The organism is Geomicrobium halophilum (assembly GCF_014207655.1).
In the GTDB taxonomy this organism is placed as follows: Bacteria; Bacillota; Bacilli; order Bacillales; family Marinococcaceae; genus Geomicrobium; species Geomicrobium halophilum.
Genome location: NZ_JACHHJ010000003.1, coordinates 115,344 through 173,014, shown reverse-complemented (window position 1 = coordinate 173,014; position 57,671 = coordinate 115,344). Strand labels below are relative to the sequence as shown.

Genomic DNA, 57,671 nt, shown 5'->3' with positions numbered 1-57,671 from the left:
GGTTATTCACATATTCTTGGGCCGGATTTATCAAATAAAATGTTTGAGCACGCGCGCAAGTTTGGTGCTGAGTATGCATATGGAGATATTAAGGAAATTGAAGATGGAATTGAGTACAAAACGGTACATGCCGGTAATAAAACCTACAAAACACGGTCTGTAATCGTCGCTACAGGTGCTGAGTATAAGCAGCTCGGGATTCCTGGTGAAAAAGAACTCGGCGGACGCGGCGTATCCTATTGCGCGGTCTGTGACGGAGCGTTTTTCCGTGATAAAGAAATCATTGTCGTTGGAGGCGGTGACTCCGCAGTAGAGGAAGCGGTTTATTTGACACGGTTTGCCAAAAAAGTTACCGTTGTCCATCGCCGAGACGAATTACGTGCTCAAAAAATTCTTCAGCAACGTGCATTTGTCAATGATCAAATTGAATTCAAATGGGATCACGTTGTGAAGGAAATTCATGATACAGATGGAAAAGTAAGCAGTGTGACCCTCGTGAATGTAAACACCGGAGAAGAATATGATTTCACTACCGAAGGAGTTTTCATTTATATTGGCCTTCTTCCTTTAAATAGTGCCGTTAAAGATTTAGGGATTACAAATGAGGAAGGTTACATTGAGACAAATGAAGAAATGGAAACGAATCGTGTAGGGATCTTTGCTGCCGGAGACATTCGGGAAAAGACGTTACGGCAAATTGTGACCGCAACCGGGGACGGTAGTTTAGCTGCCCAAAATGCCCAGTCCTATGTTGAGGAGTTGGGTAATAAAGTAGAGGCGTAGGATGGTGCGACTATAGACGGGGGTCGAACATTAATGAAGGGACAAAACGTTATGCGTTTTTAAAGCCTTTGTAACCACAGTGCAATAATTACACGTTATGATGAATGTAAGTTTAATTGACCCCCCTTTTATATAATTTTTGGTATCGCAAGGTGTTTAACCTTGCGTCTTTTTTTGTTAAATATGAAAGCGGTATCATTAAGTGGCTGATTTTGATATTTGTGGCCGTGCCGCTTTCAAGTTATAATAAAGGGAGGTGATAAACATGCAGCGTGTGGCCAATTGCGTGTTAACATATAATGAGCGGGTTTTATTGCTACAAAAACCGAGCAGAAATTGGATGGTTGCACCGGGAGGCAAGATGGAGCACGGTGAAACTCCGCTTGCTACGGTGAGAAGAGAATTTAAAGAAGAAACGGGTGTACAAATTATCACCCCGGAATTGAAGGCGGTTTCCACGGTGGTCATTCAGGAAGAAGGTCAAACGACCTCAGAGTGGATGCTGTTTTCATTTTTTGCGGAGAACTATAAAGGTAACGTATGGGAACGTTCGCCGGAAGGGATTTTACATTGGAAGAACCAAGAAGATGTATTTTCCCAACCGATGGCGCCGGGAGATCATGATCTATTCCAACACCTTTTAAAAAATGAAGGGATGTTGTTTAGTACATTTTATTATACACCTGATTTCCAGTTGCTGGATTTGAAGCACGAAACGGTGTAAAAGGGGTGCTGGTGTGAAAGACGATATCCAAATCGTTGTGATTACGGGGATGTCTGGAGCAGGAAAGACGGTAACGGTCCAAAGTCTTGAAGATCTTGGCTATTTCTGTATAGATAATTTGCCGCCAGCATTAATTCCGAAATTATTAGACCTCGTAGAAGGTGGAACGATGAATCGCGTTGCGCTCGTCATGGATTTACGTGGCCGGGAGTTCTTTGAGCAAGTATTTTCGGCTGTCAGCATGCTTGGGGATAAGCCGAATTTGCATACGCACATTCTATTTCTTGATGCCGATAACGAAAAGCTTGTGCAACGTTTTAAAGAAACGAGACGCTCCCATCCGTTAGCACCGGAGGGGGCATTATTGGATGGAATTAAGAAGGAGCGGAAAATTTTAGATGAGATTAAGGGCAGAGCCCGTTATCACATTGATACAACAGAACTGAGGCCTTTGGAATTACGGGCGGAAATTAATCGGCTGTTTACAGCCCCTGAGGAAATGACTTTTAGTGTTCATTTTATGTCTTTTGGGTTTAAGCACGGTGTACCCATTGATGCTGATCTCGTTTTTGACGTCCGATTTTTACCGAATCCACACTACATTGAACGGATGCGTCCATTAACCGGCATGGATCCGGATGTGGCTGAGTATGTGATGAAATGGGACGATACCAAAGAGTTTCTCACGAAGCTTGAGGATTTGCTCACCTTTATGTTGCCACTCTATAAACAAGAGGGAAAAAGCCAGGTGATTATTGCCCTTGGCTGTACAGGTGGAAAACATCGTTCGGTCACATTAGTTGAACATCTTGCGAATGTATATGGCAGTGATTATCAAGTGAATACGAGTCATCGCGAACAGAAAAATAGGGAGAGAGAGATCTAGTGGCTAACATGCAAAAAATAGTTGTTATTGGTGGGGGGACAGGACTATCGGTTTTATTACGGGGCCTGAAAACGTACCCAGTTGATATTTCGGCAATTGTAACAGTCGCAGATGATGGAGGGAGCTCCGGGTGGTTACGGAAAGAACTAAACGTACCGCCGCCCGGTGACGTACGTAATGTGCTTGTCTCCCTTGCCGAAGTTGAACCTTTGATTGAACGGTTATTTCAGCATCGGTTTGAAAATGGGGAGGGGCTTTCCGGTCATTCCCTAGGGAATCTGCTTATAGCAGGTATGACATCGATCACAGGGGATTTTGCCCGGGGTATTAGTGAATTAAGCGCGGTTCTTAATGTACGTGGAAATGTCTTACCTGCATCAAATGATAGTATCGAACTGGTCGCAAAGATGAATGACGGCAGTGTCGTACACGGGGAATCAAATATTCCGAAGGCGCGCAAACAAGTGAAAAAAATGTTCATTGAACCGACTCATCCGAAAGCCCTGCCTGCGAGTATCCAGGCGATCCGACAAGCAGATAAAATCATTATGGGGCCGGGAAGTCTATATACAAGTGTTTTGCCGAATTTATTGGTGCCTGACATTGCTAAAGAGATTTGCAAGGCGGAAGCAGAAAGGATATATATCTGTAATGTGATGACCCAAAGCGGGGAAACAGACGATTTTAAGGCTTCTGACCATATTAAAGCTCTGCATGACCATATAGGAGAAACAATGATTGACCGTATTTTTGTGAATGATACTGAGATTCCGGCGGATTTGATTGAACGTTATGCGGAGGAGAATGCATCTCCAGTGGTTTGTGATTATGCTTCATTGCAAGCGCTTGGTCTGCATGTGATATCAGATGATTTTATCCGCGTCGACGGGCCTTTACTCCGTCATGATGCTGATAAAATCTCAGCGATGATTCTTGAAGGCTAGTGCCTAGAGAAAATACGGGATAATGAATAAAAGGTGGTGAGCAATGAATGTCTTCCTTTGCAGCGATGACGAAAAAAGAGCTTACACAAGTAAACGCTGATCATTGTTGTGTAGAAGCAGAATTGGCAGCGCTCATTCGGATGAACGGCTCCCTATCCATCACGGATAAACGTATGGCCCTGGACATTACGACCGAGAATGCAGCGATCGCTAGAAGGATCTATACTCTTCTTAAACAGTGCTATGAAGACATGAAAGCTGAACTTGTTGTTCGTAAAAAAATGCGCTTAAAAAAAAATAATGTATATATTGTTCGGTTGTATGAGCGTGTAGAGGAGATCTTGGCCGATTTAAAAATTATGGATAAGGGATATACGTTTACACGAGCCATATCAGAGAATATCATCGCCAATAATTGCTGCAAAAGAGCTTATTTGCGCGGCGCGTTCCTCGCCGGCGGTTCCATTAACCACCCTGATACATCATCCTATCACTTAGAGATTTATTCTCCCTATGAAGAGCATAACCGATCCTTACAAGAGCTTATGGCAAGGTTTGAACTGGAAGCGCGCGTGCTAGAAAGAAAGAATGGATTTATCGTTTATATTAAGGAAAGCGAGAAAATTACAGAGTTCCTTAATATTATCGGTGCCCATCAAGCGCTTTTGTACTTTGAAGATGTTCGTATTATGAAGGATATGCGTAACTCTGTAAATCGCTTGGTGAACTGTGAGACCGCCAACTTAAATAAGACAGTGGGGGCAGCTTTGCGTCAAGTAGAAAATATAGAGCTTGTTGATTCAGAAGTCGGTTTGGAGCAACTGCCGGCAAAAGTCCGTGAAATTGCGGAACTACGTGTTAAACACCAAGATGTGACGTTAAAGGAACTTGGAGAGATGGTGGAGAGCGGGAAAGTGAGTAAATCGGGTGTTAATCACCGACTGCGTAAAATCGATGTGCTGGCTGAACAAATCCGTAACAATCAACCGTTAAAATTGCCACAAGGCTAGGGTGATAATTGTAGAAAGGGAGATTTGTAATGATTGAACGTGAAGTTAAAGTTAATCTGAAAACTGGCTTGCAGGCACGCCCGGCCGCTTTGTTCGTACAGGAAGCGAATCGTTATCAAGCGGATATTACAGTGGCAAAAAAGGGGCAAAAGGAAGCGAATGCTAAAAGCATCATGGGTGTTATGAGTCTTGCGATACGCACTGGTGATGTCCTTAACTTGTCTGCAGAGGGCGGGGACAAAGAAGAAGCAATGGAAGCGTTAGTGAATTATGTTAGCCAGGAATAGAAAAACCACGCTAGGAATGCGTGGTTTTTTCATTACTTAGTGCTTGTTGTGTCAAAGATGCTGTCGATGAGGCCGTAATCTTTCGCTTCTTCAGCGGTCATGAAGTTATCACGATCCGTATCACGTTGAATGACTTCAAGTGGTTGACCAGTACGATCGGCAAAAATTTGATTCAATCGTTCACGCATTTCGATGATGCGGCGTGCATGAATTTCGATATCAGAGGCTTGGCCTTGAGTGCCGCCCAATGGTTGGTGAATCATAATCTCGCTGTTTGGCAGAGCAAAACGCTGACCCATTTCACCGGCATTAAGAAGGAATGCGCCCATTGAGGCAGCCATACCAATGCAAATCGTTGATACTTTTGGTGTGATATATTGCATTGTATCGTAAATCGCCATGCCTGCTGAAATAGAGCCGCCGGGACTGTTAATATAAAGCGAAATGTCTTTATCCGGATCTTCGGCTTGAAGGAACAGCATTTGTGCAACGATTGAATTCGCTACATTGTCATCGATGCCTGAGCCAAGCATAATAATGCGGTCTTTGAGTAGACGTGAATAAATGTCATACGCCCGTTCTCCGCGGTTCGTTTGTTCAATAACTGTAGGTATTAGATTCATAAGTCTAATCCTCCTTCTTTAATCTCGTTTTGCGATTGTAATGCAAACTCATGCCAATAACAAGCATGTTGGTAACTAATTAACATCATACCCTATTGGTCAATAAAGGTCAAATATATTGCATGATTACACACTACTTATATTTACCGTTTTCGCCGTACTTCAAACCGTCATCTTCTTCTGGATTTTATTAGAATAATACGATATAATCAAAAATAAATCACGAAACGATTATTGCTTGGTCAACGACGTTTGGCGCAAACCGTATATGAATGAAAAGGCGGAGAGTTTCAGCCGGTTTACGGAAAAGCTTGATTGCCTCCTGCTGACCGTAGAATGTAACGTTGAGGGAATCGTTTGTTTTTGTTCCTTTAGGGGCATCAATGAGTGATTTCGGGAGTATTTATAAATAAAAAGAAAGCGCTTACAAATTGGGGGGTCGGTTATGAATCTTGAGATGGGATTGTTGCAGCAACAAACGATGAGGCTGGCCATGACGCAACAATTGCGTCAAGCCATATCCCTGTTACAGTACTCAACGCTGGAATTGTCTGAGTATATAGATGAGCAGGCGTTAGAAAATCCATTACTTGAAGTTAGTCATTCCAATGATGAAAACATGACTCCGGATCATCCTGTATTGTGGCAAGATCGGCAGGAAAGCAGCGGAGAAGTAGGAAAAGAACCGTACCTTGATCATCTAGGTGATCATGAGAAAAGTTTAACCGATCATTTAATGGCTCAAGTTCGGCTGCTAAAGAAAGACGAGGACACAAAGGAACAATTGGAATACCTTATCAATCATTTAGATCCTCATGGGTATCTGCTTTTAAGTGAAGAAGATGCGATCACTGAACTTGATATCGACCCGGAGCATTACCATAGTTTATGTAGCTTTTTGCAACATTTAGATCCAGTTGGTGTAGGTGCCCGAAACCTTTCAGAATTCCTGCTTATTCAACTGTATAATCTACCTGAAGAACACCCACTCACCGAGACGATCGTTTTTAACTATCTGCAGCCATTTGCAGAGAAGAAATGGAAATGGTTGAGCGAAGAATTACAAGTCACGCTGTCGGAAATTCAAAGTGTCCATGACTTTATTCAAACGTTGAACCCGCGGCCGGCTCAAGGGTTTGGTGAAGAACACCCAGAATATGTTAAACCTGACGTTTACGTGGAGAAACAGGATGGAAAATGGACGGTACTGCTTAATGATGATTCACTTCCACGCATACGTCTCAATCGCCAATACCGCCACCTGCTTGAACAAAAGAGTGATAAAGAAGCATTTGATTACGCGCATTCGAAATACAAACAGCTCGTCTGGCTATTGAAAAGTATCGATCAACGGCAACAAACGATTCGCGCGGTTACTGAAGCGATTGTTGATTATCAACAAGACTTCTTGGAAACCGGTAAACTGCGCCCCATGACGCTGAAGCATATTGCCGAACTTGCAGAAGTTCACGAATCAACGGTTTCAAGAACAACGACACAAAAATATATCCAAACGCCTCGTGGTTGTTTCGAGTTAAAATCATTTTTTAGCAAAGGCCTTGTAAGTGATGACGGTGGAGAAACTTCGGCATCGGTCCTAAAGCAGTCCATTCGGTGCTGGGTAGAGGAGGAAGATAAACGAAAGCCGCTTTCCGATCAAAAAATGGCTGACCGTTTTAAGCTCGAAGGTGGTGTGATTGTCTCACGGCGTGCCATCGCCAAATACCGTGATGAACTCAATATCCCTGCTTCATCAAAACGAAAACGCTTTGCCTAAGACACTGCCCAAAATCCGGTGTGATGACAAACCATCACATCGGATTTTTTAATCAACCCATATATAAACCGTTCATTTAGTGCTGCGGCTAAGTAATGACGATATCCCTGAATTTTTAGGACAACCTGAGAACTTGCTCAGTCAGCTCCGTTGTGTATGAACACATGGACATTAGGTTAAGCTACCTCTGCGCAATATGTATTGCATAAGTAGACTACATTCGCTATAATGAATATATCAACAACTGGGAACGAAAATGTCATAGCGGGACTTTTTCGTTCCCGAAAAAGAAGTGATTCCTTCCATGCTGGATTTCATTGAATTGCAAAAAAAGTTGCTCCCAGACATTCTGGAGCACTTAAACCGTCGTTATGATATTTTGCAATTCATTCGGTTAAGCGCACCGGTAGGAAGACGTGCGCTTGCTGCTGATTTGCAAATTTCAGAACGTGTTCTTCGAAAAGAAGTCGAGCTTTTTAAGGACCAAAACCTTTTAAAAGTAGAATCCGGTGGTATGGTGCTCACAAGCGAAGGGTTGATACTTCTTGATCAACTAGAGCCGATGATCCAAAGCATTTCTGGCCGCTCACAGCTTGAGAAAGATTTGGAAGATGCACTAGGTGTTTCGAAAGTCATTGTGACAACAGGCGATAGTGATGTGAAGAACTGGGTAAAAAAAGAGATGAGCCGGGCCTGTGTGCGCGAAATGATCCAAACGCTAGCCCCCGGGGATGTTGTAGCAGTTGCCGGTGGGACGACACTTGCTACATTAGCCTCTTCGGTTTATCCGGATCCTGCCCTCCGTGAGATTACCTTTGTTCCTGCCCGTGGAGGCCTGGGTGAAAATGTAGATTTACAGTCGAATACAATTAGTGCTGAGTTAGCAAGAAGTGCAAATGCTCAGTACCGGCTTTTACATGTACCAGACCAGTTGAGTGACCTAGCGTATGATTCTCTTATTCACGAACCTGGCATTAAGGAATTGTTAAACCTGATCCGCTCACCGCGAATGGTCATTCATAGCGTCGGTGATGCACAAACAATGGCAATCAGGCGAAGCTCGGATCCGCATAAACTTCAGCTTCTAAAAGATCGAGAAGCGATAGCAGAAGCTTTTGGGTATTATTTCGACAACCAAGGAAATGTTGTTCATAAAGAAAAAACGATCGGGCTGCAGCTTGATGATTTAGGTAGTGAACAAACCGTAGTGACCATAGCCGGCGGCGTTTCCAAGGCGGAAGCCATTGTTGCGTATATGACGTACAAACCAAGTGGTTTGCTAATTACAGATGAAGGAGCAGCAAAAGCTGTAATGACACTTTTACATTAATAAGAGGAGGAATTTGGGAATGGCAACAAAAGTAGGCATTAATGGATTTGGGAGAATTGGTCGGTTAGTTTTTCGTGCCGCAATGTTAAATGATGAAGTTGAAGTGGTTGCAATTAATGATCTTACAGATGCAGATATGCTCGCCCACTTGCTTAAATACGATACCGTTCATGGAGCGTTTCCAGAAGAAGTAAAAGTAGATGGCGATGACCTCATTATTGGGGATAAAAAAATCAATGTCAGTTCTGAAAAAGATCCGGCAAGTATTAAGTGGGACAAACACGGCGTAGAAGTCGTCGTTGATGCAACTGGACGCTTTACACAACGTGATGATGCAGCGAAGCACCTTGAGGGCGGCGCAAAAAGAGTTGTGATCTCTGCACCAGGTAAAGAAGTGGATCAGACATTCGTTATCGGGGTAAATGAGGAAGAGTATTCTCCTGATCAACACTATGTCGTTTCGAACGCTTCCTGTACGACAAACTGTTTAGCGCCACTTGCGAAAGCATTAAATGATGAGTTCGGGATTCGCCGCGGTTTGATGAACACGGTGCATTCTTATACGAATGATCAGCAGATTCTAGATTTGCCGCATAAAGACTATCGCCGTGCGCGTGCCGCAGCTGAGAACATTATTCCAACTTCAACAGGAGCAGCAAAAGCGGTTGCGCTTGTCCTTCCTGAACTTGAAGGGAAATTAAACGGCGGCGCCATGCGTGTACCAACGCCGAACGTCTCCCTTGTTGACTTTGTCGTTGAACTGGAAAAGGATGTTACAGCTGATGAAGTGAATGCAGCTATGAAGAAGCTATCTGAAACCAGCATGAAAGGTGTCCTTGGCTATAGTGAAGAACCACTCGTTTCCAGTGATTATAGCGGAAACAACGTGTCTTCAACGGTTGATGCCCTTTCAACATTAACCATGGAAGGAAACATGGTTAAAATGATCGCTTGGTATGATAATGAATTCGGATATTCCAGCCGCGTCGTTGATTTAGTCGCACATATGGCACGTAAAGGGTTATAATAAAAGACGATGTGAAAAGGGGGGAGAGGACGTTGACGTTTGGCTCCCCTTTTTTCGTATAAAATACATAGTTTGGAATAGGAGGGTGATCGGGTGTGAAGAAAAAGACGATTCATGACCTCGAGTTAAACGGAAAGTCGGTTTTTTGTAGAGTTGATTTCAACGTTCCTTTGCAAGACGGAAAGGTAGCCGACGACACGAGAATTCGTGCCGCTTTGCCTACGATTCAGTACTTACAAGAGCAAGGGGCAAAAGTCATTCTCGCGAGTCATTTGGGCCGGCCTAAGGGAGAAGTCGTCGATGAACTTCGCCTGGATCCGGTCGCCAAGCGACTGGAAGATTTCCTTGAGAAAAAGGTCTATAAAGTTGACGAAGTCGTCGGGTCGTCTGTTAAACAAACGTTTGATCAATTATCCTCTGGCGACATTCTCTTATTGGAAAATGTACGCTTTGAAGCCGGTGAGGAGAAAAATGATCCGGAGCTTGCGAAAGAAATGGCCGCCCTCGTTGATGTTTATGTCAACGATGCGTTTGGTGCTGCCCATCGTGCCCATGCCTCTACCGAAGGTATTACCCATCACTTGCCATCGGCTGCAGGTCTATTGCTTGAAAAAGAGCTCGATGTGTTAGGGTCAGCATTATCTGAACCGAAGCGCCCGTTCACGGCCATTATTGGCGGAGCGAAAGTGAAGGATAAAATCGATGTCATTGACCACCTTCTTGATAAAGTGGATACCCTTTTGCTCGGCGGCGGTTTAGCTTATACATTTGTAAAAGCGCAGGGCTATGAAATCGGTCAATCACTCCTTGAAGAAGATAAAATCGATTTGGCACAGCAATTCATGGAAAAAGCGGAACGCAATCAAGTGCAGCTCCTGCTTCCAGTGGATGTGAAAGTTGCTGATGATTTTAGCGAAGATGCCTCAACACGCATTGTGAACATTGCAGATATTCCATCCGATTGGGAAGCTCTCGACATTGGAGCGAAAACGCTTGAAGCATTTTCTGAGGTTATCCAATCATCTGAACTCGTCATCTGGAACGGACCGATGGGTGTATTCGAAATGGACGCGTTTGCAGAAGGAACCAAGGGTGTAGCAAAGGCACTTGCGAATGCAAAAGCGTATACGATTATCGGTGGTGGCGATTCAGCAGCTGCCGTAGAGAAATTTCAACTTGCTGATCAAATGAGTCATATTTCCACAGGTGGCGGCGCATCATTAGAATTTATGGAGGGAAAAGAACTTCCAGGCGTCGTTGCTATTGATGAACAAACGTAATAAAGAGAGGTGGATGTAACATGCGTACTCCATTTATTGCAGGGAATTGGAAAATGAATCTAGACGATAATGAAGCTTTGGCATTTGTAGATGCTGTTAAAGACCGCATACCTTCACAGGATGAGATCGAAAGTGCTCTTTGTGCCCAGTCCGTTTCCTTGAAAGGAATGGCAGAAAAAGCTTCAGGTACGGATCTAATCATCGGGGCTCAAGATGTGCACGAAGAACAGAGCGGAGCTTTTACAGGTGAGGTCAGTGCGCCCGCCTTAACATCAGCGGGTATTGAGCTAGTGATCATCGGGCATTCCGAACGTCGGGAAATGTTTAATGACACAGATGAAAGGGTGAATCGCAAACTTCATGCTGCGTTGAATCATGGTTTAACACCCATTGTTTGTGTCGGAGAAAAATTGGAGGAACGTGAAGCGGGACAAGCGGAACAAGTCGTACGTACACAAATAGAAAAAGCATTGAAAGACGTTCCCGGTCCTAAGGTTGAAGGCATTGTGATTGCCTATGAGCCGGTTTGGGCGATCGGGACAGGTAAATCTTCAAATCCGCAGGATGCAGGTGAAATGTGCAAGACGATTCGTACGCACATTCGTGAATTACAGGGAGAGTCTGCAGCCGAAGCTGTCCGTATTCAATACGGTGGTAGTGTTAAGCCAGAGAACATTGCTGATTACTTGGCGGAAGAGGATATTGATGGGGCCCTTGTTGGTGGTGCCAGCACGAAGGTTGAGTCTTATCTCGCTTTATTGGAGGCATCTTCCCGATGAGAAAGCAGTCGCCGCACGCACTGATTATTCTCGATGGTTTTGCCCTTCGAGACGATGATCATGGAAACGCTGTTGCCCAAGCCCATACGCCTAATTTTGATCGTTTATGGGAGAACTATCCACATGCGACACTTTCCACTTCAGGCGAAAGTGTCGGGTTGCCAAGCGGTCAAATGGGCAATTCGGAAGTCGGCCATATGAACATCGGGGCTGGACGCATCGTTTACCAGAACTTGTCACTCATTAATAAAGGTATTCAAGCTGGCACTTTTTTTGAAAATGAAGCTTTTCTCCGTGCACTTCAGCATGTCAAAAATCATGATAGTGCCCTTCACCTTTATGGATTATTATCAGATGGGGGCGTTCATAGCCATATTGATCATGTTATCGCTCTCCTGCAACTAGCGAACCAAGAAGGGATCACGAATGTGTATGTGCACGCTTTTCTTGATGGAAGGGATGTAGGACAGCAAAGCGCTAAGGCATATATCGAACAGCTACAAGCCGAAATGAAAAAAATCGGAACGGGGCAACTCGCAAGCATCCATGGGCGTTATTATGCTATGGATCGTGACCAGCGTTGGGAACGTATCCAAAAATCATACAATGTGCTCGTGTACGGAAAAGGAAAAGAAGCCGTTGATCCGCTGGAAGCTGTAGATGACTCCTACGAGCAAGGGATCTATGATGAATTCGTCGAACCGACTGTCATGCAAAATCATGAAGGAGAACCCATTGGAACAATATTTGACCGCGACGCGATGATTAGTTTTAACTTTCGTCCAGACCGGGTTATCCAGCTTACGGAGGCTTTAGCAGCGGAAAGTTTCATTAGCTTTGAACGTGGAGACAAGCATCCCCAAACGCTTTATGATGTAACGATGACACACTACCATGATACGTTTACAGCTGATGTTGCATTTCCACCATTGCAATTGCCGAATACGCTAGGTGAAGTGATTTCTGAGGCTGGGTTAAAGCAATTACGGATCGCTGAAACAGAGAAGTACCCGCACGTTACTTTTTTCCTGAATGGCGGGCGTGATCAGGTTTTTGATGGTGAAGAGAGAATTTTGATTGATTCACCAAAGGTTGCCACTTATGACTTGCAACCGGAAATGAGTGCGGCAGAGGTTTCGAGCGCTCTGTTAAACACCATTAAGAATGACCAGCATGATGCCATTGTTCTTAATTTCGCCAATCCCGATATGGTAGGGCATTCTGGTAAGTTGGAGCCAACGATTGCCGCTGTTGAAGCCATCGATGAGAATCTCGGTCAGATTATAGAAGCGATTCACGATAAAGGCGGATCGGTCATCGTCACCGCCGATCATGGCAACGCTGATGAAGTGATTGATGCAAACGGAAATGCAATGACAACACATACGACCTACCCTGTTCCGGTCATTGTTACAAAATCAAAGGCTAAGCTTCGTAATGACGGAATTCTCGCCGATTTGGCACCTACACTTCTTTCATTGCTTGGTATCCAACAACCAGCAGATATGACAGGGCAAAATTTGATTAAAGGAGAAGATGAGTAATGACGATGATTGCTGATGTATTGGCACGTGAAGTACTTGACTCCCGAGGGAATCCAACGATTGAGGTCGAGGTCGTTACAGAAGAAGGTGTGCTTGGACGTTCACTCGTTCCAAGCGGCGCTTCCACCGGTGAACATGAAGCCGTTGAATTACGAGACGGCGGTGAGCGCCTGATGGGAAAGGGCGTTCTAAAAGCAGTGGAAAATGTGAATGGTGAAATCGCGTCACAACTTGTTGGCGTTGACGTCACCGACCAGCTCGGCATCGACCATCTTTTGATTGAGCTGGACGGCACACCGAACAAGGAACATCTCGGCGCAAATGCCATCCTTGGCGTATCGATGGCTTGTGCCTATGCGGCTGCTGAAGAATTAGGACTAGAGCTTTACGAGTACCTTGGCGGTTTTAATGCGAAGACATTGCCTGTGCCGATGATGAACATTTTAAACGGCGGTGAACATGCGGATAATAGTGTTGATTTGCAAGAATTTATGATTATGCCTGCAGGTGCTACAGACTTTCGGAGCGCTTTAATTATTGGAGCAGAAATTTTCCACACCTTGAAAAAAGTGCTCAAAGAAAAAGGCTACAATACAGCTGTGGGCGATGAAGGCGGCTTTGCACCGGATTTAAAATCGAATGAAGAAGCCCTTGCGACGATCATTGAAGCGATTGAAAGTGCAGGTTATAAGCCGGGAGAAGATGTCGTTCTTGCGATGGATGCAGCTGCATCTGAGATGTACGATGATGGGAAATATCATTTAAAAGGTGAAGGTGTCGTTAAAACGGCCGATGAAATGATTGAGTTTTATCAAACGCTTGCAGACAAGTACCCGATTGTTTCGATTGAAGATGGTTTAGATGAAAACGATTGGGAAGGATGGAAAAAATTAACTGATGCGATTGGCGATCGCGTTCAACTCGTTGGAGACGATTTATTCGTCACCAATACGGAAAAGCTCTCCAAAGGTATTGAACGCGGGATTGGCAATTCAATCTTGATTAAGGTGAACCAAATCGGTACCCTAACCGAAACCTTCGATGCGATTGAAATGGCGAAAAAAGCCGGTTATACAGCTGTTATCTCCCATCGTTCTGGTGAAACGGAAGATGCCACAATAGCTGACATTGCTGTTGCTATTAATGCCGGTCAAATCAAAACAGGTGCTCCTTCAAGAACAGATCGGGTAGCTAAGTACAATCAATTGCTCCGTATCCATGACCAGCTTGGCGGTCGAGCTGCTTACCCTGGAAACGAAACATTTTATAATCTCAAATAAGAGTGTAAGCTGACAATGGCGGAACTTGCCCAAGCCATTGTCAGTGATCGCTTGGTATGATAGTGTATAGATTAGCTAGTACGAACGTAAAAATGATAATGGGCAGGAGGTGCTGATGCCTTGGCTTCTACAAGTGTAACCATTCTTTTAATCCTAATTAGCGCTGCACTCATTACAGTAGTTCTGTTGCAGCCCGGTCGAAGTGCAGGTTTATCAGGATCCATTTCTGGTGGAGCGGAACAATTGATGGGAAAGCAGAAAGCGCGCGGCGTTGAAGCGTTCCTTGCGAAAACAACGGTCGTTCTAGCCGTCATGTTTTTTATCTGCACCATTTTATTGGCTTATATCTTACAGTAACTGCAACGGGGATCTACCCGTTGTTTTTTTAATGGTAAAAACGCTTGCTTTTGATCATGATATACATACCGGGTGTGTCGTGTTTAATGTGGCCTGATAATGGGAATTTACACATTGGCATGAGGGCCTTAAGTTTTTAAGAGGATACACTACAGTTTTAGTAAAGCATAGAAGGAGAGAGACTTGTTGAAAATCGTACCACCAAAACCATTTACATTTGAAGGGGATAACGGACGAGCAGTATTATTATTACATGGGTTTACAGGTTCATCGGCAGATGTCCGCATGCTCGGCCGTTTTTTACAACGAAATGGATATACTTCACATGCTCCGATGTATCCCGGACATGGCGTGCCGCCAGAACAATTATTAGAAACGGGGCCTGAGGATTGGTGGGCAGCTGTTAAGGAAGGGTACCACCATTTAGCGAACCAAGGATTTAACAAAATTGCAGTTTCCGGCCTTTCTCTCGGTGGTTTGTTCACATTAAAAATCGGTTATACTTTCGATGTAAATGGAATCGCACCGATGTGTGCGCCAACGTTATCAAATGAAAATGATATACATCTTTTTAATGGGCTTCTAGAATATGCAAAAAAGTACAAGGAATATGAGAAAAAGGATCATGAAACGATTGAAAAAGAAATGAAAGATTTTAAAGAACTTCCGATGACGACATTATCTTCTGTTCAAAGGTTAATCGGTGATGTCCGTGAACACTTAAGTGATATCGAAGTACCCATTGAAATTATTCAGGCCGGGGAAGATGACATGGTAAACACAGATAGCGCACATGTGATTTACGACGAGGTGTCTTCCTCGGACAAAGATCTGAAGTGGTATGATGATGCCCCTCATATCATTACTCTTTGGAAAGAGAAGCAGAAAGTACATGATGACATTCTAGCTTTTTTAGAACGGCTTGATTGGTCATAACAAAAATGAGAAGAGAAAGGAGCAACTCATGAAGGAAGAAAATATTGAATCGATCCTGACGTATATTCGTGAGGAAGCGAAAAAGCCGTTAAGTGTCCATGAATTACAAGATGCACTTGACATGCACTCGGCAGAAGATCAGAAGGCACTGATGAAAACATTGAATCACCTTGAAGAAGATGGCCGGCTCATTCGGACACGCAACAATCGTTATGGCAATCCAGAAAAAATGAATTTGATCAAGGGGACTGTCCAAGCCCATCGAAAGGGATTTGCATTTATTTTGCCAGAAGACTCAAATGAAGACGATGTTTATGTGGCTCCCGGTGACCTTGCTGGTGCCATGAACAGAGACACTGTATTCGTACGTATTCAATCCCGCTCAGGCGGAAATTCAGGAGATCGTGCTGAAGGAACGGTTATCCGGATCCTTGAACGCGGAACTACGCGAGTGGTAGGAACGTTCCTTGATTATGAGCGCTATGCATTTGTTACGCCGGATGACAAGCGCTTATATGATGATGTTTTTATTCCGAAAGGGCAGGAAAACGGAGCGGCTGAAGGACATAAGGTTGTTGTTGAGATCACCAAGTATCCTGAAGGGCGTTTAGGGGCAGAAGGAATCGTTGTTTCGATTCTTGGGCACAAAAATGATCCAGGAACCGATATTCTGTCTATTATTCATAAGCACGAATTACCAGGGGAATTTCCCGATGAGGTGCAGGAGCAGGCTGCGGAAACATCAGATGAGATCAGACAGGAGGAAATCGAACGCCGTCGTGATTTACGTGATGAGACGATTGTCACCATCGATGGGGCAGATGCCAAAGACCTTGATGATGCCGTTACGGTCAAGCGTCTGGACAATGGGAACTATCGTCTCGGTGTTCATATCGCTGATGTAAGTTACTACGTGGAGGAAGGGTCTTCCATTGATATTGAGGCAGCAGAGCGCGGAACGAGTACATATCTCGTTGACCGTGTAATTCCTATGATTCCACATCGGCTTTCGAACGGCATATGTTCATTGAATCCAAAAGTGGATCGGCTGACACTGTCCTGTGAAATGGAAGTTAGTCCAGAAGGAGATGTCGTCGATCATGAGATTTTTGAAAGTGTTATTCGTACAAATGCACGGATGACGTATACGGAAGTAAAAGAAATTCTCGAAGATCAAAATGAAGAAACACGGGAACGTTATCAATCCCTTGTCCCGCTTTTTGAAGATATGGAAGCACTCGCCGCCATTTTACGCAAGAAACGTTTTGATCGCGGAGCCATTGATTTTGATTTCAAGGAAGCTAAGGTCATTATGAATGAGGGCGGCCACCCTACTGATGTACGCATTATGGAACGTTCGGTTGCCGAACGCCTCATTGAAGAGTTTATGCTGGCGGCAAATGAAACGATCGCTGAACATTTTCATTGGATGAAGCTTCCGTTTATTTATCGTATTCACGAAAATCCGGATGAGGAAAAGCTACAAAGCTTTTTGGAGTTTATTACAAGCTTTGGGTACGTAGTGAAAGGCCGCGGTGAGGCTATTCACCCCGGTGCCCTTCAGGACATCCTCAAAGCGGTGGAAGGTGAAGGGGAAGAAACAGTGATTAGTACCGTGATGCTGCGCTCCATGCAACAGGCGAAATATGATCCGTCAAACGTAGGACACTTTGGACTCGCCGCTGATTTTTACACTCATTTTACTTCACCCATTCGCCGTTACCCTGACTTGATTGTTCACCGGTTGATTCGTAGCTACCTGGTGAATAATCAGACGGGCAAAGCGACGAGAGATCATTGGCAAGGACGGCTCCCCGATATTGCCAAACATTCATCGGAGATGGAGCGGCGTTCTGTGGATGCTGAACGCGACGTTGATGATTTGAAAAAAGCAGAGTTTATGAAAGATAAAATAGGCGAAGAATTTCCAGCCTTCATAAGTGGAGCTGCAAATTTTGGCTTGTTCATTCGGCTCGAGAATACCATTGAAGGTCTCGTCCATATCAGCCATTTAACCGATGATTACTACCATTATGACGAGCGCCAATATGCATTAATAGGGGAACGTACAGCGAATATGTTCCGTATTGGTGATCCCATCGATGTCCGTGTTCTCGATGTGAATATGGATGAACCAACGATTGATTTTGAAATCGTGGGAATGCCAGAACGCAAAAGGCAAAAACGATCAGATAAGCCAAAGGTTATTCAAGGTGAGCGGGGGCAGCCGCAAGATCACAAACGTCCGAAAAAGAATAAAGGTAAAAACGGAAGCAAAAAAGGAAAGAAAAAACAGAAGAAATAATCCTGGGAAGAGGGTTGCCCTATTGCTAGTTGGGCGGCCCTCTCTGCGCGTAGTCAGTCGTCTTCCGTTTAATGACACACTTTGTTCTCAATCTGCACAGAGACGTCACTGCGGTGAAACGACTGCAGGTGATGCAAGCTTACATCGAGGAGACTGACCTAGCGCAGAGCGTCTAAAATAAAAGGTCACCATCGGAAGTGGGCTCTTGTAGGTTTAATGAATGGCTTGACGATATGCGGATATAAATATTTTTACAATAGTGGTACATAAAGGTTTCATGGCACCACAAATATTAAAAAGGTCAATATGAGATGTCATGAAGGGGTATTTTACCAAATTATGAGAGCTGTTGATGTAGTGAGTGGCTGATTCAGCCATCGTGGACAAGCTCGGGAAGTCTAACCTAAGGCATTATGAGATCTTGCCTGAAGGAAATGCGGGGAATCGAAGATCCGTAGGCAAAAGGTCAGAACCTAATAATGCAAATCGCGTGAAGCACATGAGCGGCGGGATAGGGGTAGTCATGTCGTGTACCGTGCCAGAACTTTCTCAATATCGCTAATGCCGTGTCGAATCATCTAAGTCGTACGCTGAATACACGTGTTTCTGCGCCGAATCCTGTTTCGCCCGGTCTTTTCAATGGACGGGAAGAAATTTTGAAACATTGCACGAGTAACGGATTCATGCCGTTTACTCATGCAACGCCGTATGAAATTTAATGAAAAACTCGTTAGTGACCTCGATAGCCGAATTTTTACAATCGTTTGATGAAGACCATCGATTTTTAGAAACTACAAGAACAAATATGACCCCTATGGTTACCATAGGAGCCATGTTTACATTAAAGGGAGATATAATACGATTTATTGATTCTTTTTACGTGATTCAGCTTGTTGGTTTTGTTTTCTTACTTCCTGAGCATCTGTTTCACTTGCAAATTCTGGTTGTGGTTGCCCTTGTTGGGAAGCCTGATTTTGCTTTCTTACTTTTTGTGCGTTCGTTTTAGACGCGTTATTTTGTTGCTTAGCCATTATGATCACCTCCTTGTTTTACATTGCCCAGGAGGTGTTGCTGCTATACCAAAACATTCGTAAATCATTTTTGAAGCATGAAACGATAAATCAGCCACGAAGATGATAAAGAGGTCACCATTACAAGCTAGTTAATAAAATTAAATAATATCCAATGTTTTGCTAATTACTTGGAGATTCTACTCTTTTCACTTGTTTTTCTCTTTTATATGATAAAATGAGTTCATTAGAGAGGATGGATCGAAGTTGAGAAGGAAAAGGACACATGAGCATGGAATACGGTTTGGGAGGTATACATTGGGTCCTCGCAATGCGTTGACGGATGTGCCCGGGGTGAAGGTTGGGCATAAGACATTGAATTTTGATACTTCAGAAGGGGCAGTCGTTCGGACAGGCGTCACGGCGATATTGCCGCATGGTGGAAATCAGTTTCAGGAAAAGGTCTTAGGTGCCGCCCATATCATCAACGGATTTGGGAAAACCACAGGTGTTGTTCAGCTTCATGAGTTAGGTGTTATTGAAAGCCCGATTATGCTGACCAATACGTTTTCAGTACCTGCAGTGACCGAGGGCACACTCAGGCACTTGTTCTCGCAAAATGAAGATATCGGAACGGAAACGGGCACGGCTAATATTATTGTTGGGGAGTGTAATGATGGTTACCTCAATGATATTCGCGGGATGCACGTGCGGAGCACCGATGCGTTAGAGGCGATTCAAGCAGCTACGGAGGATGTGGAAGAAGGGAATGTCGGCGCTGGGACAGGGATGTCTTGCCTAGGTTTTAAAGGTGGAATTGGAATGAGCTCGCGTGTGGCCGGCGAGTATACAGTCGGGGTGTTAGTACTTAGCAACTTTGGGCAGAAAAGGGACTTAAGCTATCGAGGAAAACGTATATTTGAGGAGATGCTCTTTGAAGAGGATATGCCGGAAGGGTCAACGATGATGATTGTCGGTACGAACGCACCCATGAGTGAACGGCAATTGAAGCGAGTGGCGAAACGAACGACATTTGGTCTCGCCCGTACGGGTTCCAGTGCAGCGCATGGCAGTGGTGACATTGCAATTGCATTCTCAACATCGCACAGGATTCCCCATTATTCTGAGCAATCCTTGCAACGCTTTGATTTTATAAAAGAAGAATCCATTACGCAGTTGTTTGAAGCAACCGTTGAGTCAACAGAAGAAGCCATTTGGAATTCTTTGCTCGCGGCAACGGATATGAGCGGCCGACAAGGTCATGAACGCAAGGCGATCAACGTAAAAGATTTACATAATTTATAACGGAGGAGCAAATGATTAAAGGGCTAAATCATTTTTTGTTTTCGGTATCGGATTTAGACAAATCGATCGATTTTTATGAGAATGTTTTTGATGCCAAGCTGTTGATGAAGGGGAGAAGCACGGCCTATTTCGATTTGAATGGGATCTGGCTTGCACTTAATGTAGAAAAAGATATACCCCGAAACGAAATCCAGGAGTCCTATACTCATATCGCTTTTTCAATAGACGATAAAGACTTTGCTCAAGTGTATGAGAAGCTAGGGGAGTTGAATGTAAACATTCTTTCCGGACGTAAGAGAGATGAACGGGATAAAAAGTCGATTTATTTCACGGATCCCGATGGCCATAAATTTGAATTCCATACGGGCACATTGCAGGATCGATTGGATTATTATCAACAAGAAAAACAGCATATGGAGTTTTATGATTAATGGTTTTTATGCACATGTCTCAGTGGGGGTGTCTGGCTTTCTGACTGACTGGCAAATCATCAATCCCCCCCTTTACATATGTTTAGAAGCGTGCTATACTATATTGTCCAGTGGGAGATAAACCACTGCTTATCTGGGGACGATACGGATTCGACAGGGATAGATTGAGCTTATACTGCGAGCCGAGCTAGGCAGTCTCGAAAAAGGCCTACGCCAATAATAACTGGCAAAGCTAAAGAAACTTTCGCAGCACCAGCAGCTCCAGCTGCTGCGTAACTGACTGCGGATCCTTCCTTCCATCGCCCGTGTGGAAGTCTTGAAGGGTCTCACTCATAAGCGGGCTACGCTGACCGGCCGCCGTCTGAGGCCGGCAGAGGAGACTTAACAGACTAGCTGCATGGAAGCCTGTTGCCGGGCTGAAGTGACGGCGAATGATAATACGGTAACTACGCTCGTAGAGGTTTAAGTGGCAATATCTCTGGACGCGGGTTCAACTCCCGCCGTCTCCACCATACATAGGAGACAAAAAACACTCGTAACGATTTTTGTTGCGGGTGTTTTTATCGTGTGCCGGGCTGTGCACAATCTCTAGGGTTAGAGTCCTGATCGGTAAAGGACCTAAGCTGATAAGTGGCTCATTTGTTTATTAAATGATCTCTACATATTGGGAATTACCGGTGCCGGTGATATACAGCACACTTTTCAGGTGATACATGAGAAACCCGTTAACTGTTAGTTCCTCTTTAACTGTAATGATTTCTCCTTCATTGACCGTCGTATAGCGTGCGTCCCAATCCGGTTCGTCATAAACCCAAAGTGTATCCCCGATGACTCTAATCTATTGGGCACCAGGCGTTAGATCGGAATTTTGAGATTTACTATTTAAAAGTTCGAATGCTTCGTTATATCAATACATTGTCCCGTTTTATGCCAACACCGATGACCAATCCAAACGGAATCATTTATGGATGTTCACTTTAGACCAATCTATAAATATCGAAGTCGACGAGCCATTAGCAAGAGGTGATTTCATTCCATCACCAGATTCTCCCTTGCTTTTATATTTCAGAAAAGTTAAACTTCAAACCTCGAAAAAGTCGTCACGAAATAATAGCCACTTTCTCTAATAACCATAACGATGGACAAAATAATCATGGCTAACATCAATCATCGTGGCACACCACCGAGACCAAATATATCCTTTCCTCCTTTCTATGCAAGCGGCCCTTAATGGACATCAATCTTCAAAAAAGAAAATGGTCCATGAGGGTTTGTATCCTCATGGACGTTGCAAAGGTTAGTTATCGTTCTTTTTCGCTTCACCGGTTGCATCCTGGGCGTCCCCTTTAATCTTATCTTTTTTTCCCTCTGCTTGCTTGCCCTTATCATCCTTGAATTTGCCGAGTTGGTCTTTGACTTCCCCTTTAGCTTTATTGTAAGCACCACCTTTCACTCTCATTTCGTTATCCTCCTCTCCTTTTTTTGCTTAACTCACGGCATCTTGCGTTTTTCCTTTGGCTTTATCCTTTTTCCCTTCTGCTTGCATGGTTGAATCATTTTTGGCATTGCCGACTTGGTCTTTCACTTCGCCTTTTGCCTTATTCACGGCGGATTTCATTTTGTCACTCTTATGGTTACTCATTGGGATACTCCTTTCAGGTAATAATAATTATTCGGAGTCTACATGATTTCCGTCTTTGTTTTTCCCGCTGCGTTTCTCTTTTAGCCTTCGGATTAATGTCTTTTTTCGTATAGCTGAAGCAACAACGTGTCCACTATTCATAAAAATCAAGCTGCGTGTTTTGTGTCCTGCGGTCCCATCGACGAGCCTATTTTCATCCTGTTCTTTTCGCATAATCCGACGAACAGTCTCTGTGGCTGCTTCCTCAATGGTCAAGACACGATGAGCGATTACGATGTTCCCATGCCCAATTTTTAACGTTGTCATTTTTCAGCCTCTCTTGGTTTCATGGGGACATCGAGAGAAATTAAGGCTTGATAGAGATCAGGAAAACTTCGATGAGTGTCAAAAGGGGTCTTGCCATCATGGTTCACTTTCTGAGCTTTTTCAGGTCGGATACCGCTCATTATTGTATGCACACCGATATGCTCCAAGCCGAGCATCATTTTGAAAAGGTCATCCGTATTGAAGGAGGGGATGCTCGACAGCTCAATCACTAGATGGGCATAGGTCTCCTCCGAGCATTGCTGCAAAACGTCCTTGATGATCATTTCGTTTATATCCACTAGGAGTGGTAAAAGGCCGATATTATCCGTAACTTTCAAGATGGGGACCGTTCGGCGATTCGTTATTTGGCGCGATCCCATTATGCTTCCTCCTTTGTAGACGTTGATCGGTACGCTATAAGCTTTATGGTTAAAAAAGCTTCTGAATCATGTTCTTACGCCCAATCACCTCCCTTTATCAGTGGTCATGCGAATCCTCAACAGATAACGGTGAGATTACCCATAGAAACCAGCCACTTAATGATTCAATTGTATTGTTTCAAAATTTACGGGTAGTGAATTGCATTCCCTCCATTAACGATTGTCAAACAACAAATATATGTTAGATGATTGCTATAATAAAGGGATTTATATGTAATTTTGATAGATCAATGCCTATTGCATCTGCGGCTAACATTCGTTATGATGAAACTGTATCTATATCATTTGAATTGTATCAATTAGAGGTGATTTCGCTTGGTTAAGCTGGCTTATACACGTGTCGTATCGGAACATCAAAGTGCACAAGACCAGGTGCAGCAAATGGAAGCGATGGAGGTCGACGAGTTTTACCATGAACATGCCTCAGGGGTAAGTCAATCGTATCCTGAACGAGAGCAGTTACTACAAAATATTGAAGCTGGCGATGAACTCCATGTCACCGAATTACCCAAAATCATACGAAGCATTGAAGACTTACTTGATGTAATTCTTCATCTTCGAGAGAAAGACGCATTGTTATACTCATTGGAAGAATCATGGTTGGATTTCTCCGACCGCAATCCGTACAACGAGTATTTTCTAAGCATTGTTGAGAGGCTTCAGCAATTGTCCACCGATATTCGGCAGATGCGCCGACAAGAAGGGGTAGAAGCCGCTAAACATGAAGGTAAATATCAGGGACGGAAAAAAACGTATGATACCGATCATCCCGGAATGAATCATGCGATTGAGCTATACCGAGAAGGTCATCATACCGTTAAACAAATCTGTGAAATCACACAAATATCCAGATCCTCTTTGTATCGCGAATTGAAGCGAAGAGATTAAAGTCGACGAGCTTATCACAGAGCATAAAAAATAAAACAAAACCAACCATGGGAGAAAGGAGGGGTATTTCATGAGTGCGTATCAAAATATACTGCTCGGGGTTGATGTTTATGGTCCAGAGGTGAAGAAGCCTTTTCATCAAGCGTGCGCTTATGCGAGGGATAATGATGCTATCTTTCATATTGCGACGGTTTTGAATACCAAGGGCACGGGTACATTAAAGCGTATGGATCCAAAATTAAAAGAATTGAAACGTCAGGCCTATGAGACGCTTGAGACCTATCAGCAACAGGCTGAGGAAGCAGGCGTTTCCAACGTTAAGATGATCTTAGATACCGGTTCCCCCAAAGCGCGGATCACCCAGCACTTAGCCCCGGAATATGACATTGATCTGCTTGTTGTGGGGGCTACACAAGGCAATAAAGTGGAAAATCTCCTCTTGGGAAGCGTCGCCGAAGGGGTGGTCCGAGAGGCGAAATGTGACGTTTTGACGGTTCGGGAAAACCTCGGATAGAAACAATAATGAAAAGCTTTCAAAAAGTAACATTTGCAACGATACCTGAAAAGGAGATGTTTTCAGGATGAGCCATACTCCTACCACTATAGTTGTGGCTGTAGATGACCGGCCAGAAGGGAAGCTCGCTCGCCAAAAGGCGACCGATATGGTCGTCCAACAGAACGTTCAGCTTGTCTTGGTTCACGTGGTTAACCTCAATCTCTAATGCGCTTACATCTAAAAAATATAACAGAATATTCATTTTATTTTTTGTGCAGTGTTAGTGTAAGGTGAAAGGAAGGGTATCATCAAGCTTTGACGTTTCTCGTGCCGACCGCTCATGAGTGATTGTAAATATTGTATATCTAAATGAGAGGTGAAATAGGGTGACCAAGGTTACAAAAGAACCAGTCGACCACATTGCAGATCTTGCCAGTTTAAGATTCAGTGAACAGGAAAAAGAAACGTTAGCTGAACATATGGGAGATTTCCTTACATATGCGGAGCTTATCAATGAACTGAATATCGAAGATGTGGAACCGACGGTACACGTGATGAACGTACGTAATGTCTTGCGTGACGATGAGGTGCGCCCGTCAATGAAACGGGAAGATGTACTAAAAAATGCCCCGGCGTCAAAAGATGGGCAGTTAAAAATCCCGTCTGTCCTCGACCAGTAGCATGTTCCAGAAATTCTTTCCAAAATATGAAGTAGATGGTATTTATGGGCCGGAAACAGAAGGCGCTGTAACCACATTCCAAGAACACAATTCCATAACGGAACAAAGAAGCGCCCTTTGGATGGGTACGATTCTGATCTGAACATCCTGAAATAGACCTTTTCGGGGGGCTGTACAAAAATGCCCTGATCCGGAAATGGGGCGCCTGACGGAAAGTAGATGATCGGTTATTATGAGATATGATGATAACCGGTAGTACCCAGCTCTCATCAGCTCAAAATTCATCAACAGACGTCCCGTGCGTCCATTGCCATCCAAGAAAGGATGGATGTTGTTTGAATATGGGCGCAAGTTTCCTCCATCGTAAGGATGCTTATCCATTATTTTGAGGGTCCGTATGATCCCCATGCTCCCGTTGATCACGATCACGATTTTCGATCGTTTCTTCCTGCGCTTTGGTACTAGCTTCTTCGCTAGGCGTAGAAGAGCCCTCCCCTTCGGATGAATCTTTGCTTTGGGCATGACTATATGTTTCTTTCATCTTGCTCACTTCCTCTTGAACCTTTTGTTTAAGGAAATCCGAACGTTCACCATGCCAAACTAAATCAAAAACGGCTCGCCCGTTGGTCGGCTGCCCATCTGGCAAATACACAGGTAGCACATCGAACAAGACATAGAAAAACACATAGAATAGGAAAACATCCCAAAACACATTACTTGGGATCATGCCATTTGCAATCAGTGCGTTGATAATGGTGGCAGCGATACTACTGCTAAGAATCGGAGACGCGTAGATCAGGCCATGCCAGAATTTGCTATCTGGATTTAATTCGTCGTAATCCATCCAGCTATACATGAAGAAATACTTGCGCACTTCTAACGTTGGTAATGTGAAAAGGATGGGGCCACATCCAATGGTAAGCTTTTTATTCGTAGCCCCTAATAAGGTGGCTACCGAATAATATCCTGCCTCCCGGATAAACATTACGAGCGGTAAAATGATCAACGCGGACATAAGTAAACGTGGGATGTCTGTTAATCCGAACATTAATTTTATCTCCTTTCTCTCTTAGAGGATGTTCAAAAAGAGCGGGAAAAATCGCTGTTAAGTTTCTGCGTCAGCTTGCGGGGTGAAGGAGGCCAGCGTTGTCACTTTCAGTGGGTGCAGCAGGATGCTCCAAACTGGTTTCCTTGCACTCCAGAGCATAAGAAAATCTAGACTCGCCATTTTGGTGATAAGCGAACCTTTTCTAAAACTTCTCGGCTCTTTTTGTCCTCCTTTTTGAACACGCTCTTTTAGGGAACTTATATTTGTTTCATATTCATGTATCAAAATAGAGGTATCTATCATAATAAAAAAAGATAAAAACTGTCAATGCGTTTTTTATATTCTTATGAGGAATTAGTAATCATACTTTTAATTCGGAGTTAGCAGCATTTTAAGCTGTTCTTTTCAGTGAGAAGAACGATCCATGGCGGCCTCGAATTTTTATCACTAGCTTACTTGAAAACTTCGAAGAAGACGTTATAATCCCCTTATGATAATATCATTTACTTGTATCAATATCGCGGGGATCTTCATGGTAAAGGTGGAAAAACGGTGAAGGTCTTGGGGCTCAACATTTTTAACAGGCACCAAAAAGTGGAACGAGTCGGAAACGCCCAGTCGTTCAACAGATGTTAGAGGACATACAACCCGGGGACGAAATTCATGTGAAGAACTCTCAACAATGATTACGAACATTCGAAATTTATGGAATTTTATCGAAACAATAAAGATAAACGAGCAGTTGTATATTCCATGCAAGAATATGGGCTAGATTTTTCAGAAAACACCCTAATTTGATGACTAAATTCTAAATTGTAAAAAAAGGTTTCATCTCATACGGAAATGGTTATGTAACATGAGACAGCTTTATTATAAGAAGAATAACAATGAGCAAGGCATTTTCAGGGAAAATCAAAAAGGTTCTAGATGAAGAATGAATCCTTTTTACAACTAAAATGAATGGGAGCTTATTCTTACAACTTGCATGCTCTTCTCAATGTTAGGTTAATAATAATCATCTGGAGGTTTTTAATGGAATGAAAAATAAAACAAGACTAGACAATCGAATCTTTACACCATCATTACTTATTATTATTACAATTAGTATTCTTTTTGCCATTTATACCGATGAATCTATGGAATTGCTAGATAGCATATTTAATACGATTGTGGAAATGTTTAAATGGGGCTACATATGGTATGCTGTTTTAATTGTTGGGGCGGGTTTATATTTATCTTTTTCTAAATATGGCGACGTTGTATTAGGTGACCCAACAGAAAAGCCGAGGTTTACATTGTTTGAATATGCTTCTATATTAATCGCCATGGGTGTTGGAGCCACAATCATGCGAACAGGAGTGGTGCAGTGGAGTCAAGCTGCAATCGATCCCCCTTTTGGACTTGAAGCAGGGTCAATGGAGGCTATTCTTGCAGGGAATTCTTACAGTATGTTTTTATGGAGTTTTCAGACCTTTGCTGTCTTTGTCATGGTTGCTCCTGCAATAGGTTATATCTTACACGTGCGCAAGAAACCGAAGATGCGTATTTCTGAAGCGTGTCGGGTGATCTTCGGAGATAAATTTACAGATGGCTTAGGCGGAATTGTGCTGGACACGATATTTATGGTCAGTATTCTTGCCGGGGCGGCCGTAACGTTAGGGCTTGGAACGCCTATTGTCACCTACAATCTAGCGGAATTATTGAATATTGAAGTGACGTTCACCTTTACGATGATTGTCACCCTGATTTGGGTAACGATTTTTACTGTGAGTGCTTATGTTGGTATAGAGAAAGGAATTAAGAAATTAAGTACGCTGAATATGTATCTCGCAGGCCTCTTGGCATTATTTGTTATTTTTGTAGGCCCTGGCGTATTTATCCTTGATTTCTTTACGGACTCTGTCCGTTATTTAGGTTCTAATTACTTGGATTTCTCCCTTTACACGCATTCGATGGATTTAGAAGGCGGCACCCACATTGAAAGCCACACCGTATTTTGGTTTGCCTATAATGCAACATGGGCGATGTTGCATGGTGTATTTGCAGCGGTTGTTTCAAAAGGCAGAACCATCAAAGAAATGATCTTGACGTACTTATTAGCCCCAACGCTTTTGGCGTGGTTCGCTACCGGTCTTCTAGGTGGGCTGGGTGTACATCGCTATCTCACTGGGGATGTGCCTGTTTTAGATATTGTTCAAGAAGAAGGCCCTGAATCAGTTGTGCCAGCGGTTTTAACTTCAATGCCTTTTTCAACGGTTGTACTCATCGTTTTTGTGATTATCGCTACGATTTTCTTAGCAACCACATTAGACTCGACGACGTATACGATCGCTTCGTATACAACCAATCGAGATATGAGTAAACAAGCGCCTCCAAAGAACGTGCGGATTATTATAGCGGCCCTTATTACCATTCTAGCTTTGTCGCTTATGAACATCGGTGGTTTGGCACCACTAGAAGTTCTTTCAGGGCTTATGGGGATCCCGATTATTATCCTCCAGATTCTGACCGTCATTGCTGCTAAAAAAATGATGGATGAGGATCAGGCATGGATCCATAATGTGAGAAAAAACAAATGATGGCTGATGGCTAAGAGTCAGCTAAATGGCCGACACAATTAGGGAGAGTACTTGCCAAATTGGGAGTAGGATAGAATCTGAGTCAGCTTTTAAAACCTGGCTGATATTATCCTGGTGATAATCGCTCGTAAAGCCCGCTTCAGCACCGTAAGCGGGAGATAACGGGCGACTAACACCCGATTCGTTCAACGAACCATCATAGGGAGGTGAAAAATCCTATGATGGAGTTTTACGTTATGATTCATAGGTAAAAGACCACTCCAATAGGATGGTCTTTTTAATCGTTCACATTGTCACTTTTCCATAGGTTGGATTCCCTAGGCCTCCAATACTGCTTAGTTATTCATCGGGATGTAATGCCAAATTCCATCCATTTTTTCTTTTTTTATACGATTGAGCGATTCTAGGTAATCGAGGTGTCCAATGATTTCTGAGATGACAAGCGGAAACTGAGAAGTGTATTTTTCCCCATAATAATTTTTGGCTAATTGACTTACGGTTGTGATTCCCTCTGTGATGAAATTAGACAGTGTAGTTGCTTTGTCGTCAATGTCGGTGAGCCTTTTCTCTATGAGGATCGATGGTTTTTTGATGACTGATCCATGACCAGGGAAAATAATGTCTGGTTGAAGGGCCAGGGTTTTTCTTAGTGATTCTATATGTTGCAGCAACGGTTGTTTCCTTTCTCCGTTGCAATCGGGTTCCACAAGCGCGTTACTTGAAATATGGTGAATGAGTAAATCTCCACCAAAAAGCCAACCTGTATTTTCCTGGTAAAGGGATACTTGGTCTGGGGCATGACCTGGCATTTCAATCACTTCCGGATTGCTGCCTACGTTCAACGGTAGAATGTCTGTTTGAAGAGCTTTCTGTTTATTTTTATGGATGGCTTTTTTTAAATACTCAACTTGTTTCCTTCCCTCATCCCCACAACTACCTTCCTCATACAACGTTTCAAAGAAGTTCACTCTCCTCTGCATAAAATCCTCATCTCTTTGTAATCGAGGGATGGCATATGGATGTGCGTACACAGGAATGGGGTGTTGGGAGGTGATTCGATCCACCAATCCCACATGGTCGCTGTGATGGTGAGTTAAAATGATTTGAGTGATATTCTCCAGTGAGAATCCATAAGTCTTTAATGTTTTCAGTAAAGCACCCCAGCATTCTTCAGTATTTATTCCTGCATCAATTAATGTTAAAGTTTGATCGTTTTGGTATAAATAAAAATTAATGCTTTTCAAACGATTACTTACGGGAACGATCATCGGATAGACAGCTTGATTTCCCATCTCTACTTTCATGTTTAAAACCAACCTTCGACTTTGCGTTAATTTCATCCTAGCAGGAATGAGAAAAAATATAAATTCCTTTAATCCAAGTTAAAACAGAAGTTTGGTATGGGTTCCAACTTTAAATGTTTAATCCCCCTGTGAATGGATACCCTAACCGCTAAGGTTACATACATTGAAGTACGGAGGGAGAAAAATGCCTGAGCAATATCGTACGGAACAAGACACCCTGGGCCAAGTATTAGTTCCACAATCAGCCTATTATGGGGCTCAAACCCAACGTGCTGTGGATAACTTTCAAATAAGCGGAATCCGGCTTCCGCGCTCGTTCATTAAAGCCCAAGGGGTGATTAAGGCATCGGCAGCAGCTACAAATATGAAATTGAATATGCTTCAAAACGATATAGGAAGTGCCATTATTGAAGCTGCTGAGGAAGTGATCGATGGACATTGGGACGGTCATTTTGTTGTCGATGTGTACCAAGCTGGAGCTGGAACATCACAAAACATGAATGCTAACGAGATTATTGCGAAGCGGGCTTCTGAAATTTTAACCGGGTCATCAGCGTCTTCTCACGTTCATGCAAATGATCATGTCAATATGGCGCAATCAACAAACGACACCTTTCCTGCAGCATTACATATCGCGGCTGTGGAAAACATCACACAAAGCCTCCTGCCTGCCATTGGACAATTACAACAGGAACTGGAAAAGAAATCGGAGGAGTTAATGTCCGTATTAAAAAGCGGACGAACCCATTTACATGATGCGGTTCCTATGCGATTAGGGCAAGAATTTGCTGGATATGCAGGAACGATAAAGGGTATGTATCAACAGATCGAAGACACTCTTGAACCGTTATATGAAATTGGATTAGGCGGGAATGCCATCGGTACAGTGATTAATACCCATCCTGATTATCCACAAACAGCGATTGCCGAAGTGAGTCATCGTACGAATTTTCCTTTCCGTGCTCCTCAGAGTACATTCAGTTATATGCAAAACAGAAATGCCGCCATCAACACCATGCTTGCAATGAAAGAACTTGCCATCCACCTGATTAAAATAACCAGTGATTTGCGTTTACTGGCTTCCGGTCCACGAACAGGCTTAGCTGAAATTGCCCTTCCCTCTGTCCAGCCGGGCTCATCGATTATGCCCGGAAAAGTAAATCCGGCCATCTTAGAAATGACCCATATGGTATGTTGTCAGGTTATCGGATTTGAAACAGCAATCGCAACGGCTGGAATCGCAAGCCAATTGGAAATCAATGTGATGATGCCTGTGATCGCTTACACCTTGCTGGAATCAATCGAACTACTATCGAATGCTCTACCTACGCTTACGACAAAGTGCATTACTGGCATCCAGGCCAATCAAGACACATGTAATTATTGGATGGAATCCAGCCTTTCTTTAGTTACCGGCCTAAGCCCCATATTAGGATACGATCTATCTTCACAGATTGGAAAAGAAGCAGATGAAAGAAATATCGCGATTAAACAAGTCCTTCAAGAAAAAGGCTTACTAAACGAACAAACTGAAAAAGCAATCGACCCCCAAGCGTTGATTTGACCATTTATTGCAGGTTCTTAATCGAACAAGGGTAAGAAGAGTCATGTAAGAACTCACTATGTGTGTCACCATTAACCCAGTGGAATAATGAATAGATGACGGGTGTGATGTTATATCCACCATTGTCTGCTAATCATTAAAACTGTAAGAATGCTTGAAACACCCATAGCAAAAAAGGCGTCCTTCGAGGACCAGCGAATAACACGATAATAAGTACGGTTTCGGCTGCCGTCAAAACCCTTGGACTCCATAGCAATAGCCAAACGGCTGGCTTTTCGAATGGCGCTGGCGAGCAAAGGGATGGCATAGCGCTTCATTTGCCGATAACGCCCAATAAGGCCCCCTTTCTCACCAAGTCCTCGAATACGATGGGCTAGCTTCAATTGCTGCCATTCGTTTTTAAATACAGGAATGAGGCGGTAGGCAGCCATGATTCCATAGCCAAAGCGTGGGGAAAGCTTACCGTTTTGAATTAGACTGTGCAAAAATATCGTCGGGCTCGTCGTTAATACAAACAATAATGACCAAGTGCCAAACACAAGGCTCCGAAATCCGAGTGATAATCCTGTTTGTATATTTTCCAACGCAATCGGCAAACCGAAAAGAGAAAACAGAATCAGTTCTCCTCTTTCTGCTGGAAATACAGCGTTTATCCAGACAAAGGTAAGGCCGAATAGCATAAAAGGAATACTTATCAATGTGATAAACTTTACAGGTATTCCGCCTAAGAGGTGAAGCATTAATACGGAAACCACCCATAGAAGGAACGGAGTCCAGGGATCAAACACGAAAATCATGGCCGCAATGACAACGAGCAGTGCTATTAATTTTGCCAAGGGGTTTACCTGTTGGAGAAAATGGTTGTTTGTTTGGTATTGTTCAAGCATGTTGCACGCCTACCTTTTGCTGAACATGATCTTGCCATTGTTGTAATTTGCGGTCGATAGGTGTAGTAAGTTTTGTTTGCGCACGTAATTTTTCATAGGAAGGTGAATGTAAAAAAGATATCGGATTTCCCTCATACGCACAACGACCTTCATGTAAGACAATCATATGGGTGGCAAATTGCTCAACCAAGCCCATGTCATGTGTGATCATAAGAATGGTTTTTCCTTGTTGTTGAAGGGATTTTAACAAATTCATCAATTCCTCTGTATTTTCGGCATCTTGGCCAAACGTAGGTTCATCAAGAATGAGAAGCTCCTGATCATTAATGAGCATGGTCGCTACGGATAATCGTCGTTTTTGCCCTTGGCTTAATGAAAAAGGATTATGATCTCGAACATGGGATAAGTTAACGATATCCAGCAGTTGATCGACATGAGAACTACGTTTGTCTTCTGACCAACCCATTTGGCGAGGACCGTAGGATAACTCCTCGTCCACACGCTCTGTGATGAACTGACTCTCAGGATTTTGCATGACGAGTCCGATTTGGGCCATGAGTTGATGATCGGACCACGATGGTAATGGGTGGTCTTTCCATTTTATAATTCCTGTTGATGGCTTTTTTGCCCTAAGAAACAATTGGGCAATTGTACTTTTCCCGGCTCCATTTGCCCCCGCAAGTACGGTGAACTCACCCTGATGGATGTGAAATGTAAGCTCCGACAATACTGAGGAGGCATTTGTATTATTGTCATATGCATAGGAAACATTTTGCATTTCGATAATTGGTTTTCCATACATGGGTTGTTCCTTGGTGGGCGGAATTCTGGGTTCCGAAATCCCTGCTTTTATTAATTGCTGCTCAAGTTCAGCAGGTAAAAGCGGAAAAGGGTCCCATTGGATAAAGTCTCCCAAAGATATTGCCGTCTTCACGGTTTTGGGTAACCATATCCCTTCACTCATGAACTGGTTCGCGTGCTTCTGAAATAACTCTCTCGGTGTTCCGGTGTAAGCAATCTTTCCCTGCTTGTTTAAAATGATAAGGTCATCAATGAAATGGATCATATCATCCAATTGATGTTCAATGAATATCATCGTTTTTTTCGCCCGTTTCCCCCACTGATCAATCAAAGCAAAAACTTCGATTGTTGCTTGGGGGTCGAGATTTGCCGTTGGTTCGTCTAGGATAAGGACTTCAGGATCAATGGCCATAAGACAAGCCAACGCGAGTTTTTGCTTCATTCCACCGGAAAGGGAATGGATAGGGTCTTCTTTAACGTGTAACAATCCGGTTTTTTGAAGGGAATCATGAATAATGGAATCCATTTGATCTCGCGGTACTTGTAGATTCTCCAGACCAAAAGCGACTTCTTCTGCAACGGTATACATACAAAATTGGGTCTCAGGATCTTGGAAAAGAATCCCTACCTTCTTCGACATTTCACCTACCGTGTGATGTTGTGGATGAAGATCACCCACGGCAACCTCACCGGAGACTTCGGCCTCTATCGATTGCGGAATAATTCCATTGAGTGCGAGCGTGATTGTGCTCTTCCCTACACCGCTCGGCCCGAGAATTAAAGAACGGGAATTAGAAGGAAAAAAAGCTGAAATGTCTTGAACCGTTGGCGTCTCGTTCGTTGGATAACGTATGGAAAGGTGATCAGTTTGCACGCAAACCATGATTTTTCCGCTCCCTCTCTTTTTGCAATTTTTCACGGCCGAGCGCGAAAGAATTCAGTACACCGGTTTGGGCGAGTTTATCGGCAATTCCTTTACTTAGCCATGCAGCCAGAGCACCGCTTACAAGCATTACACCAAGCATTGCCACTAACAATCCAGGGGCTAATTGGCTGTACCCGGATATGAAATAGCTCGTCACAAAATTTGCTGTGGTCCCGCCCATGCCGGCTAGCATAAGTATCGGAAGCCAATATCTGCGCCATAAAAACAGGGCAAACACAATTTCACAGCCAATCCCTTGGGTAAAGCCCAGCAAAAGCACAGAACCTGCACTTACCGATCCAATGAGAACTTCTGTGAAAGCGGCAATCATTTCACCCATAAACGCAACCCCGGGCTTTCGAATAATATAAGCGCAGACAATACAAGCCATAATCCATAGCCCCGATAACAAAGCTCCGCCCATAGGACCTAAAACGCCGGAAAGAAGACCTGCCGCAAAAATCCATACAAGGTACAGAATCCCAAAGACGATCGAAATGGCAGACATAACGATAATGTCACGGAGTTGAAGCTTTTTCGTTGGTATCATATTAACGGTACACCTCCTGCAAAAATAAAAGCCACCCTGAGAGAATCAGAGTGGCTTTTGTCATATGTAAACATTGGTTTTTTTCTTCATATGACATGCGAACTCCACTTCCCTACGCTGGTATGAACCAGATCAGGTTCGAAGGGTCAAAGCTTTGCTTTTCTCAGCCGATAACGGCTCCCCTAGTGAATACTTTTTATTAACCTTATTTATAGTTAAACATATATAAAGGAGTTATACAAATAGTAATATTCATAACAATGACAAGTTATCGAAGTATACTGGCTTCAATTCCGCCCATAGGTCTAGGTGGAATCATCGGTTTGATTATTATGACTGGTTTCTTTAGTGATAGTGGGAGGAGGGGGAGTGGTGATTTGTTTAACATAAAATCTTATTGGGTAGATATAAATGATTGTATTTTTTAAAAAAATGGAGGGTTTTTAAATGTCTGAAACATTGTACAAAGTGGATATTTCCCAGTCAATGGACAAGCAGGAAATACCTGGTCATAACCGCTGGCATCCGGATATACCGCCGGCATTTAGCGTCAACCCCGGTCAACAATTTAAAATGGAGTGTTTGGACTGGACAGACGGGCAAATTAACAATAACGACGATGGAACGGAAATTCGGGATGTCAATTTAAATCGCGTGCACGTATTAAGTGGCCCTGTCGAAGTGAAAGGAGCGGAACCAGGGGATTTACTTGTTGTCGACATCTTGGATATAGGCTCATTTGATGAACACCCATGGGGATTTAATGGGATATTCGCAAAAGAGAACGGCGGAAGTTTTCTTGTGGATCATTACCCGGAAGCAAACAAATCGATTTGGGATTTTCATGGCATCTATACGACGTCCCGGCATGTCCCCGGGGTAAAGTTTGCAGGCGTTATTCATCCGGGCTTAATCGGTGTCGCTCCTTCCCATGACTTACTTATGGAATGGAACCGTCGGGAAGCGGCCCTCGTTGATGAAGATGAAAATCGCGTTCCTCCTTTGGCCAACCTCCCTGATGAGGACAGCGTCGTTCTTGGAACATTAGAAGGAGAAGACTTCCGGCGCGTAGCCAAAGAAGGCGCCCGTACCGTGCCGCCTCGGGAAAATGGCGGGAATTGTGATATCAAGAATCTTTCCCTGGGATCACGTGTTTATTTCCCTGTTTATGTTGACGGCGCAAACCTTTCGGTCGGTGACCTTCATTTCTCCCAAGGTGACGGTGAAATCACGTTTTGCGGCGGAATTGAAATGCCCGGTTGGATTGAACTGAAGGTGGATATTATTAAAAATGGCATGGAAAAGCATAACATCCAGAGAAATCCCGTGTTCCAACCCGGCCCCATGGATCCACAATATAGCGAATACCTCGTGTTTGAAGGCGTGAGTGTCCATGAAACGACCGGCAAACAGAGCTATCTTGATGCACATATTGCTTATCGAAACGCATGTTTAAATGCGATCGATTACTTGAAAACACTGGGATATACAGGGGAACAAGCATATATGCTTCTCGCAACCGCACCGGTGGAAGGCCGAATTAACGGTATCGTGGACATCCCCAACGCATGCTGTACCGTATCGATACCAACCGCTATTTTTGACAAAAACATCCTCCCGAAAAAAGGCCTGGATTGACGATGGCTTCTTATTCATTTCGGTGTAAAAATTGTGGCGATTTCACGGAAGACCATCATTCCATCAAAGAGGAGAAGACGTTTTCCTTTTGTCCGCGATGTGAACGCCGTTCGGAACGTCTGTATCTGGCACCCTACACGTTAACGATGAAGAAAACACTCAAAAATAAACTGGATCGTGGCCCAGAGCCTAAAAAGATGAGGAAAGAAGAAATAACTGGCTCCAAGTTTAAGTCGAAAAAAAACCAATCAAGCAGACCCTGGCAGTTGGGGTGAAGAACAGCAAAATCTTACAGCTAGGTATGAGTACCTCAATAGTGGGATTGGGCATTCGTGCTTTTCATTACTCTTTGAGGCTGGGATATAACCAGCCAAGAATAAATTAAAAATGGTTCCAATCATCGGTTGTTGATGATTGGAACCATTTTGGTTAGGATTCTTGTCACTATCTATGGTTGGATTTGTATTCATGGCGGTATACTTTCTTAAGTTTACCCATTTGGAAGATATATACATTTAAGACCTGAATGCCGACAATAAATGATGTCTTTTATAGAACGGAACGATTGTCAAACCGGCGTATCCACACTCTTGATGGTTTCCAAAGGGCAGCTTTGGGCCATCGGAAAATTTTCAAATCCCTCTTTTTACTGTTTGTTTCGAGCTGAATAAATACATGAAGACCATACACAATGAGTGCAAGAAAGAGATTGTGGACAGCGGTTTCGTCGTATCCATAAAAAGCCTAGATCTTCACATGCTGTTTCAACCATTTGAAAAATCGCTCAATCGCCCAACGGCTGCGATTTGTTCAGCAATTATATTAATGTAATCTTAGTAACACAGCAGATCCCATCCCTCCGCCAATCCCCATGGTAGCGATACCGTATTGCACTTGCTGCTGCCTCATGTTTTGGATGAGTCGAGCAATCATAATTCCCCCGGAAGCGCCGTACGGGTGACCGAGGGCAATCGCCCCGCCATTAATATTGACTTTATCCCAAGGAATCTGTAACTGATGAAGTGATGCGATGACTTGTGCAGCAAAGGCTTCATTAAATTCAACGAGGCCAATGTCGTCAACGGTTAAGTGGTTTCTTTTTAAGAGTTTGTTGACGGCAGGAACTGGTCCGATACCGAGGAGGTTAGGGTCGACCCCAGCGGTGGCGGCATCGACAAAGGTCGCTAATGGTTCCAATCCGAGTGTCTCTGCCTTTTCACGGGATACGATCAATGTTGCCGCAGCTCCATCATTCATTGGACAACTATTGCCTGCTGTGACAGTCCCGTCTTTTTGAAACACAGGCCTAAGACGTGGCAGTAAATTCTCTAATTTTTTGCCCCTCGGGCATTCATCATGTTTGACTATTGTACCGTCAGCCTGTTCGATGGGGACGATTTCTTGTTCAAAATGTCCTGCTTTTTGTGCTATGGAAGCTAGTTGATGACTTCTCAATGCAAAGGCATCTTGATCTTTACGACTAATTCCATACTTTATGGCGACGTTCTCGGCGGCTATGCCCATTTCTGGGTCGCCAATTGTATCTGGTGAAAACCTTGCTCTTGAAAAAAATCGTGGTTCCTCATCAGGATTTACTGGCCGTTCAACTTTCCAGGGGGCAAGACTTGTACTTTCAACACCACCGGCAATGTAGAGGTGGCCAGCGCCGTTCTGGATAAAGCGGGCGGCGTAATTGATCGCTTCAAGTCCTGAACCGCACTGTCGGTCAATCGTAACCCCGGGAACATCAACAGGAAAGCCGGCGGTTAACAGGGCAAGACGAGCAATGTTTCCTCCAGGTCCTACAGCATTTCCCAATACGACCTCATCTACCATATCGGGTTGGATGTTCGTATTAGAGATAAGTGTTTTTAACACAGGGGCAGCTAAGTTCTCGGGGGGCTCATTTTCTAGTGATCCTCCGGCTTTGCCGACGGGGGTTCGTTTTGTTTCAACGATTACAGGTGTGGCCATGCGATCACCTTTTTATTTTCCCTTTTCTCCTTCATAATCAGCTCTTTTAATTGACCTCTTGCGATTTTGCCGCTAGGTGTATAAGGAAATGTATCCACAGAATAGATTTTACGCGGCCATTCGTGCCGTTGAAGTTGATTTTGATAACTTTGTCTAAGCTCTTTTCGATTCATAAAGTTGGAGTTCCCCTCAAGGATGAGTGCTGGTATTTCGCCCCAAAAGCGGCTTGAAATCCCAATGACAACTGCTTGTTTTATACCGGAATGTTGTTTAATGATTTCTTCAACCTTTTCAGGGAAGATATTCCATCCTCCGCTAATGATTCTGTTTTTCTCTCGGCCCACGAGGTACAGATAACCGTCCCCGTCGATCTTGGCCAGGTCTCCGGTTGTCGCCCAGCCATTTTGGAACACTTTTGCCGTCTCGGCTTGGTCCATATAACCGTTAAATAACATGTTACTTTTAACGTATAATGTTCCAACCTCACCCATTGGTAGTGGCTTCCCCGATTGGTCTTGAATGGAGACTTCTACATTATAAAAAGGACGTCCGACGCTATCTGGTCTCTTTTCATGATCACCTGGTGTGGATACAGAAACAAAGCTTAATTCCGAAGCCCCATAAAATTCATATAAATTTGCGTTTGGCCAAACGTTATACAGTCGTTGTTTTGTTCCCTTTGTTAATTTGTCGCCAGAGTTGATGAGAGAAACGCTTTTATTCAGGTGAGCGACATCCTCCGGTAGCTGATGGATCATCGCTTCAGTCATCGTCGGGACAAGATAGATTGTTGTAATGGGGTAATGTTGAACAAGATGGATCACATCTTGTTCGGAAAAATTTTTGAGTATATAAAGGGTAGCTCCTTCAAACAGTGTCTGAAAAATAGTAAATAAAAATAATGAGTGAACCATCGGCCCCGGAGTAACGACATGACTGTCCTGATTAATATTAAAAATCGGACGACAGGCATGAAAGCTCTCGATCCATGAATCATGATTACGGATAAACCCTTTCGGACGGCTGGTGGTTCCAGATGTAAAGCCGATATAAAAGGGCTGTTTTCCACCCGGCGCCAAGGCAGGGTGCTTATCCGTGTCTGAATACTGCATCACCCAATTTGAGTAGCTGATCAATGGATCATCAGTCATTGTTTGAAACGTCACAACAGTTGTTTGATCTTTCATTACCTCTGCAAATTCGGCATCCGTAAATACGATATCGATGTCGAGCTCTCTTATGGTCTCGATGAGTTGAGTCGTTGTCCATTTCTGGTCAAGCATCACGATCAAATGACCACTCAAAACCGTCCCGAGTGCGGTTTCAATCGCTTCAATATGATTGTGGGAAAGTATGCCAACCCTCATCGTTTTATTACAAAAACCATTCATGTACTGCATGACTCGGCTGATTCGATCAGCCAGGGTTTGGTAGGTTATCGACCTGCGCCCATGTACAATTGCTGTTTTGTCCGGCTGTCGTTTTGCATATGTAAATATCGGTGCTGCGATGTTCATATCATCACCTCGAAATTTCTTGACGGTTTAGCTGTCTTTGGAGTGGGAGTACACCCGCTTGTCTAATTTTAATTGTCAAAAAAGCTGTTAACACTGCCTTAGTCAAATCGCCTGGGACGAACGCGATATTTGCCATAAAACTAGGAAGGAATGGTAAATCTGTAATAAAAGCAAACCATGCACTACCACAAAGGTAAATAAGTAGAATGCCTCCCGCGACATTTATGGTAAGAAGGTTTTTCATATTCACATTTTTCATTCGTCCGATTAGCCAGCCAATCATTAGTGCGGCAATCGGCCAGCTGAGAATGTATCCGCCGCTTGGTCCCAATAGTACACCAAGTCCGCCCCGGCCGCCAGATAAAAGAGGGATCCCAATGGCCACGAGCAATACGAATAAGAACATACTGAAAAAACCTTTTTTAGGGCCGAGTAGAGATCCCGCCAACATCACCCCTAGCGTTTGCAAAGTGATTGGCACTGGAATGATGGGAACGGGGATTGGAGGGATTAATCCTAGTACTCCTGTAATCGCTACTAACATTGAAATATAAACAACATTTCTAGAACTCAAACTACAACAACTCACCTTCGTTAACTTAATTTAAATATAGGTTAACATAAAAATGAAATAGAGGGATAGAATCCGATCATCATTCAATTCATAAAAAGTGATGGCTTGTCATACGGTACCATTAGTGGGAAGCACAGGGCGGGGTGAATCGAGGATGCAGAGTCAGATCGCTATAGTAGTTGTATTTTTCTTTCTTTTCGCTGTATTTTTGACTCAGATCTTTTTTGTATTGAAATGGTTTGATCAAAAAGTTGAAATGAGTAAGCATTTGAATATTAATGTAGGGATCATCATTGGTATGACAGTCGTTATTCTGTTTGGCTTTTTTCAAAACGATTATAGCATTACCTTCATGTTGATTCTGCCGCTTGCGATTATAATCTTTTGTACCCGAAATATTGCGGTGTATATCATTAGAGGAGGGACGTAGATAGATGTCGACAATGGCGATTCTTCTCTCTATTCAATTTGTTGCACTTCTGCTCATTCTTGGTGCGATTGTGGTGATTATGAACCATTTTAGTAAATTCACGTTTGTAAATATCCGCATCGTTTTACCTGTAATTGGCATATTGGCAATGGGTATGGTTATGATCTCGTGGATTTTTCAGGGAGGGGAGATCTCGGCATACTACCTATGGCCCATTCTCGTGATCGTGGTTTTGGCAGGGGTGATGATCAAACAGAAAAAAACGTCCGCGAAGTAACGAACGTTTGTTATTCCATGCCTTTCATACGCCGGCCTACTGCTTTATCCATCTGGCGTTTAGCATCTTTTTGCTTGAGGGATTCGCGCTTATCATATTTCTTTTTCCCTTTTGCGAGACCAATTTCGACTTTCGCCAGTCCTTTTTTCAAATAAACCTTGGTAGGAATGATGGCGTAGCCTTGTTGTTGAGATTGTCCAGTTAGCTTCTTGATTTCTCTTTTGTTGAGCAGCAATTTTCGTGTACGAACGGGGTCATGATTGTAACGATTCCCTTGCTCATATGGACTGATGTGGGCTTGATGTAGAAAGACCTCACCATTTTCCACTCGGGCAAAACTTTCCTTGATATTCATTTTTCCCGCTCGAATCGATTTTATTTCAGTGCCGCGCAATTCCATTCCTGCCTCAAATGTTTCCTCAATGAAAAAATCGTGGCGTGCTTTTCGGTTTTGTGCGATTATTTTTCCTTGATTTTTAGCCATGGACGTGCATCCTTTTTACCATTGTCATTTCTTTATGTTAGCAAATATAGTGGGGAACCGCAATGAGACTACAGTGTCCAAGACATTCTATTCATGAGTTGCGTACGTGTAAGCTCACCCGTCATGTTGATTATTTGCAAATTAAATTGAGGTTCTTTTTGAGTTGAATAGTTTTTCCACTCCTCTGCAAGAAATTTCAGGTCCGTCGCTTTAATCAGAGCTACATCTGTATCTTCTTCAAAATATGCCATCAGTCAATAAGTGTAAAAACGTTTGCATCTTGTTTAACTAATGAAAATCTTTTATTTTAAATGTATAGGGAAAGTAAGAAAGAGGAAAAGGGGCGAAAACGATGGTTGATTACAAAGAATTTGAACATTTACCTACGACTCCAGTTTCTGATGCACTTGGCGGAAAAAACCATTTGGACATAAGCATCAAGCCACTGAATGATGATTGGCATATGTATGGGCGAGCATTCACCGTTGATGCACCTGCAGGTGAAAACATTTCAGTATTGGAAGGAATTTACCATGCAAAGCCTGGCGACGTACTAATCGTAGACGGAAAAGGAGAAGCATCCAATGCACTTGCTGGTGATTTTGTGATTGGGCTGGCAAAAACGCTCGGTTTGCACGGGGTTGTGATTGATGGAGTGATCCGTGACATTGACGGAATTCGTGACTTGAATTTTCCAGTGTTTACGAAAGGGACAACTCCTGCTGCAAGTAAAAAAACGGAGGAAGGAAGCATCAATATTCCCATTAACGTAGGTGGTGTAGATGTGAAGCCGGGTGATATCGTTGTTGGCGATGTCGATGGTGTCGTAATCGTCCCGGAAAGTCAAGCGGAAGAAGTGATCCAAAAGGCGAAAGAACGTATTCAAAAAGACGAAAAAAGGGCAGAAACATACGGGGGTAGCTCGGAGGCGGCACGTGAATACATTGAAAATTTTCTAAAGAACAATAAAAAAGGCTGAGCTAAAAATCCCGTAAGTATAATGATCATAGGGATCTTCTGGGATTTCAAAGGCTTTGTACGCCTCTTAAACGATTTTTTTGAATCTGTTAAAGCTCCGCTTTTGCCTTTGTTTCTTTCGTGAAGTGAATGGATCGAGATAATGAACGTTAGCCAGATCCCTTTCTCCTTTGACAGAAGGGGTGTTCTGGGAAGTTTATTGATTACCTTTGACAAAGAAGCGTATTAAATGTATCGACTGTACGTATCCCAATGCGCTGTCTATGTTCTATTTTTTCTATCTATCATTAGCGTTCAATTTATAAATCACAGACCTTGCCATTATACGATGGCAGGTCTTTTTTATATTGACACTGATAATTATTATCAATTAAGATAAGAGGGAATTGTTCTCGCTCACGGGGATAACACCGAATTAAAATTGTAGGGAGAAGATGGAAGTGACAAAAAAGATCATTATGATGATGGGTTTTCTTATCTTGGCTTCCTGTGGGAATGAATCCGTTGATGGAAGTCCAGACGAAGCTTATCGAACTATAAACATAGAGGGAGAAGATTTTCAAGTTCCAAACGAACCGGAACGTATAGTGACCGATTTTTACGCTGGTGAATTACTAACCGTCGAGGCCAATGTGGTTGGAGCTGGTCCAATTGCCTTTGATAACCCCTTTCTTGAAGAAGAACTCGAAGGGGTTGAAGATATCGGAGATCCGCCGAATGTAGAAAAAATCCTAGAGCTAGATCCGGACTTAATTGTGGTTATGTACGATGAAAATCTTGAGCAGTTGGAAGAAATTGCACCTACGGTACAGATTCCTTACAACACAGCGACAAACGTTGAAGATATGACAGAGATGTTTGGAGACATCGTGGGAGCAGAAGAGGAAGCACAGGCATTCTTAAATGACTATCATGATCGGGCTAAAGAAGCTCGAGAGGAAATAGAGGGTCTCGTTCCCGCGGATGCGACATTTGGTCTCTACGAAATTACGAATGACAATGAACTGTATGTTTTTGGGAAAAATTTCGGTCGTGGCGGTCAAGCATTATATAACGCTTTAAATCTAGAAGCACCTGAAATCATTGAGGAAGAAGTAATGGAGGAAGAAGATGTGCTCATGCTTTCTCAAGAAGTGGTACCTGAATATGCGGCAGACTATATGTTTCTTACGAGTTACGATCCACAAAACCAGCACCAAGCAAAAGATCAATTAGAAGGGTCATCCGTATGGGAAGGGTTGGATGCCGTGCAAAATGATCGTTATCGCCTCAATGATTACGATACCTTTTATCCTTATGACCCTATCTCCGTCTACCATCAGATTGATTTATTTGTGGACATCATTAAGGAGATGGAAAAAGAAGGCTAGATGAGAAAGAAGGATAGGAACACAATGGTAGATGAAACTTCTCCTACTGCCAAACAACAGCTTCGCTCAAAACCTATGGCCGTGATCATGATTATGATGGCTGGGACGATTCTACTGATATGTGCAATTGTTCTATCCATGTCTTTAGGTGCGGCCAATATCACCCCCGGAACCGTTTGGCAGGCGATCTTCGCCTATGATGACTTGTTAACAGAACACCAAATTATCCATGAAATACGTCTCCCAAGGGTGGTTGGTGCTGTTCTTGTAGGGAGCTTTCTGGCCGTTTCGGGAGCACTGATGCAGGGAATGACGAGAAATGCACTTGCAGAACCTTCGATTATCGGGATCACGGATGGCGCTGCCTTGGCGCTCGCCATTATGTTTGCTTTCTTCTCAAGTGTATCTTATACCGGTTTTTTATTTGCTGCATTTATCGGTGCGGGTGTGGGAACGGCACTTGTTTTTCTTGTGGGTTCGTTGGCAAAGGGGGGATTAACCCCTGCCAAACTTGCATTAGCAGGGGTCACAATTGGTGCTTTTTTAAGTGCCATTTCTTCAGGGATTGCCATCTATTTTGACGTAGCTCAAGATTTAAGTTTCTGGTTTGCTGGTGGTCTGGCTGGTATGGATTGGCACCGCCTACAACTCATTCTTCCCGTAGTTGTTATCGGGATGGTGATCGCGCTATGGTTAGCTCGTTCCATTACTATTTTAAGCTTGGGAAAAGATGTTGCTCAAGGCTTAGGACAGCGTACGGGTGTTGTTCGAACAATGGGTATCATTGCAGTGATGCTCATGACAGGTGCTGCAGTAGCTGTTGCTGGAACGATTGGTTTTATTGGCTTAGTCATTCCCCATATCACACGTGCATTTGTTGGACTTGATTACCGTTATATTGTGCCGTGTTCTGCCATTCTAGGCAGCTTGCTATTGGTCGTAGCTGATATAGTTGCTCGTCTTGTTAATGCACCCTATGAGACACCGGTTGGTGCGATTACCGCATTGATCGGTGTGCCCTTCTTCCTCTATCTCGCTCGCAGGGAAGGAAGGGGGGTCTAGCATGAAACGGACAGTATTTATTTATGCAGTGCTCGTCTTGTTGATCTTCGGTGTTTTCCTGCTAAGTCTACAAATGGGGACGATGACCATCGCTCCTCTCGAGGTCTTACGAACATTTATGGGTAGTGGTACAGAGGAACATGCCCTCGTTTTATTCGAATTTCGATTGCCGAGAATGGTGATTGCGTTATTGGTAGGTACTGGATTAGCGATTTCAGGTGCCATTTTGCAAAGCATTTCCCGTAATGAGTTGGCAGATCCAGGCATACTTGGCATCAATGCCGGTGCCGGTTTGGGTGTTGTCCTTTTTATTTACTTTGTCCAGGGTTCATACACAGCGTTAGGCGGAACGGCTTTTTTTCTTCCCATTTTCGCGTTTGTCGGTGCGCTCACTGCTGCATTTCTCATCTATACACTGGCGTGGAAAAAAGGGGTCACCCCCATCCGTTTACTATTAGTCGGTATTGGGATAAATGCAGGGTTTACGGCGATTCTGATCGTTTTTCAACTGCGAATGAATCCCAATGATTTTATGCAAGCAACGGTTTGGCTGAACGGGGATATCTGGGGAGCGACTTGGCATGAAACCCTCGCCACATTGCCGTGGATGGTCCTCCTTATTCCTCTTGTTATGATGCAGGCAAAAACGCTAAATGTCATGCGATTGGGAGATCCATCTGCTGTTTCGTTAGGTATCAAGGTTGAGCGTACCCGACGTCGTTTACTTGTATTGGCTGTTATGTTAGCTGGTGCATCCGTTGCAGTTGGAGGTGCCATTTCTTTCCTTGGACTTGTGGCCCCTCACATTGCCCGGCGTATGGTCGGTCCGCGCCATCAGGTCATGATTCCAACCGCTGCCATGATTGGTGCATTAATCCTGTTGTTTTCAGATATGATCAGCCGCAACATCCTGTCACCATCAGAAATCCCCGTCGGGATTGTGGTGGCCATTCTTGGAGCTCCGTATTTTCTGTATTTACTAATGAAAACTCCGTAATGAGGTGAAAATATGACTCGATTAGAAGCGAACCATCTCTCGATCCGTTATGAAAAAGAAGCAATCGTTGATGACCTGACGCTGCAAATCCCCGAAGGAAAAATTACAACGATCATCGGTCCCAATGGTTGTGGAAAATCGACGATTTTAAAAACTCTGGGCCGTGTGATGAATGCTTCCCAAGGATCAGTCTATTTAGATGGGAAATCGATTCATACACAACCGACAAAGCAAATTGCTCAAAAGATGGCCATATTGCCGCAAGGTCCCGAAGCACCAAGTGGTTTGAAAGTACGTGAGCTCGTGGCTTACGGAAGACACCCCCATCAAAGAGGATTTGCGGCGTTGCACAAACAAGATTACGAAATGATTGATCTTGCCCTTGAACAGACAGGCATGGCCGAGTTGGGTGATCGGTCTCTGGATGCGCTATCCGGCGGCCAACGACAGCGGGTATGGATTGCTATGGCTCTTGCCCAGCAAACAGAGTTGTTGCTGCTCGATGAGCCTACCACTTATCTCGATCTTGCTCACCAACTGGAAGTGTTGCAAGTATTACAGCGCTTAAATGAGCAACAAGGGCGTACCATCGTGTTGGTTATTCATGACTTAAACCACGCGTCCCGCTTTGCAGATCATATGGTGGCATTACGAGAAGGGGCAATCGTTCGAGAGGGAAGACCAGAGGACGTGATGAATACGCAAGTCTTACGTGATGTCTTCCAAATTGAAGCAGATGTTGTTGCTGATCCGAGAAGTGGCAAGCCGGTTTGTTTAAGCTATGATCTGATGATGGATGGAGATGCCCAGCCATCGCAAAAAGCTTTTTCGTTAGGGGGAATGCATGGTGCTTGAGTCGGCGTGTTATGATGTCACGATTATAGGTGGAGGGCCTGCCGGTTTATATTCCGCTTTTTATAGTGGAATGCGTGATTTGAAGACCAAAGTGATTGAATACGAGGAAGAGCTTGGCGGAAAAGTGAATGTTTATAAGGAAAAGACGATTTGGGACGTCGGAGGTTTGCCTCCAACCACGGGGGCTCAGCTCATCTCCCAACTTACTGATCAGGCATTTACTTTCCAGCCTACGATTGTGCTTGGGGAGCAAGTCATAGACATAAAGAAAATGGATAATGGTTACTTTCATATCACCACAAACAAAAACCGTGACCATTATTCTAAAACGATCATCTTGGCAACGGGATATGGGATATTAAAGCAAACAAAGTTGAACATACCAGGTGCTGAGAAATTTGAAACAACCAACCTTTACTATGCCGTGAAAGAGCTGGGAAAGTTTCGAGGTAAAGATGTTGTTATCTCAGGTGGAGGGAATTCTGCTGTAGATTGGGCGAATGAACTTGAACCGATTGCAAAAAGCGTCACTGTGGTCCATCGGCGTGATCAATTTGGCGGTCATGAGAAGTTCGTCGCAAGGATGCGAAATTCCTCTATTGATATACTTACCCCGTATGCTATCGACGATTTAGAATCGAGTCAAGATGGTACATGTTGTATCGAAAATGTCACATTGAAGCATTGTGAAAATGAACAGTGCCAGTTTCGAAAGACGGACGCTGTCATTGTTAATCACGGTTACCAGCCGGATTTGAGTTTTCTTGATCATAATTCGATAGGCTTAAAAGTGGAGGAACGTCGATTGCGGACGTCCAATCAAATGGAAACAGATGCCACGGGGATATTTGCGGCAGGGGATATCTCGAACCATTCAAGCAGTATCCCACTTATTGCCGGAACCTTTACGGATGCTGCGTTAGCAGTAAACGCAGCGAAGTTGTATATACATCCTGATGCAGACCGTTATGCCCGTGTATCTTCGCATAATGATCGATTTAAGTCACAGTAAGATGAATGATTAGACGAAAAATCCCGTATCACTTAAAAAGTGGTACGGGATTATTTTGAACTATTCAATGTCGGGGGATCGAAATTCCGAAAAAGGACTTTTGAGGCCCCCCTTTTTACGCTTCCAACATCACGGTCCATCCAAATGGATCCTTCAGGCGTCCTGTTTGGATTCCGATTAACGTTTCGTACAGTTGCTTCGCGGTTTCGCCCATTTTCCCGTTGTTAACGACATAATCTTGATCCTTGTATTGCAACGAACCTACCGGGGATATAACGGCAGCAGTGCCTGTGCCGAAGACTTCCTGAAGGGTTCCTGCTTCATGAGCAGCGATTACCTCATCCATGGAAATCTGGCGTTCTTGAACGGGCATTTCCAGATGTTCCAAAAGTTCGATAACACTTTTTCGCGTAATGCCTTCCAGTATGCTTCCATTTAATACAGGTGTATGAATTTCTCCGTCAATTTTGAAAAAAACATTCATACTCCCGACTTCTTCGATATATTTCTTTTCAATCGCATCAAGCCAAAGCACCTGAGCCTTATTGTTAGCCGTCGCCCGTTCTTGAGCTTTGTACGCGGCACAATAATTACCAGCGGTTTTGGCATTGCCTGTCCCACCTGGAGCAGCACGCGTGTATTCATCTTCAACAAAAATACCAACGGGATTGATCCCTTCTTTGTAAAAAGAACCGACCGGCGACAAGATAATCATAAATGTGTAGGTATTCGAAGGCGCCACATTCAGGCTTTCTTCTGTAGAAATGATCATGGGGCGAATGTAAAGAGATGTCCCCGGTTCGGTAGGAATCCACTCTTTTTCGAGTTTTACAAGTTCTTTTAAGTAATCAAGCATCAAGTCTTCATCAATTGGAGGGATGCTGAGTCTCTCACTGGAGTGATTCATTCGTTTAAAATTCTCTTCAGGACGAAAAAGACGAATATCGCCATCAGACATGCGGTATGCTTTTAATCCTTCAAAGACCGTCTGGCCGTAATGAAAAACCATTGCTGATGGATCCATGGTTAATGGTTGATAGGGAACGATCCGTGGGCGCTGCCAACCTTTATCAGCAGCATAGTCCATCATAAACATATGATCGGTAAAATACTTGCCAAAAGCGAGTTCTGAGGAATCTGGCTTTGGTTTCAAATCCGTCGATTGCAAAACTTCTAAAGTTTGTTGAGCCATGATACGACGCCTCTTTTCTATAGTGAAAATCTACTCCTACTATATCACGGGCACCCTGGTTTTATCTAATGGATAAAAAATATGCACGCCAATTCTAGCGTACATTAACATAGTAAAAGGTGTTCATAACCTCTCTTGTAAATAAAGAAGTGGACGTTACATCTGGTACAGCCGTTCAATTCGTTTTTCCGGCGGTGGGTGAGATGAAAATAATTGCGCCGTTTTCTTTTTCAGTGGATCAGAAAAATAAAGCGATGCTGATGCCCCAGATGCTTCTCGCACGGGTTGCGAAACGCCTGAAATTTTCTTCAGTGCCGAAGCCAACGCATTTGGATTTCTCGTTAAGTCCACGGCACTGGCGTCTGCAAGATATTCCCGGTTTCTTGAGATGGCAAGGCGGATCATCGTCGCGATTAACGGTGATATAATAATGAGTACAAGCGCGAAAATCAGCATGATGGGATGTTGCTTGTTATTACCGCCTCGGGAGAAAAACATCATGCGCAATCCGAGATCACTAAGGATGGCAACGACCGAAACAAGAGCCACGGCAATGGTTGACAAACGAATGTCGTAGTTGCGAATGTGCGCCACCTCATGGGCAATCACGCCTTCGATCTCCTCGTGATTGAGTCTATCGAGCAGTCCGGTGGTAACGGCAACCGCCCCATTTTTTGGAGAAGTACCGGTGGCGAATGCGTTCGGGCTTTGGTCTTTAATGATAAAAAGACGGGGGCGGGGGATCCGCGCGACCATGGCCATATTATCCACTGCATCCCAAAGTCTTTGATGTTGACTCCCATCCTTAATCTCATGGGCATGATTCATGCGCATGACCACGTTTGTACTGGACATGAGCATCATTAGAGTATATCCACCACCCATAACGACGGCTAAAATCAACCCAGTATAGATCTCTCCATTCAAAAAGTAAGTGATGGCCGCTCCCACGAGGAGTACGAAAATGATAAAACCAGCAACAATAAACACGGTATTCCGCTTATTGCGCTCGATCTGTTTGTACATAATCATGAACGATCGCCCGTATTAAAATCAACTTTGACATTTTCCCGTTCTTCCGGAGGAGTTTCCAGCATTTCCTGTTGAATGAAGTTATGAACACCGGCAACAAAGTTTGTCGGGATGGATTGGATCTTTGTGTTGTATTCCATAACTGTATTGTTGTATAGCTGACGGGAATAAGCAATTTTATTTTCGGTAGACGTCAGCTCTTCCTGGAGTTTCAGAAAGTTCTCGTTGGCTTTGAGATCAGGATAGTCTTCCCGGAGGGCAAAAAGGCGCCCCATCATGTTTTGCAGCTGATTGTTCGCTTCCATTTGTTCATTGCGGCTATTGTTAGGGTTATTAATTTGCTGCCGCTTTTCAATCACTTGAGTTAGTGTTTCCTGTTCATGTTGCGCATAGCCTTTCACCGTCTCTACAAGATTCGGGATCAAGTCGTACCGTCGTTTTAACTGCACATCAATTTGAGCCCAGGCTTCCTCCACCCAATTTCTTTTTTTCACAAGGGTATTGTATGAACTGAACCAAGTGATGGCAAAAATTCCTATGCCTGCCACGAGGATAAGTACCAATATTAATAATACGGTTCCAATTCCCATCGTTGAATTCCCTCCTCTTTCTCTCTATTATAAACGAATATACGTGTTTCTTTCATCCTTTGGCTTCAGTAAGCGTATGACTTCAACATAAAAAAATCCATTACAAGCCATAAACATTCAAAAATCGACGTTCATAGCTGAAAATATGTAAGAATTTCAGTACGAATTGGGGAAATGAACATATATGCACATAAAGCCTACTTGACACATAAGAATAATGGAAGTAATATAAAATTCACTTATTTAGATGTTTTTAAGTGGAACATCATGCGCTTCTATTTATAGAGCGTTTTCAGTTTTGTGCCATTTTTCATGTGCAAATTTAGGGAAAACGCTGATGATAAATACTTATTTATTTTGGAGGTGATGTCGTTGCCACTTCAGGTAACAGACAGTCCTTTTAGCCAAGAGCAGGCTGAGCTCCTCAATCGCTTACTGCCTACGCTTACGGACGGGCAAAAACAATGGTTGAGCGGCTACCTAGCAGCTGCACCGCAGGTGGGATCCGCAGCTGCAGAGACGGCTGTAGCTTTGCAAGATCCGCCAGCAACAGCGACACTTGAGCAAAGCAATACCCAGTTGAAAACGCAAGAAGTAACGATCCTCTTTGGCTCCGAGACAGGAAATTGCCAGGAATTAGCCGAAGATATGTCTAAGAAATTAGAAGAACGTAATTATGAGGTTACTCTTTCTTCAATGCTGGAATTTAAGCCGAGGAACTTGAAGAAAGTCGAAAATCTATTAGTCTTTGTAGCCACTCATGGCGAAGGAGATCCTCCAGAACCAGGACTGTCTTTCTTTGAAACTCTAAATAGCAGAAAGGCACCTAAATTAGATGGAATGCAATTTTCAGTGCTTTCCTTAGGAGATCTTTCATATGAATTTTTCTGTCAAGCCGGTAAAGATATCGATAAACGCCTGGAAGAGTTAGGGGGTGAACGTCTTCACGCACGGGTAGATTGTGACGTTGATTTCGATGAAGCTGCAGAAGAGTGGTTTGATGGAGTATTAGGGATCTTGAACGATCGTGCAGAAGGGAGCTCTTCGGATCTCGCGACACCCCCTCAACTAGGTCAAAATGGTACCTCTATGCAAAGTGAGCAACTCGTCTATTCGAGAAAGAATCCTTTTAAGGCCGAAATCCTGGAGAATTTGAATCTTAGTGGGCGGGGATCCAATAAGGAAAACCGCCATCTTGAATTGTCCCTTGAAGATTCAAATCTTGAGTTTGAACCGGGAGATAGCTTAGGGATTTATCCTGAAAACGACCCAACCCTCGTGGACATGCTGATCGAGGAAATGAATTGGGACTCTCAAGAGCTTGTTTCGGTAAATAAACAAGGGGACGTGCGCTCTTTGCGAGACGCTCTGATCGGTAACTTCGAGATTACGGTTCTCACCAAACCATTGCTGGAAAAGGCAGCAGCGTTTTCTGCGAATAACGAATTGGGTCAACTCCTGGAAGAAGGTAGGGAGGATGATTTAAGAGACTATATCACAGGTCGAGATTTACTCGATTTAGCAAAGGATTTTGCCCCTTGGGAAGTCCCTGCAAACCAATTTATCACTATTCTTCGGAAGCTTCCTGCTCGTCTCTACTCTATTGCAAGCAGTTATAAGGCCAATCCGGAGGAGGTTCATCTTACGATCGGTACGGTGCGATATGATGCCCACGGACGCGATCGCACGGGTGTCTGTTCAGGACAATGTGCAGAACGTGCAGAATCGGGCGACTATTTACCCGTTTATGTGCATAAAAATCCGAATTTCAAGCTTCCCGAAGATCCGGACACCCCAATTATTATGATTGGACCTGGAACGGGTGCCGCACCATTTCGATCTTTCTTGGAAGAGCGAGAGGAAATAGGTGCTGAAGGGCAAACATGGTTTTTCTTTGGTGAGCAGTATTTTATGTCAGATTTTCTTTATCAAGTTGAATGGCAGCGGTGGTTGAAAGAAGGTGTGCTCACACGAATGGATGTCGCCTTTTCCCGGGATAACGAGGAGAAAGTCTATGTACAACACCGCATGCTAGAAAAAAGCCAGGATCTTTTCCATTGGCTGCAAGAAGGTGCGGTCGTATATGTGTGTGGAGACGAAAAGTACATGGCAAGTGATGTGCACGATACGCTTACCACAATTATTAAACAGGAAGGGAATATGAGTGACGAGGAAGCGGTCGCTTATTTAGAAGAATTGAAACTGCAGAAGCGTTATCAGCGTGACGTGTATTGAAAGGAGCGAAAAGAATGGCGGAAAATAAATCAGCTTCAACGCAAGATGGGCCTCCAAGTGATGTCGAGCGAATTAAAAGAGAGAGCAATTACTTACGGGGGACCCTTGCAGAGAGCCTGGAGGAACCGATCAGCGCGGGGATGAACGAAGACGATAAGCGGTTGTTGAAGTTCCATGGAAGTTACCTGCAGGATGACCGGGATTTACGTAATGAACGCCGCCAACAGAAACTAGAGCCGGCTTACCAGTTCATGGTGCGTGTGCGTGCCCCAGGCGGTGTTGCAACACCAGAGCAATGGCTGGTCATGGATAACGTAGCCCGTAAATATGGCGATGGATCATTGCGTCTAACGACACGTCAAGCGTTTCAAATGCACGGTATTTTAAAATGGAACATGAAGAAAAATATTAAGGAGATCAACGACTCCTTGCTGGATACACTCGCGGCTTGTGGAGATGTGAACAGAAATGTCATGTGTAATCCGAATCCCTATCAATCAAAGATTCATGAGGACGTATACGAGTGGGCAAAGCGGTTGAGCGATGACCTTTCTCCAAAAACCAACGCTTATCATGAAATCTGGCTCGACGAAGAAAAAGTCGTGGACAGCAAAGAAGAAACGGAACCCCTCTATGGGGATGTTTACTTGCCGCGAAAATTTAAAATCGGCATTGCTGTTCCGCCTTCCAACGATGTGGATATATTTTCTCAAGATCTTGGTTTTATCGCGGTTGTAGAAGATGATGAGTTACAAGGCTTTAACGTTGCTGTTGGCGGCGGCATGGGGATGACTCATGGCGATACTGCAACGTATCCCCAGTTGTCACGGGTCATTGGTTTTTGCAAACCGGACGAAGTGATCGAAGTAGCTGAACATATTATTGCTATTCAACGGGATTACGGCAACCGTTCTGAAAGAAAGAATGCCCGTTTTAAGTACACCATTGATGCCCGGGGGATTGATTGGGTTAAAAATGAATTAAACGAAAGGTTAGGATGGCAACTTGCAGAGGAGCGACCGTACCATTTCGAACATAACGGAGATCGTTATGGCTGGGTAAAAGGTCAAAAAGGTCGATGGCATCTAACTTTATTCATCCAAAATGGACGCATCAAGGATACTGATGACGATCAGCTTAAGACTGGGCTTAGGGAGATTGCCAAAATCCATACCGGAGATTTTCGGTTAACGCCTAACCAAAACCTTGTCATCAGCAATGTTACGAATTACAAGAAACGGCAAATTGATGAGTTGGTTGAAAAATATGGTCTCTCTGATGGAAACAACGATTCTGCATTACGGAGAAACTCCATGGCTTGTGTCGCTTTTCCGACCTGTGAATTGGCGATGGCGGAATCAGAACGCTACTTCCCGTCTCTCTTAGACAAACTCGAAGGCATCACGGAAGAAGCTGGGTTACAAGATGAGGACATTATTATTCGCATGTCGGGCTGCCCTAATGGTTGCTCCCGGCCGGCTCTTGGAGAAATCGGCTTTATCGGAAAAGCTCCAGGAAAATATAATATGTATTTAGGGGCTGGCTTTGCCGGGGATCGACTCAATAAATTATACCGAGAAAATATTGGTGAAGAAAAAATCCTCGAAGAACTCCAGCCTATGATTCATCAGTATGCGAAAGAACGTTACGAAGGCGAATCCTTCGGGGACTATGTTATCCGCGCCGGCTATGTAAAAGAAGTACAATCGGGCCTTGATTTTCATGAATAAGATAAACAAAATGGCTTCGGTATAAAACCGGGGTCATTTTTGTAAAATGCATTTTGCTCATATATTTTGTATGATAGCAGGAGAATGTATGTATAAAAGGTGTTGGTAACATGGACTTATCCAAATGTAATCATCAAGAAGAACGTATGGAGTTATTATCCACCCTCGTTCCTGCTTTTAAAGAACGTGCGGCAAAACATGATGAAGAGGGATCTTTCCCTCATGAAAATTTTAGAGAGTTGCAGAACGCAAACTATCCAGGACTTACGGTTCCGAAAAAATATGGCGGGCAAGGTCTTTCCCTCACTGATTTTCTTGAACTTCAGGAAATCATCGCTCAAGGAGACGGATCTACTGCACTTTCTATTGGCTGGCATATGGGCATTATGATGCAGCTTGGGGAGAATCAAACTTGGGATGAAGAAACATATACAGCTGTGGCCCGTGATGTCGTAAATAACGGGGCGCTCCTAAATAATGCTGCCAGTGAGCCGGCGACAGGAAGCCCAACACGCGGCGGACGTCCAGAAACAACGGCAACAAAAACTGAAGATGGCTGGGTGATTACCGGACGAAAAACGTTTACGACACTTGCGCCAGTTTTGGATTATTTTGTCGTAAGTGCCGGAATTGAAAATAGCGATAAAGTGGGCAATTTTCTTGTGCATCGTAGTTTACGGGGTGTGTCCATCGATTATACATGGAATACTCTTGGTATGCGTGCGACAGGCAGCGATGATCTCGTCCTCGATCAGGTGCAATTAAAAGATGAAGACTATGTTCAGGATATAACCCCGGGGCAAAAAGGGGCGGCTGGATGGCTCCTCCACATTCCCGCATGCTATTTAGGCATTGCTGAAGCCGCGATTAATCACAGTGCGGAATTCGCCAATCATTACTCTCCGAACAGTATCGAAGGTACGATTGCTGATTTGCCGAACATCAAACAAAAAATCGGTGAAGCTGAATTACTCCGTCAACGCAATCGTCATTTTCTCTATGCTGTCGCGAAAAAATGGGATCGAAGTGACAGTGAAACGCGGCAACATATGAAAACAGAATTAGGCGCGGTGAAGTATTCGGTGGTAAACGATGCTCTGACCATGGTTGATTTGTCGATGCGTGTGGAAGGCGCGAAAAGTCTACAGGCGGATAATCCACTTAGCCGTTATTACCGTGATATACGGGCAGGTTTACACAACCCGCCGATGGACGATATGACGATTATGCAGCTGGCGGGAGAAGTGTTTGCGCGAAATAAAAGTGAATGAACCTACAAGTCAGGTTAGATCAAAGTCACCTTATTAGATCTAACCTGTTTTTTTAACGTTCCGGGGGATGTAGAAGATAAAAATATATACGGAGTCATTATTTTCAAATTTTAGCAGGATTTTTTCGGTTCATCGCGAATCCTCAAGCAATTGATAAAAACGTGGATGTAAGGAGGATTTTTAACGATGGGGTCGAAACAAATTTTTCTTCGACAATTGTCTGCTTGTCATGATGAGAATCATTGGTTTGCGTGTTTGCAACAGGCGTTATCCGGAGTTACGGATGATCAAGCGAATTGGAAGCGTGAAGACTCGGATCACTGCATCCATGAAATTGTCAATCATCTGATTGTATATAATAGTCGTTGCCTGGACCGTTTTAAAGGAGAACCTGTACCTCCCATTGAGGAAGGGAATGAATCGACGTTTCATAGTGTAGAAAACCGGGATTGGTCTGTGACGATGGCACAAGTAACGACGATGATGGACGAGTGGGTCTATGCCATCCAGGAAACAAAGGATTCGACCTGGCTGGTTCCTATTCATGAAGAGAGTGACGAGACGTGGGGGACCATGATCGCGAATATGATGGTGCATACCAGTTATCACATCGGTCAAATTGTGTATATACGGAAGCAACAAGGAGCATGGGATGTTGAGGAAGAATCATTGTTCTAGCCCCGATTCGTTATAGCCAGGGATCAAATTACCTTTGATTGACGCGGCCGTCATCGATTGATAAGATAAAATAAATAATATTTTTCTACTAGGGGAGCCCGAGCGGGCTGAGATGAGGAAAAGCCTCGAACCCTTCGAACCTGATCTGGATGAAAGCCAGCGGAGGAAAGTAGACACTGACTGAGAAAATCATTCTGCTGTCCTTTGCTGTCTTAAGGACGGCTTTTTGTCGTTCTTGCAAGACGTATAAGGAGGCGTCAAACATGACTTGGCACTTAATAACGACGCAAAAATGGCCGTTTCATATTCAAGTGAGAAAATTACGGCATGCGTTACAATATATTGATGTCGTTCATATCCGTGACAAGGAATCATCGCTGCAACGGTTAAAACAACAAATCGATCAGCTGTGCAAGATTGGCTTAAGCCGCGGACAAATGATTCTGAATGAACATGTGGAAGCGGCGGCTGCCTGGGATTTGGGTGGTGTTCATTTGTCAAGCCATTCCACGTGGAACGCAAACGATGTAAAGGAAAAAGCGCCTCATTTACAAGTGGGCGTATCCGTTCATAGCCGGGATGAAGCCTTGGCACGGGCAGAAGAAGGGGCGGATTATCTTTACTACGGACATGTGTATCGTTCGTCCAGTAAACCTGGCGAAGAGCCGCGAGGACTGGCCGCCTTGCAATCGGTTGTTCAAGCGGTACCGATCCCCGTGCTTGCAATCGGCGGCATTACACGTGAGCGGATAACTGAGATTTCTCAAACAGGAGCTGCAGGAATTGCAATGATCTCCAGTTTTTGGGATGCGGAAGATGTAGAGGAAGAAGCACGCTATTTTCGTAACTTTAAGCAGGTGAACTATGAAACGACATGAGAAGTACGATGTGATTATTGTTGGAGCTGGGATTATCGGCCTTGCCACCGCTTACTACAGTACGCGTGCCGGCTTAAAAACACTCATCCTTGATCGCGGAAAGGCTGCAAGCGGCACAACTGCCGCCGCCGCGGGGATGCTCGGTGTTCAGGTAGAACTGCAATCACGC

58 protein-coding genes, 1 other RNA gene, 1 pseudogene and 2 riboswitches (2 of these 62 cut by a window edge) are annotated in these 57,671 nt (G+C 43.8%); of the genes and pseudogenes, 41 read left to right on the top strand and 19 right to left on the bottom strand.

Annotated features, from left to right (window positions below; genetic code table 11):
• The 6 genes from trxB to HNR44_RS11290 all read left to right on the top strand — a co-directional run.
• Positions 1–783: the 3' portion of a thioredoxin-disulfide reductase gene (gene trxB / locus HNR44_RS11315; protein ID WP_184404385.1), read on the top strand. It extends 168 nt beyond the left edge of the window; the window shows 783 of its 951 coding nt (coding positions 169–951); its start codon lies off the left edge, out of view; it ends in the stop codon at positions 781–783.
• A 265-nt stretch (positions 784–1,048) separates the two neighbouring features.
• Positions 1,049–1,507, top strand: a complete 459-nt coding sequence (locus HNR44_RS11310) for an NUDIX hydrolase (RefSeq protein ID WP_184404384.1) — start codon at positions 1,049–1,051, stop codon at positions 1,505–1,507.
• Between the two features lie 13 nt (positions 1,508–1,520).
• On the top strand, positions 1,521–2,393 hold the full coding sequence (gene rapZ, locus HNR44_RS11305; protein ID WP_184404383.1) for an RNase adapter RapZ: 873 nt from the start codon (positions 1,521–1,523) through the stop codon (positions 2,391–2,393).
• A gap of 8 nt (positions 2,394–2,401) precedes the next feature.
• Positions 2,402–3,337 (top strand): gluconeogenesis factor YvcK family protein, encoded by a 936-nt coding sequence (locus HNR44_RS11300; RefSeq protein WP_184404684.1) that lies wholly within the window; start codon positions 2,402–2,404, stop codon positions 3,335–3,337.
• 47 nt (positions 3,338–3,384) lie between these two features.
• A complete protein-coding gene (gene whiA / locus HNR44_RS11295; RefSeq protein WP_184404382.1) occupies positions 3,385–4,347 on the top strand; it encodes a DNA-binding protein WhiA in 963 nt (320 codons plus the stop codon).
• A gap of 29 nt (positions 4,348–4,376) precedes the next feature.
• Complete coding sequence (locus tag HNR44_RS11290; RefSeq protein WP_184404381.1) at positions 4,377–4,634, top strand: HPr family phosphocarrier protein; 258 nt, start codon at positions 4,377–4,379, stop codon at positions 4,632–4,634.
• 32 nt (positions 4,635–4,666) lie between these two features.
• Here the strand turns inward: HNR44_RS11290 and clpP are convergent, their stop codons facing one another.
• Positions 4,667–5,257: an ATP-dependent Clp endopeptidase proteolytic subunit ClpP gene (gene clpP, locus HNR44_RS11285; protein WP_184404379.1), complete on the bottom strand. Its 591-nt coding sequence runs from the start codon at positions 5,255–5,257 to the stop codon at positions 4,667–4,669.
• 445 nt (positions 5,258–5,702) lie between these two features.
• Here clpP and rpoN point away from each other — a divergent pair, with 445 nt between their 5' ends.
• The 10 genes from rpoN (at position 5,703) to rnr (ending at position 17,872) form a co-directional block, all read left to right on the top strand.
• A complete protein-coding gene (rpoN, locus tag HNR44_RS11280) occupies positions 5,703–7,034 on the top strand; it encodes an RNA polymerase factor sigma-54 (RefSeq protein WP_184404378.1) in 1,332 nt (443 codons plus the stop codon).
• 304 nt (positions 7,035–7,338) lie between these two features.
• Complete coding sequence (locus HNR44_RS11275) at positions 7,339–8,364, top strand: sugar-binding transcriptional regulator (protein ID WP_184404377.1); 1,026 nt, start codon at positions 7,339–7,341, stop codon at positions 8,362–8,364.
• Positions 8,365–8,383: 19 nt separating this feature from the next.
• Positions 8,384–9,391 (top strand): type I glyceraldehyde-3-phosphate dehydrogenase, encoded by a 1,008-nt coding sequence (gap, locus tag HNR44_RS11270; protein WP_184404376.1) that lies wholly within the window; start codon positions 8,384–8,386, stop codon positions 9,389–9,391.
• Positions 9,392–9,486: 95 nt separating this feature from the next.
• Complete coding sequence (locus tag HNR44_RS11265; protein WP_184404375.1) at positions 9,487–10,671, top strand: phosphoglycerate kinase; 1,185 nt, start codon at positions 9,487–9,489, stop codon at positions 10,669–10,671.
• Between the two features lie 20 nt (positions 10,672–10,691).
• A complete protein-coding gene (tpiA, locus tag HNR44_RS11260) occupies positions 10,692–11,450 on the top strand; it encodes a triose-phosphate isomerase (protein WP_184404374.1) in 759 nt (252 codons plus the stop codon).
• Positions 11,447–12,994, top strand: coding sequence for a 2,3-bisphosphoglycerate-independent phosphoglycerate mutase (gene gpmI, locus HNR44_RS11255; RefSeq protein ID WP_184404373.1), 1,548 nt, complete (start codon positions 11,447–11,449; stop codon positions 12,992–12,994). The genes tpiA and gpmI overlap by 4 nt, the downstream gene beginning before the upstream one ends.
• Positions 12,994–14,274, top strand: a complete 1,281-nt coding sequence (gene eno, locus HNR44_RS11250) for a phosphopyruvate hydratase (RefSeq protein ID WP_184404372.1) — start codon at positions 12,994–12,996, stop codon at positions 14,272–14,274. Before gpmI ends, eno begins: the two co-directional genes overlap by 1 nt.
• Before the next feature lie 120 nt (positions 14,275–14,394).
• Positions 14,395–14,631 (top strand): preprotein translocase subunit SecG, encoded by a 237-nt coding sequence (secG, locus tag HNR44_RS11245; protein WP_184404371.1) that lies wholly within the window; start codon positions 14,395–14,397, stop codon positions 14,629–14,631.
• Positions 14,632–14,817: 186 nt separating this feature from the next.
• A complete protein-coding gene (locus HNR44_RS11240) occupies positions 14,818–15,567 on the top strand; it encodes an alpha/beta hydrolase (protein ID WP_184404370.1) in 750 nt (249 codons plus the stop codon).
• A gap of 28 nt (positions 15,568–15,595) precedes the next feature.
• Positions 15,596–17,872, top strand: a complete 2,277-nt coding sequence (rnr, locus tag HNR44_RS11235; RefSeq protein ID WP_184404369.1) for a ribonuclease R — start codon at positions 15,596–15,598, stop codon at positions 17,870–17,872.
• A gap of 863 nt (positions 17,873–18,735) precedes the next feature.
• Here the strand turns inward: rnr and HNR44_RS11230 are convergent.
• Entirely contained in the window at positions 18,736–18,903 is a 168-nt protein-coding gene (locus HNR44_RS11230) for a gamma-type small acid-soluble spore protein (protein ID WP_184404368.1), read from the bottom strand.
• Between the two features lie 297 nt (positions 18,904–19,200).
• On the opposite strand from HNR44_RS11230, the gene HNR44_RS11225 reads away from it, so the two are divergent.
• The 3 genes from HNR44_RS11225 (at position 19,201) to ssrA (ending at position 21,130) form a co-directional block, all read left to right on the top strand.
• Positions 19,201–20,187, top strand: coding sequence for a DmpA family aminopeptidase (locus HNR44_RS11225; protein ID WP_246407353.1), 987 nt, complete (start codon positions 19,201–19,203; stop codon positions 20,185–20,187).
• Positions 20,188–20,198: 11 nt separating this feature from the next.
• Entirely contained in the window at positions 20,199–20,618 is a 420-nt protein-coding gene (gene fosM / locus HNR44_RS11220) for a FosM family fosfomycin resistance protein (RefSeq protein ID WP_184404366.1), read from the top strand.
• 135 nt (positions 20,619–20,753) lie between these two features.
• Positions 20,754–21,130: a transfer-messenger RNA gene (gene ssrA, locus HNR44_RS11215) on the top strand.
• 785 nt (positions 21,131–21,915) lie between these two features.
• On the opposite strand, the gene HNR44_RS11210 is transcribed toward ssrA, so the two are convergent.
• The 4 genes from HNR44_RS11210 to HNR44_RS11195 are packed head-to-tail and all read right to left on the bottom strand — an operon-like array spanning position 21,916 to position 22,946.
• On the bottom strand, positions 21,916–22,077 hold the full coding sequence (locus HNR44_RS11210; protein ID WP_184404365.1) for a CsbD family protein: 162 nt from the start codon (positions 22,075–22,077) through the stop codon (positions 21,916–21,918).
• A gap of 27 nt (positions 22,078–22,104) precedes the next feature.
• Positions 22,105–22,260 (bottom strand): CsbD family protein, encoded by a 156-nt coding sequence (locus tag HNR44_RS11205; RefSeq protein ID WP_184404364.1) that lies wholly within the window; start codon positions 22,258–22,260, stop codon positions 22,105–22,107.
• 27 nt (positions 22,261–22,287) lie between these two features.
• On the bottom strand, positions 22,288–22,566 hold the full coding sequence (locus HNR44_RS11200) for an extracellular matrix/biofilm biosynthesis regulator RemA family protein (protein WP_184404363.1): 279 nt from the start codon (positions 22,564–22,566) through the stop codon (positions 22,288–22,290).
• Positions 22,563–22,946 carry an STAS domain-containing protein gene (locus tag HNR44_RS11195; RefSeq protein ID WP_184404362.1) on the bottom strand — a complete coding sequence of 128 codons (384 nt, stop codon included), beginning with the start codon at positions 22,944–22,946 and terminating at the stop codon, positions 22,563–22,565. Before HNR44_RS11195 ends, HNR44_RS11200 begins: the two co-directional genes overlap by 4 nt.
• 375 nt (positions 22,947–23,321) lie before the next feature.
• Between HNR44_RS11195 and HNR44_RS11190 the strand changes: the two genes are divergently transcribed.
• The 5 genes from HNR44_RS11190 to HNR44_RS18105 all read left to right on the top strand — a co-directional run bounded on the left by HNR44_RS11190 (position 23,322) and on the right by HNR44_RS18105 (position 25,212).
• The gene (locus tag HNR44_RS11190) at positions 23,322–23,894 is read left to right on the top strand and encodes a recombinase family protein (RefSeq protein ID WP_184404361.1); all 573 of its coding nucleotides are present in this window, start codon (positions 23,322–23,324) and stop codon (positions 23,892–23,894) included.
• A 70-nt stretch (positions 23,895–23,964) separates the two neighbouring features.
• On the top strand, positions 23,965–24,408 hold the full coding sequence (locus HNR44_RS11185) for a universal stress protein (RefSeq protein WP_184404360.1): 444 nt from the start codon (positions 23,965–23,967) through the stop codon (positions 24,406–24,408).
• 67 nt (positions 24,409–24,475) lie between these two features.
• Positions 24,476–24,616 (top strand): adenine nucleotide alpha hydrolase family protein, encoded by a 141-nt coding sequence (locus HNR44_RS11180; protein WP_184404359.1) that lies wholly within the window; start codon positions 24,476–24,478, stop codon positions 24,614–24,616.
• Positions 24,617–24,776: 160 nt separating this feature from the next.
• Positions 24,777–25,070, top strand: coding sequence for an Asp-tRNA(Asn)/Glu-tRNA(Gln) amidotransferase subunit GatC (gene gatC, locus HNR44_RS11175; RefSeq protein ID WP_184404358.1), 294 nt, complete (start codon positions 24,777–24,779; stop codon positions 25,068–25,070).
• 1 nt (position 25,071) lies between these two features.
• On the top strand, positions 25,072–25,212 hold the full coding sequence (locus HNR44_RS18105) for a peptidoglycan-binding domain-containing protein (RefSeq protein WP_221434286.1): 141 nt from the start codon (positions 25,072–25,074) through the stop codon (positions 25,210–25,212).
• Positions 25,213–25,346: 134 nt separating this feature from the next.
• Here HNR44_RS18105 and HNR44_RS18100 read toward each other — a convergent pair.
• A pseudogene (locus tag HNR44_RS18100) lies at positions 25,347–25,451 on the bottom strand (Fic family protein); the annotation flags it as partial.
• Entirely contained in the window at positions 25,444–26,118 is a 675-nt protein-coding gene (locus HNR44_RS11165) for a hypothetical protein (RefSeq protein WP_184404357.1), read from the bottom strand. The gene HNR44_RS11165 and the pseudogene HNR44_RS18100, both read right to left, overlap by 8 nt.
• Positions 26,119–27,155: 1,037 nt before the next feature.
• Here HNR44_RS11165 and HNR44_RS11160 point away from each other — a divergent pair.
• Positions 27,156–28,697, top strand: coding sequence for a BCCT family transporter (locus HNR44_RS11160; RefSeq protein ID WP_184404356.1), 1,542 nt, complete (start codon positions 27,156–27,158; stop codon positions 28,695–28,697).
• A 335-nt stretch (positions 28,698–29,032) separates the two neighbouring features.
• Here HNR44_RS11160 and HNR44_RS11155 read toward each other — a convergent pair whose 3' ends face one another.
• On the bottom strand, positions 29,033–30,001 hold the full coding sequence (locus tag HNR44_RS11155; protein ID WP_184404355.1) for an MBL fold metallo-hydrolase: 969 nt from the start codon (positions 29,999–30,001) through the stop codon (positions 29,033–29,035).
• A 184-nt stretch (positions 30,002–30,185) separates the two neighbouring features.
• Here HNR44_RS11155 and HNR44_RS11150 point away from each other — a divergent pair, with 184 nt between their 5' ends.
• Positions 30,186–31,565 (top strand): class II fumarate hydratase, encoded by a 1,380-nt coding sequence (locus HNR44_RS11150; protein WP_184404354.1) that lies wholly within the window; start codon positions 30,186–30,188, stop codon positions 31,563–31,565.
• A 110-nt stretch (positions 31,566–31,675) separates the two neighbouring features.
• On the opposite strand, the gene HNR44_RS11145 is transcribed toward HNR44_RS11150, so the two are convergent.
• From HNR44_RS11145 to HNR44_RS11135, 3 genes are read right to left on the bottom strand one after another with little or no spacing between them, the layout of a single operon-like run.
• A complete protein-coding gene (locus HNR44_RS11145) occupies positions 31,676–32,452 on the bottom strand; it encodes an energy-coupling factor transporter transmembrane component T family protein (RefSeq protein ID WP_184404353.1) in 777 nt (258 codons plus the stop codon).
• The gene (locus HNR44_RS11140; protein ID WP_184404352.1) at positions 32,445–34,136 is read right to left on the bottom strand and encodes an ABC transporter ATP-binding protein; all 1,692 of its coding nucleotides are present in this window, start codon (positions 34,134–34,136) and stop codon (positions 32,445–32,447) included. The genes HNR44_RS11145 and HNR44_RS11140 overlap by 8 nt, the downstream gene beginning before the upstream one ends.
• Positions 34,117–34,728 (bottom strand): ECF transporter S component, encoded by a 612-nt coding sequence (locus HNR44_RS11135; RefSeq protein WP_184404351.1) that lies wholly within the window; start codon positions 34,726–34,728, stop codon positions 34,117–34,119. The genes HNR44_RS11140 and HNR44_RS11135 overlap by 20 nt, the downstream gene beginning before the upstream one ends.
• A gap of 92 nt (positions 34,729–34,820) precedes the next feature.
• Positions 34,821–34,922, bottom strand: a riboswitch (TPP riboswitch).
• A gap of 253 nt (positions 34,923–35,175) precedes the next feature.
• Here HNR44_RS11135 and fmdA point away from each other — a divergent pair.
• On the top strand, positions 35,176–36,366 hold the full coding sequence (fmdA, locus tag HNR44_RS11130; RefSeq protein WP_184404350.1) for a formamidase: 1,191 nt from the start codon (positions 35,176–35,178) through the stop codon (positions 36,364–36,366).
• An 822-nt stretch (positions 36,367–37,188) separates the two neighbouring features.
• On the opposite strand, the gene HNR44_RS11125 is transcribed toward fmdA, so the two are convergent.
• Genes HNR44_RS11125 through HNR44_RS11115 form a run of 3 tightly spaced genes read right to left on the bottom strand, consistent with a single transcriptional unit; the run spans position 37,189 to position 40,431 of the window.
• On the bottom strand, positions 37,189–38,340 hold the full coding sequence (locus tag HNR44_RS11125; RefSeq protein ID WP_184404349.1) for a thiolase family protein: 1,152 nt from the start codon (positions 38,338–38,340) through the stop codon (positions 37,189–37,191).
• Positions 38,325–39,857 carry an AMP-binding protein gene (locus tag HNR44_RS11120; RefSeq protein WP_184404348.1) on the bottom strand — a complete coding sequence of 511 codons (1,533 nt, stop codon included), beginning with the start codon at positions 39,855–39,857 and terminating at the stop codon, positions 38,325–38,327. The genes HNR44_RS11125 and HNR44_RS11120 overlap by 16 nt, the downstream gene beginning before the upstream one ends.
• 4 nt (positions 39,858–39,861) lie before the next feature.
• On the bottom strand, positions 39,862–40,431 hold the full coding sequence (locus HNR44_RS11115) for a biotin transporter BioY (protein ID WP_184404347.1): 570 nt from the start codon (positions 40,429–40,431) through the stop codon (positions 39,862–39,864).
• A gap of 154 nt (positions 40,432–40,585) precedes the next feature.
• On the opposite strand from HNR44_RS11115, the gene HNR44_RS11110 reads away from it, so the two are divergent.
• Together HNR44_RS11110 and HNR44_RS11105 are read left to right on the top strand one after the other, a co-directional pair.
• A complete protein-coding gene (locus tag HNR44_RS11110) occupies positions 40,586–40,861 on the top strand; it encodes a hypothetical protein (protein ID WP_184404346.1) in 276 nt (91 codons plus the stop codon).
• A 4-nt stretch (positions 40,862–40,865) separates the two neighbouring features.
• Positions 40,866–41,138, top strand: a complete 273-nt coding sequence (locus tag HNR44_RS11105; protein ID WP_184404345.1) for a hypothetical protein — start codon at positions 40,866–40,868, stop codon at positions 41,136–41,138.
• Positions 41,139–41,148: 10 nt separating this feature from the next.
• Here HNR44_RS11105 and smpB read toward each other — a convergent pair whose 3' ends face one another.
• On the bottom strand, positions 41,149–41,622 hold the full coding sequence (gene smpB, locus HNR44_RS11100) for an SsrA-binding protein SmpB (RefSeq protein WP_184404344.1): 474 nt from the start codon (positions 41,620–41,622) through the stop codon (positions 41,149–41,151).
• Between the two features lie 352 nt (positions 41,623–41,974).
• Here smpB and HNR44_RS11095 point away from each other — a divergent pair, with 352 nt between their 5' ends.
• From HNR44_RS11095 to HNR44_RS11070, 6 genes are all read left to right on the top strand, one after another.
• Entirely contained in the window at positions 41,975–42,601 is a 627-nt protein-coding gene (locus HNR44_RS11095) for an RraA family protein (RefSeq protein WP_184404343.1), read from the top strand.
• Positions 42,602–43,058: 457 nt separating this feature from the next.
• Positions 43,059–43,970 (top strand): ABC transporter substrate-binding protein, encoded by a 912-nt coding sequence (locus tag HNR44_RS11090; RefSeq protein WP_425489455.1) that lies wholly within the window; start codon positions 43,059–43,061, stop codon positions 43,968–43,970.
• A 24-nt stretch (positions 43,971–43,994) separates the two neighbouring features.
• Entirely contained in the window at positions 43,995–45,032 is a 1,038-nt protein-coding gene (locus HNR44_RS11085; protein ID WP_184404341.1) for a FecCD family ABC transporter permease, read from the top strand.
• Position 45,033: 1 nt separating this feature from the next.
• Complete coding sequence (locus tag HNR44_RS11080) at positions 45,034–46,029, top strand: FecCD family ABC transporter permease (RefSeq protein ID WP_184404340.1); 996 nt, start codon at positions 45,034–45,036, stop codon at positions 46,027–46,029.
• 12 nt (positions 46,030–46,041) lie between these two features.
• Positions 46,042–46,884 carry an ABC transporter ATP-binding protein gene (locus tag HNR44_RS11075; RefSeq protein ID WP_184404339.1) on the top strand — a complete coding sequence of 281 codons (843 nt, stop codon included), beginning with the start codon at positions 46,042–46,044 and terminating at the stop codon, positions 46,882–46,884.
• Positions 46,874–47,896: an NAD(P)/FAD-dependent oxidoreductase gene (locus HNR44_RS11070; protein WP_184404338.1), complete on the top strand. Its 1,023-nt coding sequence runs from the start codon at positions 46,874–46,876 to the stop codon at positions 47,894–47,896. Before HNR44_RS11075 ends, HNR44_RS11070 begins: the two co-directional genes overlap by 11 nt.
• 115 nt (positions 47,897–48,011) lie before the next feature.
• On the opposite strand, the gene HNR44_RS11065 is transcribed toward HNR44_RS11070, so the two are convergent.
• The 3 genes from HNR44_RS11065 to HNR44_RS11055 all read right to left on the bottom strand — a co-directional run bounded on the left by HNR44_RS11065 (position 48,012) and on the right by HNR44_RS11055 (position 50,710).
• Positions 48,012–49,088 carry a branched-chain amino acid aminotransferase gene (locus tag HNR44_RS11065; protein WP_184404336.1) on the bottom strand — a complete coding sequence of 359 codons (1,077 nt, stop codon included), beginning with the start codon at positions 49,086–49,088 and terminating at the stop codon, positions 48,012–48,014.
• Positions 49,089–49,244: 156 nt separating this feature from the next.
• Entirely contained in the window at positions 49,245–50,117 is an 873-nt protein-coding gene (htpX, locus tag HNR44_RS11060; RefSeq protein ID WP_343069495.1) for a zinc metalloprotease HtpX, read from the bottom strand.
• Positions 50,117–50,710 (bottom strand): LemA family protein, encoded by a 594-nt coding sequence (locus HNR44_RS11055; RefSeq protein ID WP_184404334.1) that lies wholly within the window; start codon positions 50,708–50,710, stop codon positions 50,117–50,119. Before HNR44_RS11055 ends, htpX begins: the two co-directional genes overlap by 1 nt.
• A 372-nt stretch (positions 50,711–51,082) precedes the next feature.
• On the opposite strand from HNR44_RS11055, the gene HNR44_RS11050 reads away from it, so the two are divergent.
• The 6 genes from HNR44_RS11050 to thiO form a co-directional block, all read left to right on the top strand.
• Positions 51,083–52,945, top strand: coding sequence for an assimilatory sulfite reductase (NADPH) flavoprotein subunit (locus HNR44_RS11050; RefSeq protein ID WP_184404333.1), 1,863 nt, complete (start codon positions 51,083–51,085; stop codon positions 52,943–52,945).
• Positions 52,946–52,959: 14 nt separating this feature from the next.
• Positions 52,960–54,675 (top strand): assimilatory sulfite reductase (NADPH) hemoprotein subunit, encoded by a 1,716-nt coding sequence (gene cysI, locus HNR44_RS11045; protein WP_184404332.1) that lies wholly within the window; start codon positions 52,960–52,962, stop codon positions 54,673–54,675.
• 110 nt (positions 54,676–54,785) lie between these two features.
• Positions 54,786–55,946 carry an acyl-CoA dehydrogenase family protein gene (locus tag HNR44_RS11040; RefSeq protein ID WP_184404330.1) on the top strand — a complete coding sequence of 387 codons (1,161 nt, stop codon included), beginning with the start codon at positions 54,786–54,788 and terminating at the stop codon, positions 55,944–55,946.
• 186 nt (positions 55,947–56,132) lie between these two features.
• Entirely contained in the window at positions 56,133–56,624 is a 492-nt protein-coding gene (locus HNR44_RS11035) for a DinB family protein (RefSeq protein ID WP_184404328.1), read from the top strand.
• A gap of 80 nt (positions 56,625–56,704) precedes the next feature.
• Positions 56,705–56,809, top strand: a riboswitch (TPP riboswitch).
• Positions 56,810–56,887: 78 nt separating this feature from the next.
• The gene (locus HNR44_RS11030) at positions 56,888–57,502 is read left to right on the top strand and encodes a thiamine phosphate synthase (RefSeq protein ID WP_184404327.1); all 615 of its coding nucleotides are present in this window, start codon (positions 56,888–56,890) and stop codon (positions 57,500–57,502) included.
• Positions 57,489–57,671 carry the beginning of a glycine oxidase ThiO gene (thiO, locus tag HNR44_RS11025; protein ID WP_184404326.1) on the top strand. 951 nt of this gene lie beyond the right edge of the window, so the window shows 183 of its 1,134 coding nt (coding positions 1–183); it begins with the start codon at positions 57,489–57,491; its stop codon lies off the right edge, out of view. Before HNR44_RS11030 ends, thiO begins: the two co-directional genes overlap by 14 nt.

Bases quoted from the DNA above. Each gene is read 5' to 3' on its own strand.
- HNR44_RS11310 (WP_184404384.1), top strand. From the start codon at position 1,049: ATGCAGCGTGTGGCCAATTGCGTGTTAACATATAATGAGCGGGTTTTA.
- HNR44_RS11300 (WP_184404684.1), top strand. From the start codon at position 2,402: ATGCAAAAAATAGTTGTTATTGGTGGGGGGACAGGACTATCGGTTTTA.
- whiA (WP_184404382.1), top strand. From the start codon at position 3,385: ATGTCTTCCTTTGCAGCGATGACGAAAAAAGAGCTTACACAAGTAAAC.
- HNR44_RS11290 (WP_184404381.1), top strand. From the start codon at position 4,377: ATGATTGAACGTGAAGTTAAAGTTAATCTGAAAACTGGCTTGCAGGCA.
- clpP (WP_184404379.1), bottom strand. From the start codon at position 5,257: ATGAATCTAATACCTACAGTTATTGAACAAACGAACCGCGGAGAACGG.
- rpoN (WP_184404378.1), top strand. From the start codon at position 5,703: ATGAATCTTGAGATGGGATTGTTGCAGCAACAAACGATGAGGCTGGCC.
- HNR44_RS11275 (WP_184404377.1), top strand. From the start codon at position 7,339: ATGCTGGATTTCATTGAATTGCAAAAAAAGTTGCTCCCAGACATTCTG.
- gap (WP_184404376.1), top strand. From the start codon at position 8,384: ATGGCAACAAAAGTAGGCATTAATGGATTTGGGAGAATTGGTCGGTTA.
- tpiA (WP_184404374.1), top strand. From the start codon at position 10,692: ATGCGTACTCCATTTATTGCAGGGAATTGGAAAATGAATCTAGACGAT.
- gpmI (WP_184404373.1), top strand. From the start codon at position 11,447: ATGAGAAAGCAGTCGCCGCACGCACTGATTATTCTCGATGGTTTTGCC.
- eno (WP_184404372.1), top strand. From the start codon at position 12,994: ATGACGATGATTGCTGATGTATTGGCACGTGAAGTACTTGACTCCCGA.
- rnr (WP_184404369.1), top strand. From the start codon at position 15,596: ATGAAGGAAGAAAATATTGAATCGATCCTGACGTATATTCGTGAGGAA.
- HNR44_RS11230 (WP_184404368.1), bottom strand. From the start codon at position 18,903: ATGGCTAAGCAACAAAATAACGCGTCTAAAACGAACGCACAAAAAGTA.
- fosM (WP_184404366.1), top strand. From the start codon at position 20,199: ATGATTAAAGGGCTAAATCATTTTTTGTTTTCGGTATCGGATTTAGAC.
- HNR44_RS11210 (WP_184404365.1), bottom strand. From the start codon at position 22,077: ATGAGAGTGAAAGGTGGTGCTTACAATAAAGCTAAAGGGGAAGTCAAA.
- HNR44_RS11205 (WP_184404364.1), bottom strand. From the start codon at position 22,260: ATGAGTAACCATAAGAGTGACAAAATGAAATCCGCCGTGAATAAGGCA.
- HNR44_RS11200 (WP_184404363.1), bottom strand. From the start codon at position 22,566: ATGACAACGTTAAAAATTGGGCATGGGAACATCGTAATCGCTCATCGT.
- HNR44_RS11195 (WP_184404362.1), bottom strand. From the start codon at position 22,946: ATGGGATCGCGCCAAATAACGAATCGCCGAACGGTCCCCATCTTGAAA.
- HNR44_RS11185 (WP_184404360.1), top strand. From the start codon at position 23,965: ATGAGTGCGTATCAAAATATACTGCTCGGGGTTGATGTTTATGGTCCA.
- HNR44_RS11180 (WP_184404359.1), top strand. From the start codon at position 24,476: ATGAGCCATACTCCTACCACTATAGTTGTGGCTGTAGATGACCGGCCA.
- HNR44_RS18105 (WP_221434286.1), top strand. From the start codon at position 25,072: ATGTTCCAGAAATTCTTTCCAAAATATGAAGTAGATGGTATTTATGGG.
- HNR44_RS11165 (WP_184404357.1), bottom strand. From the start codon at position 26,118: ATGTTCGGATTAACAGACATCCCACGTTTACTTATGTCCGCGTTGATC.
- HNR44_RS11160 (WP_184404356.1), top strand. From the start codon at position 27,156: ATGAAAAATAAAACAAGACTAGACAATCGAATCTTTACACCATCATTA.
- HNR44_RS11155 (WP_184404355.1), bottom strand. From the start codon at position 30,001: ATGAAAGTAGAGATGGGAAATCAAGCTGTCTATCCGATGATCGTTCCC.
- HNR44_RS11150 (WP_184404354.1), top strand. From the start codon at position 30,186: ATGCCTGAGCAATATCGTACGGAACAAGACACCCTGGGCCAAGTATTA.
- HNR44_RS11145 (WP_184404353.1), bottom strand. From the start codon at position 32,452: ATGCTTGAACAATACCAAACAAACAACCATTTTCTCCAACAGGTAAAC.
- HNR44_RS11140 (WP_184404352.1), bottom strand. From the start codon at position 34,136: ATGGTTTGCGTGCAAACTGATCACCTTTCCATACGTTATCCAACGAAC.
- HNR44_RS11135 (WP_184404351.1), bottom strand. From the start codon at position 34,728: ATGATACCAACGAAAAAGCTTCAACTCCGTGACATTATCGTTATGTCT.
- fmdA (WP_184404350.1), top strand. From the start codon at position 35,176: ATGTCTGAAACATTGTACAAAGTGGATATTTCCCAGTCAATGGACAAG.
- HNR44_RS11125 (WP_184404349.1), bottom strand. From the start codon at position 38,340: ATGGCCACACCTGTAATCGTTGAAACAAAACGAACCCCCGTCGGCAAA.
- HNR44_RS11120 (WP_184404348.1), bottom strand. From the start codon at position 39,857: ATGAACATCGCAGCACCGATATTTACATATGCAAAACGACAGCCGGAC.
- HNR44_RS11110 (WP_184404346.1), top strand. From the start codon at position 40,586: ATGCAGAGTCAGATCGCTATAGTAGTTGTATTTTTCTTTCTTTTCGCT.
- HNR44_RS11105 (WP_184404345.1), top strand. From the start codon at position 40,866: ATGTCGACAATGGCGATTCTTCTCTCTATTCAATTTGTTGCACTTCTG.
- smpB (WP_184404344.1), bottom strand. From the start codon at position 41,622: ATGGCTAAAAATCAAGGAAAAATAATCGCACAAAACCGAAAAGCACGC.
- HNR44_RS11095 (WP_184404343.1), top strand. From the start codon at position 41,975: ATGGTTGATTACAAAGAATTTGAACATTTACCTACGACTCCAGTTTCT.
- HNR44_RS11090 (WP_425489455.1), top strand. From the start codon at position 43,059: ATGATGATGGGTTTTCTTATCTTGGCTTCCTGTGGGAATGAATCCGTT.
- HNR44_RS11085 (WP_184404341.1), top strand. From the start codon at position 43,995: ATGGTAGATGAAACTTCTCCTACTGCCAAACAACAGCTTCGCTCAAAA.
- HNR44_RS11080 (WP_184404340.1), top strand. From the start codon at position 45,034: ATGAAACGGACAGTATTTATTTATGCAGTGCTCGTCTTGTTGATCTTC.
- HNR44_RS11075 (WP_184404339.1), top strand. From the start codon at position 46,042: ATGACTCGATTAGAAGCGAACCATCTCTCGATCCGTTATGAAAAAGAA.
- HNR44_RS11070 (WP_184404338.1), top strand. From the start codon at position 46,874: ATGGTGCTTGAGTCGGCGTGTTATGATGTCACGATTATAGGTGGAGGG.
- HNR44_RS11065 (WP_184404336.1), bottom strand. From the start codon at position 49,088: ATGGCTCAACAAACTTTAGAAGTTTTGCAATCGACGGATTTGAAACCA.
- HNR44_RS11055 (WP_184404334.1), bottom strand. From the start codon at position 50,710: ATGGGAATTGGAACCGTATTATTAATATTGGTACTTATCCTCGTGGCA.
- cysI (WP_184404332.1), top strand. From the start codon at position 52,960: ATGGCGGAAAATAAATCAGCTTCAACGCAAGATGGGCCTCCAAGTGAT.
- HNR44_RS11040 (WP_184404330.1), top strand. From the start codon at position 54,786: ATGGACTTATCCAAATGTAATCATCAAGAAGAACGTATGGAGTTATTA.
- HNR44_RS11035 (WP_184404328.1), top strand. From the start codon at position 56,133: ATGGGGTCGAAACAAATTTTTCTTCGACAATTGTCTGCTTGTCATGAT.
- HNR44_RS11030 (WP_184404327.1), top strand. From the start codon at position 56,888: ATGACTTGGCACTTAATAACGACGCAAAAATGGCCGTTTCATATTCAA.